The sequence below is a fragment of the Christiangramia sabulilitoris genome (assembly GCF_007050985.1).
Lineage (GTDB): Bacteria > Bacteroidota > Bacteroidia > Flavobacteriales > Flavobacteriaceae > Christiangramia > Christiangramia sabulilitoris.
Genome location: NZ_VHSF01000003.1, coordinates 460,073 through 517,743, shown reverse-complemented (window position 1 = coordinate 517,743; position 57,671 = coordinate 460,073). Strand labels below are relative to the sequence as shown.

At 40.2% G+C, this 57,671-nt stretch carries 42 protein-coding genes, 1 tRNA gene and 1 pseudogene (2 of these 44 running past the window's edge); 36 read left to right on the top strand and 8 right to left on the bottom strand.

Annotated features, from left to right (window positions below; translation table 11 throughout):
* Window positions 1-371, bottom strand: the 5' portion of a protein-coding gene (rplM, locus tag FGM01_RS12425) for a 50S ribosomal protein L13 (RefSeq protein ID WP_143411487.1). It extends 85 nt beyond the left edge of the window; 371 of the gene's 456 nt are visible here — the first part of the coding sequence; it begins with the start codon at window positions 369-371; its stop codon lies beyond the left edge, outside the window.
* Between the two features lie 352 nt (window positions 372-723).
* Between rplM and FGM01_RS12420 the strand changes: the two genes are divergently transcribed.
* Both FGM01_RS12420 and FGM01_RS12415 read left to right on the top strand, forming a co-directional pair.
* Window positions 724-1,293, top strand: a complete 570-nt coding sequence (locus FGM01_RS12420; RefSeq protein ID WP_143411486.1) for a DUF5004 domain-containing protein — start codon at window positions 724-726, stop codon at window positions 1,291-1,293.
* 145 nt (window positions 1,294-1,438) lie between these two features.
* The gene (locus FGM01_RS12415) at window positions 1,439-4,090 is read left to right on the top strand and encodes a DUF5916 domain-containing protein (RefSeq protein ID WP_208012729.1); all 2,652 of its coding nucleotides are present in this window, start codon (window positions 1,439-1,441) and stop codon (window positions 4,088-4,090) included.
* A gap of 60 nt (window positions 4,091-4,150) precedes the next feature.
* On the opposite strand, the gene polA is transcribed toward FGM01_RS12415, so the two are convergent.
* Window positions 4,151-6,979, bottom strand: a complete 2,829-nt coding sequence (polA, locus tag FGM01_RS12410) for a DNA polymerase I (RefSeq protein WP_143411485.1) — start codon at window positions 6,977-6,979, stop codon at window positions 4,151-4,153.
* 487 nt (window positions 6,980-7,466) lie between these two features.
* A complete protein-coding gene (locus tag FGM01_RS12405) occupies window positions 7,467-8,444 on the bottom strand; it encodes a glycosylasparaginase (protein ID WP_143411484.1) in 978 nt (325 codons plus the stop codon).
* Between the two features lie 78 nt (window positions 8,445-8,522).
* Here FGM01_RS12405 and FGM01_RS12400 point away from each other — a divergent pair, with 78 nt between their 5' ends.
* From FGM01_RS12400 to FGM01_RS12390, 3 genes are all read left to right on the top strand, one after another.
* Window positions 8,523-9,245 (top strand): copper homeostasis protein CutC, encoded by a 723-nt coding sequence (locus tag FGM01_RS12400; protein WP_143411483.1) that lies wholly within the window; start codon window positions 8,523-8,525, stop codon window positions 9,243-9,245.
* Between the two features lie 121 nt (window positions 9,246-9,366).
* Entirely contained in the window at window positions 9,367-10,593 is a 1,227-nt protein-coding gene (locus FGM01_RS12395; protein ID WP_143411482.1) for a metallophosphoesterase, read from the top strand.
* A gap of 75 nt (window positions 10,594-10,668) precedes the next feature.
* Window positions 10,669-10,965 carry a thioredoxin family protein gene (locus FGM01_RS12390; protein ID WP_108170465.1) on the top strand — a complete coding sequence of 99 codons (297 nt, stop codon included), beginning with the start codon at window positions 10,669-10,671 and terminating at the stop codon, window positions 10,963-10,965.
* On the opposite strand, the gene FGM01_RS12385 is transcribed toward FGM01_RS12390, so the two are convergent.
* Together FGM01_RS12385 and FGM01_RS12380 are read right to left on the bottom strand one after the other, a co-directional pair.
* On the bottom strand, window positions 10,949-11,629 hold the full coding sequence (locus FGM01_RS12385) for a polysaccharide deacetylase family protein (protein ID WP_143411481.1): 681 nt from the start codon (window positions 11,627-11,629) through the stop codon (window positions 10,949-10,951). The two genes, FGM01_RS12390 and FGM01_RS12385, sit on opposite strands and share 17 nt — an antisense overlap.
* A 425-nt stretch (window positions 11,630-12,054) precedes the next feature.
* Complete coding sequence (locus tag FGM01_RS12380) at window positions 12,055-15,363, bottom strand: DUF2723 domain-containing protein (protein WP_143411480.1); 3,309 nt, start codon at window positions 15,361-15,363, stop codon at window positions 12,055-12,057.
* 212 nt (window positions 15,364-15,575) lie between these two features.
* On the opposite strand from FGM01_RS12380, the gene FGM01_RS12375 reads away from it, so the two are divergent.
* The 30 genes and pseudogenes from FGM01_RS12375 (at window position 15,576) to FGM01_RS12230 (ending at window position 54,771) form a co-directional block, all read left to right on the top strand.
* Window positions 15,576-15,648: transfer RNA gene (locus tag FGM01_RS12375), tRNA-Gln, on the top strand.
* Between the two features lie 1,654 nt (window positions 15,649-17,302).
* Entirely contained in the window at window positions 17,303-17,776 is a 474-nt protein-coding gene (gene nusG, locus FGM01_RS12370; RefSeq protein ID WP_143411479.1) for a transcription termination/antitermination protein NusG, read from the top strand.
* Between the two features lie 773 nt (window positions 17,777-18,549).
* Window positions 18,550-18,840: a GIY-YIG nuclease family protein gene (locus FGM01_RS12365; protein ID WP_143411478.1), complete on the top strand. Its 291-nt coding sequence runs from the start codon at window positions 18,550-18,552 to the stop codon at window positions 18,838-18,840.
* Between the two features lie 405 nt (window positions 18,841-19,245).
* Window positions 19,246-20,121 (top strand): glucose-1-phosphate thymidylyltransferase RfbA, encoded by an 876-nt coding sequence (gene rfbA, locus FGM01_RS12360; RefSeq protein ID WP_143411477.1) that lies wholly within the window; start codon window positions 19,246-19,248, stop codon window positions 20,119-20,121.
* Window positions 20,121-21,152, top strand: a complete 1,032-nt coding sequence (rfbB, locus tag FGM01_RS12355) for a dTDP-glucose 4,6-dehydratase (RefSeq protein WP_143411476.1) — start codon at window positions 20,121-20,123, stop codon at window positions 21,150-21,152. Before rfbA ends, rfbB begins: the two co-directional genes overlap by 1 nt.
* Window positions 21,153-21,697: 545 nt before the next feature.
* On the top strand, window positions 21,698-21,988 hold the full coding sequence (locus FGM01_RS12350; RefSeq protein WP_143411475.1) for a GIY-YIG nuclease family protein: 291 nt from the start codon (window positions 21,698-21,700) through the stop codon (window positions 21,986-21,988).
* Between the two features lie 271 nt (window positions 21,989-22,259).
* Complete coding sequence (cysQ, locus tag FGM01_RS12345) at window positions 22,260-23,048, top strand: 3'(2'),5'-bisphosphate nucleotidase CysQ (RefSeq protein WP_143411474.1); 789 nt, start codon at window positions 22,260-22,262, stop codon at window positions 23,046-23,048.
* 458 nt (window positions 23,049-23,506) lie between these two features.
* Complete coding sequence (locus tag FGM01_RS12340; RefSeq protein WP_143411473.1) at window positions 23,507-24,880, top strand: nucleotide sugar dehydrogenase; 1,374 nt, start codon at window positions 23,507-23,509, stop codon at window positions 24,878-24,880.
* On the top strand, window positions 24,880-25,881 hold the full coding sequence (locus FGM01_RS12335) for a mannose-1-phosphate guanylyltransferase (RefSeq protein WP_143411472.1): 1,002 nt from the start codon (window positions 24,880-24,882) through the stop codon (window positions 25,879-25,881). The genes FGM01_RS12340 and FGM01_RS12335 overlap by 1 nt, the downstream gene beginning before the upstream one ends.
* Before the next feature lie 101 nt (window positions 25,882-25,982).
* Window positions 25,983-26,288, top strand: coding sequence for a phosphomannose isomerase type II C-terminal cupin domain (locus tag FGM01_RS12330; RefSeq protein ID WP_243735805.1), 306 nt, complete (start codon window positions 25,983-25,985; stop codon window positions 26,286-26,288).
* 27 nt (window positions 26,289-26,315) lie between these two features.
* Window positions 26,316-27,560: an oligosaccharide flippase family protein gene (locus FGM01_RS12325; RefSeq protein WP_143411471.1), complete on the top strand. Its 1,245-nt coding sequence runs from the start codon at window positions 26,316-26,318 to the stop codon at window positions 27,558-27,560.
* Window positions 27,557-28,534, top strand: coding sequence for a CgeB family protein (locus FGM01_RS12320; RefSeq protein WP_143411470.1), 978 nt, complete (start codon window positions 27,557-27,559; stop codon window positions 28,532-28,534). Before FGM01_RS12325 ends, FGM01_RS12320 begins: the two co-directional genes overlap by 4 nt.
* A complete protein-coding gene (locus FGM01_RS12315; protein WP_143411469.1) occupies window positions 28,531-29,973 on the top strand; it encodes a hypothetical protein in 1,443 nt (480 codons plus the stop codon). The genes FGM01_RS12320 and FGM01_RS12315 overlap by 4 nt, the downstream gene beginning before the upstream one ends.
* Complete coding sequence (locus FGM01_RS12310) at window positions 29,970-30,953, top strand: glycosyltransferase (RefSeq protein WP_143411468.1); 984 nt, start codon at window positions 29,970-29,972, stop codon at window positions 30,951-30,953. The genes FGM01_RS12315 and FGM01_RS12310 overlap by 4 nt, the downstream gene beginning before the upstream one ends.
* Window positions 30,954-31,081: 128 nt before the next feature.
* Window positions 31,082-32,209 carry a glycosyltransferase gene (locus FGM01_RS12305; protein ID WP_143411467.1) on the top strand — a complete coding sequence of 376 codons (1,128 nt, stop codon included), beginning with the start codon at window positions 31,082-31,084 and terminating at the stop codon, window positions 32,207-32,209.
* Complete coding sequence (locus FGM01_RS12300) at window positions 32,181-33,077, top strand: glycosyltransferase family 2 protein (protein ID WP_143411466.1); 897 nt, start codon at window positions 32,181-32,183, stop codon at window positions 33,075-33,077. Before FGM01_RS12305 ends, FGM01_RS12300 begins: the two co-directional genes overlap by 29 nt.
* Window positions 33,078-33,243: 166 nt before the next feature.
* Window positions 33,244-34,239: pseudogene (locus tag FGM01_RS12295) on the top strand (D-alanine--D-alanine ligase).
* Between the two features lie 49 nt (window positions 34,240-34,288).
* On the top strand, window positions 34,289-35,689 hold the full coding sequence (locus FGM01_RS12290; RefSeq protein ID WP_143411465.1) for a phenylacetate--CoA ligase family protein: 1,401 nt from the start codon (window positions 34,289-34,291) through the stop codon (window positions 35,687-35,689).
* A 39-nt stretch (window positions 35,690-35,728) separates the two neighbouring features.
* Window positions 35,729-37,891 (top strand): bi-domain-containing oxidoreductase, encoded by a 2,163-nt coding sequence (locus FGM01_RS12285; protein ID WP_143411464.1) that lies wholly within the window; start codon window positions 35,729-35,731, stop codon window positions 37,889-37,891.
* Between the two features lie 339 nt (window positions 37,892-38,230).
* Window positions 38,231-39,562 carry an alginate lyase family protein gene (locus FGM01_RS12280; RefSeq protein ID WP_166435225.1) on the top strand — a complete coding sequence of 444 codons (1,332 nt, stop codon included), beginning with the start codon at window positions 38,231-38,233 and terminating at the stop codon, window positions 39,560-39,562.
* 19 nt (window positions 39,563-39,581) lie between these two features.
* The gene (locus FGM01_RS12275; protein ID WP_143411462.1) at window positions 39,582-40,799 is read left to right on the top strand and encodes a glycosyltransferase family 4 protein; all 1,218 of its coding nucleotides are present in this window, start codon (window positions 39,582-39,584) and stop codon (window positions 40,797-40,799) included.
* A gap of 60 nt (window positions 40,800-40,859) precedes the next feature.
* Entirely contained in the window at window positions 40,860-41,954 is a 1,095-nt protein-coding gene (gene wecB, locus FGM01_RS12270; RefSeq protein ID WP_143411461.1) for a non-hydrolyzing UDP-N-acetylglucosamine 2-epimerase, read from the top strand.
* Between the two features lie 63 nt (window positions 41,955-42,017).
* On the top strand, window positions 42,018-43,208 hold the full coding sequence (locus tag FGM01_RS12265) for a glycosyltransferase family 4 protein (protein ID WP_143411460.1): 1,191 nt from the start codon (window positions 42,018-42,020) through the stop codon (window positions 43,206-43,208).
* 64 nt (window positions 43,209-43,272) lie between these two features.
* The gene (locus FGM01_RS12260) at window positions 43,273-44,337 is read left to right on the top strand and encodes a hypothetical protein (protein WP_143411459.1); all 1,065 of its coding nucleotides are present in this window, start codon (window positions 43,273-43,275) and stop codon (window positions 44,335-44,337) included.
* Between the two features lie 703 nt (window positions 44,338-45,040).
* Window positions 45,041-45,766: a YjbH domain-containing protein gene (locus tag FGM01_RS12255; RefSeq protein WP_243735804.1), complete on the top strand. Its 726-nt coding sequence runs from the start codon at window positions 45,041-45,043 to the stop codon at window positions 45,764-45,766.
* The gene (locus tag FGM01_RS12250; protein ID WP_243735803.1) at window positions 45,747-46,874 is read left to right on the top strand and encodes a YjbH domain-containing protein; all 1,128 of its coding nucleotides are present in this window, start codon (window positions 45,747-45,749) and stop codon (window positions 46,872-46,874) included. Before FGM01_RS12255 ends, FGM01_RS12250 begins: the two co-directional genes overlap by 20 nt.
* A 756-nt stretch (window positions 46,875-47,630) precedes the next feature.
* On the top strand, window positions 47,631-48,428 hold the full coding sequence (locus FGM01_RS12245) for a polysaccharide biosynthesis/export family protein (protein ID WP_143411457.1): 798 nt from the start codon (window positions 47,631-47,633) through the stop codon (window positions 48,426-48,428).
* Between the two features lie 3 nt (window positions 48,429-48,431).
* Entirely contained in the window at window positions 48,432-50,822 is a 2,391-nt protein-coding gene (locus FGM01_RS12240; RefSeq protein ID WP_143411456.1) for a GumC family protein, read from the top strand.
* A 1,211-nt stretch (window positions 50,823-52,033) separates the two neighbouring features.
* Window positions 52,034-54,373: a PAS domain S-box protein gene (locus tag FGM01_RS12235; protein ID WP_143411455.1), complete on the top strand. Its 2,340-nt coding sequence runs from the start codon at window positions 52,034-52,036 to the stop codon at window positions 54,371-54,373.
* Window positions 54,370-54,771 carry a response regulator gene (locus tag FGM01_RS12230; RefSeq protein ID WP_143411454.1) on the top strand — a complete coding sequence of 134 codons (402 nt, stop codon included), beginning with the start codon at window positions 54,370-54,372 and terminating at the stop codon, window positions 54,769-54,771. Before FGM01_RS12235 ends, FGM01_RS12230 begins: the two co-directional genes overlap by 4 nt.
* A gap of 44 nt (window positions 54,772-54,815) precedes the next feature.
* On the opposite strand, the gene FGM01_RS12225 is transcribed toward FGM01_RS12230, so the two are convergent.
* The 3 genes from FGM01_RS12225 to FGM01_RS12215 form a co-directional block, all read right to left on the bottom strand.
* Window positions 54,816-55,145, bottom strand: a complete 330-nt coding sequence (locus FGM01_RS12225; RefSeq protein WP_143411453.1) for a hypothetical protein — start codon at window positions 55,143-55,145, stop codon at window positions 54,816-54,818.
* Window positions 55,146-55,279: 134 nt separating this feature from the next.
* Window positions 55,280-55,897: a metallophosphatase domain-containing protein gene (locus tag FGM01_RS12220; protein WP_143411452.1), complete on the bottom strand. Its 618-nt coding sequence runs from the start codon at window positions 55,895-55,897 to the stop codon at window positions 55,280-55,282.
* An 83-nt stretch (window positions 55,898-55,980) separates the two neighbouring features.
* Window positions 55,981-56,214 (bottom strand): hypothetical protein, encoded by a 234-nt coding sequence (locus FGM01_RS12215; RefSeq protein WP_243735802.1) that lies wholly within the window; start codon window positions 56,212-56,214, stop codon window positions 55,981-55,983.
* 158 nt (window positions 56,215-56,372) lie between these two features.
* Between FGM01_RS12215 and FGM01_RS12210 the strand changes: the two genes are divergently transcribed.
* On the top strand, window positions 56,373-57,671 hold the 5' portion of the coding sequence (locus FGM01_RS12210; RefSeq protein WP_143411451.1) for a hypothetical protein. 231 nt of this gene lie beyond the right edge of the window; only the first 1,299 of its 1,530 coding nucleotides appear in the window; it begins with the start codon at window positions 56,373-56,375; its stop codon lies beyond the right edge, outside the window.

Here is a 57,671-nt window from a genome sequence, read left to right as displayed (position 1 = left end):
AATAGTTCCGCTCCAAGCTTGTTCTTGGGAAGCATCCCTTTAATTGCCTTTTCGACAAGTCTCTCCGGACCTTTTTCGAAAAGTTCTGAAGCTGTCAGACTTCTTTGTCCACCCGGGAAACCTGTGTGACGGATGTATTCTTTCGCGTCCCATTTCTTTCCTGTTAAGTTGATTCCCTGCGCATTTAAAACGATTACGTTGTCTCCGCAGTCAACATGTGGGGTGAAGTTAGGCTTGTGCTTTCCTCTAAGCAGGTATGCTACTTTAGAAGCAAGACGACCTAAATTTTGTCCGTCAGCATCTACCACAACCCATTCTTTGGTTCTGGTGGCTTTGTTAGCCGATACTGTTTTGTAACTTAATGTGTCCACACCAATTGATTTTACTAATTATTAAACATTCCAATCCCATTTACCCGAATCTCAATCGGGAAAACAGGGGTGCAAATGTACAATTATAAATTCATATAGCAAATAGCGGTTAGATTATTTTATTTGCTTTGAAGCAACTGATTTTCAGTCGAATCTAATTGGCTATATTTAATTTAACGAAAGCACTTTTCTTAATTAGGCTAAGTTGCCTTAAACTTGGTTTTTCTTACCCGGGAAGTTTTAGTGTATCGCTAAAATGCTTTAAAAATCGTTTAAAGGTAATTTTTGTGTTAAAAAAGTCATAAAACTAGCCTGTCTTTTTTAAATTTGGAGGATTCGAAAATCCACCGTAATGACCTATCTGTTTAAACTTAAAACTATTTCTCTATATATCCTGCTTGCAGGCATTGTTATTAGCTGCAGCAAAGAGGAAGAAGATCTGAACGACCAGTTAAAGATCAGTAATGCCACGGCTATTACCAATAATGATATGTATGGCCATTGGATACTTTCAGGAATGATCGCTGATGTTGAAATAGATTTGGATGATGATATGGTAAGCAGTAAAAACCTTCTGGAAGAGACCTCCTGTTTTGACAATATGTATATAACATTTCGTCAGGATGGTACATTTAATAGTAATAATGCTCAAATGACCTTTGAATCTGGCACAGCTCAAGATGAGTTTAGCTGCCTGGCAGACCGAAAGGATAACGGGGCCTGGGAAGTGAGGAATGACAGTCTTATTCTAAACCTGCAGATCAATTCCACAACCTATATACATAAGAAGTTAATCAACCTGGGAACGGACAAATTCTCACTTGATGTAACGAAAATTGAATCAGATCAATATGTGACCGATCCCGGAAATACCCAGGCATCTCCTATAAGAATTTTAGAGCTGGAGTATACCAGGATTTAATGTACTTTTTGTAATTGTCGTTTTAGTGTTAGTTGTAAAAACCTCACAGTTATTAATCTGTGAGGTTTTTTCTTTTTGTTCGGTTTTTTTGTAACACTTGATTTATTTTTGCGTCCTTCTAAAAATCATCAATCAACAATTCTTAATGAAATTCATCAAATTTACCTTTGGGCTGCTAATTATCGCCTGTTTTTCTCATCAAATAAACGCCCAGTCATCTTCAGACAAAAAACCAGATCTTAATTTAGCTTTTGCTAAACGTTCATATACCACCACCTCCATTAATGATCTCGACCCTATAAAAATTGATGGGATCATTGATGATGATGCCTGGGATGCGGTGGAGTGGACTTCAGATTATGTAGAATGGGAGCCCGATAATAATACAGATCCAAGTCAGCAGACAAAAATGAAAATCGTTTATGACAGCAGGAATCTTTATGTGGCATTCCGCTGTTATGAACCAGATCCTGAAAAGATCATTCAAAGAATGGGAAGAAGGGACGATTTTCCTGGTGACTGGATAGAATTGAATATAGATAGTTATAATGACGATCGCACGGCGTTTTCCTTTACTACTTCAGTAAGCGGTGTAAAAGGGGATGAATTTATCTCTAATAACGGGAATTTTGATTCCAGCTGGAATCCTATCTGGTACGTAAAAACGAATATCGATGAGGAAGGATGGACGGCAGAATTGCGCATTCCTTTGAGTCAGTTGCGATTTAGTAATGATAAGGATCAGGTGTGGGGAATTCAATCCACCCGCAGATACTTCAGTAAGGAGGAAAGGTCCACCTGGCAACCCGTTCCTGCAAATCCTGCCGGATGGGTTAGTTCCTTTGGCGAACTCAGGGGATTAAAAAATCTGGAACCTCAGAAGCAACTGGAAATACAGCCATACACCGTGACAAAATATAAATCTTACGAGCAGGAGGCAGGTAATCCTTATCGGGATGGAAATGATGAAGATCTTACGGTGGGTCTTGATGCCAAGATAGGGATCACCAATGACCTTACTGTGGATCTTACTATTAATCCTGATTTTGGACAGGTAGATGCAGATCCTGGTGCGGTAACCCTTGATGGCTTTGAGATCTTCTTCCAGGAGAGACGTCCTTTCTTTGTAGAGAATAAAAGTGTATTTGACTACAGGTTTACCGATTCCCAGAATAACCTCTTCTTTTCCAGAAGGATTGGACGGTCTCCGCAGGGGCAGGCCTTTGGTCCCGGGGTAGTTTATGCAGATTCACCGGTGAATACCACCATTCTGGGAGCGGCTAAATTCAGCGGAAAGACAGAAAACGGCTGGACTATCGGGGTGCTCGAATCTGTTACGGCGAAGGAGTATGCCGGGGTGATCAACACCAACGGGGAAGAGGACGAAGTGCTGGTAGAGCCTTTGACCAATTATTTTGTGGGAAGGGTACAGAAGGATTTCAATGACAGGAATAGTTATGTGGGTACTATGTTCACTGCCACGCACAGAAATATTGAAGATGACTTAACGTTTCTGCACACGCAGGCATTTTCTGGTGGGCTGGATTTTAAGCATAACTGGAAAGACCGCACCTACTATTTAGAGGGGCACAGCGTTATAAGCCATGTTCGAGGAAGTAAAGAGGCAATTCTGAATACTCAGAATTCTATTGTACATCTTTTTCAGCGTACAGATGCAGACCATGTGGAAGTGGATCCTAACCGTACTTCGCTTACCGGTACCGGCGGAAGGCTGGAATTTGGAAAAGGAGGAGGAGGAAACTGGCGTTACCGGGCCGGTGGGAAGTGGATCTCACCGGAATTGGAAACCAATGATATCGGCTTTCTGCGGCAGGCAGATGATATAAGACAATATGCCGGTGTAAACAGGCTTTTTACCAGGCCTACATCCTGGTTTAGAAGAGCGAATATAGGCATTGAGCAGTCCAGTGTGTTCGATTTTGAAGGTAACTACAATCGTATGCAGTATGAACTTCGCTCGTCCATCAATTATAAAAATAACTGGTGGAGTGAATTCGGGGCAGCTCATAAACCAAGAATTTTCGTTAATTCATTCCTTCGAGGAGGACCTCGCTGGCGATTCAATGAGGAAAATTACTGGTTCCTGTTTTCCGGGACAGACCAGCGAAAAAAGTTAAGTTTTAGAGCGGGCTACGTACATGCCCAGGCAAAGCAGAATGCATTTGGGCTTAGGCGATATGTGGTGGGTACAAATTATCAGCCTTTAAATGCGCTAAACTTATCTCTTGAGCTGGAATATGAGCAAAATCCCAGTAAAACGCAGTACATAACAGAAAGATCTTTTAATGGTGCAGCACGTTATATACTTGGCCAGATAGACCAGGAAACATTAAGCGCCACTTTACGGGTTAACTATAGTATTAATCCTAACTTGTCTATCCAGTATTACGGACAGCCGTTCATCTTTAAGGCAGATTATTCAAATCTTAATTTTGTTCAGGATGCTACCGCCAGGGATATCAACAAGAGGATTTCATGGTATGGAGACGACCAGATCGCTTTTGAAAACAATTCTTATTTGATTGATGAGAACAGGGATAATATTATTGATTATAGTGTAAGTAATCCCGATTTTACCTTTGTACAGTTCCGCTCAAACCTGGTAGCCCGTTGGGAATATATTCCCGGTTCTGAGATCTTTTTTGTCTGGTCTCAGGGAGTAACCGGCCTGGGTGATGTGGATAATGATTTTAGTGCGATCGTGGATAATCAGTTACTAAGGCAAAGACCGCAAAATACTTTTTTGATCAAGGCGACCTACAGATTTATATTATAAGACAGAAAAACAGAGGTGCGAATTAAAACATAGATTCGTACTTCTGTTTTTATATCAGGATCAATGCGCTTCAAGCCAGTTAGCGCCAATTCCAAGGTCCACATCTAAAGGCACCTCCAGTTTGTAGGCGTTTTCCATTTCAGATTTAATCATTTTCTGAACTTTTTCCAGTTCATCCTTATGCGCATCAAAAACGAGTTCATCATGCACCTGTAAAAGCATTCTGGTCTTGTAATTTTCTTCTTCCAGTTTTTTGTGGATATTGATCATGGCGATCTTTATAATATCTGCCGCACTTCCCTGGATAGGGGCGTTTACCGCGTTGCGTTCAGCCGCACCCCTTACCACCTGGTTCCTGGAATTGATGTCTTTTAAATATCTTCTTCTGCCCAGCACTGTGGAAACATAACCATGCTCTCTCGCAAATTCCACCTGGTCTGCAATATAACTGCTCAGTTTGGGATAGGTTTTATAATAGGTATCTATCAAATCTTTGGCCTCACTTCTGGAAAGGGAGGTCTGGTTGCTCAGTCCAAATGCGGAAACTCCGTAGATAATCCCAAAATTCACTGTTTTGGCATTGCTTCGCTGTTCACGGGTGACTTCTTCCAGAGGCACACCAAAAACCCTGGCCGCGGTAGAAGCATGAATATCTTCCCCGTTCTTAAAGGCCTGGATCATGTTATCCTCTTCACTAAGAGCAGCAATAATTCTAAGTTCTATCTGGGAATAATCGGCCGCGAGCAGCACGTAGTTTTCATCTCTCGGGACAAATGCCTTTCTAACCTGTCTGCCTCTTTCTGTCCTGATCGGGATATTCTGAAGGTTAGGATTATTAGAGCTTAATCTTCCTGTGGCTGCCGTGGTTTGTACATAATCTGTATGCACCCTTCCGGTAGTTTTTTCAACCTGGTTAGGTAAAGCATCCACATAGGTGTTCTGTAGCTTTACCAGTCCGCGGTAATCCAGCACATGTCTTACGATAGCATGTTCATCTGCCAGGTCTGAAAGTACATCTTCACTGGTAGAATACTGCCCGGTTTTGGTCTTCTTAGGTTTTTTGGAAAGCTCCAGTTTTTCAAAAAGGATGATCCCTAACTGTTTCGGAGAGCTGATAAGGAACTCTTCCCCGGCATCAGCATATATCTTTTCTTCCAGGGCCTTGATATCTGAAACCAGCGCCTGGGATAATGAGCTGAGATATTCCTCATCCAGTCTTATTCCTTCCAGTTCCATATCTGCCAGAACTTCCACCAGCGGAATCTCGATCTCATTGAATAATTTACGGGTTTGTGCTTCGTCCAGCTCTTTTTCGAAAAGGTTTTTCAGCTGAAAAGTGATATCAGCATCTTCAGCGGCATACTCTGTTTGTTTATCTACCGGCACATCCCTCATGTTGCCCTGGTTTTTCCCTTTTTTTCCGATCAGTTCTGAAATTGGCTGCGGGGAATAATTCAAATATGTCTCGGCGAGCACATCCATATTATGCCGCATATCGGGATTAATAAGATAATGTGCGATCATCGTATCGAATAACGGACCTTTTACATTTACCTTATATTTATCCAGCACCTTGATATCATACTTCAGGTTTTGCCCGATCTTTTCGATGTTCTCGTTCTCAAAAAACTCCCTTAGTTCTTCAATAAGATTTTGAGCTTCCTGCTGGTCTTCAGGAAATGGCAGGTAAAATCCTTTACCGGCTTCCCATGAAAATGCGATCCCAACCAGTTCTGCCTCCAGAGGATTCAAACTGGTGGTTTCGGTATCAAAACAAACGCTCTTTTGTTTTAAAAGCCTTTCTATAAAAATTTTTCTGGCCATTTCTGTATTCAGCGACTGGTAGAAATGAGGGGTATCTGAAAGATTGGTTCTTGAAGAGGTTCTTTCTATTTCTTCTCCGTCACCACCAAATAATGAGAATTGACCCGCACCGGCCGTTGCCTGTGCATTTTTCTTTGCCGAAGGTGAATTGGTAACCTGGGTTTGAGGAGCATCATCCTCACCACTGAATAATTTTATGAACTGGTCTTTTAGTCTCCGGAATTCCAGCTCTTCAAAAATCTGCTGCACCTTTTCTCCATCAGGCATAGAGAGTTCATAATCTTCTGCATGGAAGGTTACATCACAATCGGTAAAGATGGTGGCGAGTTTTTTAGAGAGTATTCCTAATTCGGCATTATCCCGCACTTTTTCTTTCATCTTTCCCTTCAGGTCATCTGTATTTTCCAGAAGACCTTCCATACTGCCATATTGTTTGATGAATTTTTTGGCGGTCTTTTCTCCAACTCCGGGAAGTCCCGGGATGTTATCTACAGAATCTCCCATCATTCCCAGAAAATCTATCACCTGCTCCGGTCTTTCCACTTCAAATTTCTTTTGTACTTCAGGAATTCCCCAGATCTCGATACCGTTACCCATTCTCGCAGGTCGGTACATAAAGATATTTTCAGAAACCAGCTGGGCGAAATCCTTGTCTGGAGTGACCATATATACCTTATAGTTCTCTTTCTCCGCCTGCTTGGCCAGGGTACCGATTATATCATCTGCTTCCATTCCGGCACATTCCACTACCGGGATATGCATGGCTTTTAAAATATCCTGGATAATAGGAATCGCTTCCCGGATAGGTTCCGGGGTTTCATCCCTGTTGGCCTTATATTCAGAAAACATCTCTGTTCTTTCCTTGCTCCCGTCCTTGTCAAAACATACCGCCAGGTGATCTGGTTTTTCTCGTCGAATTACATCGAATAGAGAATTTGTAAAGCCCATGATCGCTGAAGTATTGAATCCCTTGGAATTGATCCTTGGATTCTTGATAAAAGCGTAATAGCCACGGAAAATTAAAGCGTAAGCATCTAGTAAAAAAAGGCGTTTTTGATCGGCCATTTGAAATTTTTAAAGGTATAATTGAGAATATTTCAAAACTACAAAGATTAACTCAGTCTTCCTTATGAACAGGAAAATTTATAACCCTGAATAGTCTTTGAAACCTTGCGATTTTTTTGAAGAAATTATTATTCTAACCTGAATTTTTCTTCCAGCGTGAAATTCTGTTGTTGATGGAGTGTTTTCAGGTTTTTAATGTCGTCGAATAAATCAATGGTCTCTTCAATATTTATTAAGTTTTTGTTTCCCTTGGTTATAGCCTGATAAGATGAGAATGGGTAATTCTTGTAATCGACTCTAAAAAGGAAGGGCTCTGATTATCTGAACTATCCCTATTAAATAAGTAAATATCGATCCATTTAGTCTGTACATTTCAATTGGCTTCGACTGCGCTCAGCCTGACATTATAAGGGAAAATTTTGATCCGGAAATTACGGATTGAGAGATTATAGCCATTAGTGCATTCGTGGCCTAAGTAAAATAAATATTAACTATCCAAATACGAAGGGCTCGGATTATCTGAACTCTCTCCTTCATGGAATTTCGCATAACTGAATCCTTTATGAATACAATAAGACCCGATTTCTCCCTGCTTGTTCAAGGCTACATAGGCGACCTGGAAATCTTTATAGTTGGGGGCCTTGCGCACGGTTCTCATTACTGCTTCTTCACAAGCCTCTTGCGGAGATTTGCCCTGCCTCATAAGTTCCACGATGAGGAAGCTGCCCACACTTTTCATGATCGCTTCTCCCATTCCTGTACCCACGGCACCGCCAACCTCGTTATCCAGGAATAACCCGGAACCTATTATAGGAGAGTCGCCCACGCGGCCATTCATCTTATAGGATAATCCGGAAGTGGTACAGGCGCCCGCGATATCTCCGTTCTTATCCATGCACAGCATCCCGATGGTATCATGATTTTCGATATTGATAATGGGCTGATATTTTTTATGTTCCAGCCATTCTTTCCAGGCTTTTTCAGATTCTGCAGTGAGCAGGTTTTTCCTTTTAAATCCCTGCTGAATAGCGAATTGTAAAGCACCTTCACCCGCCAGCATAACGTGCGGGGTTTCTTCCATTACCTTTCTTGCTACCGAAACAGGATGGGCAATTTCCTTAAGATATACCACAGAACCGGCGTTGCCATTCGGGGCCATGATACAGGCATCCAGGGTTACATTGCCATCCCGGTCTGGTGCTCCGCCATCACCCACGGTGGTATTCTTTAAGTTGGATTCCTCCACCATCACGCCTTGCTCAACCGCATCAAGAGCAGAAGCACCATCTTCAAGCATTTTGCCGGCCATTTTAGTGGCGTTTTGAAAATTCCAGGTAGCAATAGCAATAGGTTTTGGGGTTATGTTTTTTGTCATAGCAAATAAGTGAGGTTTGATTAAGCCTGAGCCAATGCTAATTCCAGCCAGGGAAATAGCAGATCTTCCAATAAATTTACGTCTTTTCATAAGTCTGTTTTAGAAAATAAGAACCAGGAGAAATTTGTAATTTACATTTAGAATTCACCAAAGTTTTAAAGATACTAAATGCTCATAGAAATTTGCGCAAATTCACTGGAGTCTGCTATGATCGCAGAAAAGGCAGGTGCAGACCGTATTGAATTGTGTTCAGAATTAGGTTTAGGCGGGGTTACTCCCTCATTTGGCCTGGTAAAAAATGTGCTCGATAAGCTTTCCATTCCCGTTCATGTGTTGGTGCGCCCGCGCAGCGGGAACTTCACCTATTCTGAAAAGGAGTTTGAAGTCATGTTGACAGATATCAGGAATTTCAAAGAAATGGGAGTGGCCGGGATCGTTGCCGGGGTATTGAATGATCAACGGGAAATAGATGTGGATAGAACAGCGAAATTACTGGAAGTTTCGGCCGGTCTTCACTTTACTTTCCATCGCGCATTCGACTGGTTAAAAGATCCTTATTCATCTCTAAAAATACTGCAGCAAGTGGGGGTGGATACAGTTCTTACTTCCGGGGGTAAAAATAATGTAGATGAGGGTTTTGAGCTTTTGAAAGAATTAAATGAGATTTTAGGAAATTGTGTGATCATGCCCGGGAGCGGTGTAAATCTTCAGAATATTGAAGAAATTAAAAAATGCGGTTTCAAAGCAGTGCATTTTTCCGGATCAAAAATCATAAAGAACTCCGTGTATGAAACCCCGGTTTCAATGATCTCCGGTAGGTTTATTGGTGAGCAGACAAGAACTATTTGTGATGCCGAACTTATTAAAAGGATGATCTCAAAGGTGGTTTAAAGTTATACCGGTTTTCAAAATAAACAGATCATTTGAACTGCCTATGCTGTTATTAGTTAAAATGAATTAAAAAACTGCGCTTCATCGCAGATTCCCAATATCTTCGTAAAAAATTGATTTAATGCGTTGGTTCATTCTCGCGGCGATTTATCTTATCGTTGATCTTTACGCCTATCAGGCTTTAAGAGTATTTACAAAGAATATATGGGTTGCCGTCATCTACTTCGTCATTTCGGCGATCGTAATTGGTAATCTGTTCTATCAGTTCAATCAATCTGCTCCCAACGATGGTTTTGGCGGGGGACGCGGATATGCCATTGGTATTTTTCTGGCATTTTTTGTCGGGAAGATCGTGCTTTCGCTGGTAATGCTGGGTGAAGATGTGGTAAGAATTCCCCTTGCCGGTATTCAGAAGTTATTTGCTCCTTCGGAAAGTTTTGACATTCCCTCGCGGAGAAAATTTATAAGCACCATCGCCTTAGGCCTGGCTGCCATACCTTTTGCCGGATTGCTTTATGGAATGTATAAAGGCCGCTATAATTTCAGGGTGCTCAGATATATCCTGTATTTCGAAGATCTGCCAGATGCTTTTGACGGGTACACCATTAGCCAGATAAGTGATGTGCACAGCGGTAGCTTCGATAATAAAGAAAAGATCCAGTATGGGGTGGATCTGCTGAAAGAGCAGGGGAGTGACCTGGTGGTTTTTACCGGTGACCTGGTGAACAACAAGGCTTCAGAAATGGATAGCTGGAAAGAGCTGTTTTCTGAAGTGAATGCCCCAGATGGCGTTTATTCTATCCTGGGAAATCATGATTACGGTGATTATCATAACTGGGAAAGCCAGGCGGCCAAGGAGCAGAATTTAGCCCAGCTGAAGCAAACCCATGCAGATATGGGCTGGAACCTGATGCTGAATGAGAACCGGTATATAGAAAAGAACGGAGATCGTATTGCTCTGGTTGGAGTAGAGAACTGGGGTGCTGGCGGATTCAAGAAAGCCGGAGATTTGGAAAAGGCCGGGGAAGGGGTGGATGAAAATGACTTCAAAATTTTGCTGAGCCATGACCCGTCCCACTGGGAGCAGGAAGTGAAAATGCACCCAAAGAAATACCATCTAACCATGAGCGGGCATACCCACGGAATGCAGTTCGGGATCGAAATACCGGGGTGGTTAAAGTGGAGTCCTGTGCAGTACCGTTATAAGCACTGGGCTGGAATATATGAAGAGGCCGGTAGGTATATCAATGTGAACCGTGGTTTCGGATTTCTGGCTTATCCCGGGCGTATTGGAATCTGGCCCGAGATCAGCGTCATTGAACTGAAAAAAGGTTCGAAACCCGCATAATTACAAGAATTTCCTATATTTGATTAAAGCGGGCATAAGTGGCGAAAGTCACGTGCTCTTAATAAATCCTGAATTATGTCAAAATTTGGTGAATTAGTAGACCTTAATATTCCCGTCCTTCTGGACTTCTATACCGAGTGGAATGATGCTTCTGTGGCGATGCATCCCGTGCTTAGGGATGTGGCGGCGGCCATGGGCGATAAGGCGAAAGTTATTAAAATTGATGTAGATAAGAATTCTCAACTGGCAGAAGCCCTAAGGGTAAAAGGCCTGCCTACCCTAATGATTTATAAATCGGGGGAAATGAAGTGGCGGCATAGCGGCGAGCAGGATGCCAATACACTTATCGGGTTGCTCAAAGAACATCTTTAAGACTTCTGAATTCCATTCCTTTTTTTTTATAGTAGGCTAAGATCTTCGGAAGGATTTCCTGCAGATTTTTTAGTGCCTTTACACTGTCATGAAACACGATAGTGCTCCCCGTGGTGGCATTTTCAATGACGTTTTTATAACATTCTTCCGCTGAAAAATCCCGGTCATAATCACCGCTGATCACATCCCACATCACGATCTTATATCCGGAACTGACCAGTTTTTTTGCCTGTGAATTTTTGATCTTACCAAAAGGGGGGCGGAAAATTTTTATGCTAGAAGTTTCAGTATTTTGAGTTTGGGAGTCGAAAGTTTGGTTGGTTTCTGCCGTCATAATCTCCCTGGCCTTGCGGGTATTTTTTAGATATTCTCTAGTTTTTGTTTTCCATCCGTCCAAGTGATTAAAAGTATGATTGCCGGTACAATGTCCTTCCTGCTGAATCCTTCTGAAGATATCCGGATATTTTTCAATATTTTCTCCTATACAGAAAAAGGTAGCTTTAGCATTAAATTCCTTAAGCAGGTCCAATACCCATGGAGTTGCTTCCGGAACCGGGCCGTCATCAAAGGTGAGATAGATCGCTTTGGGATTATCAACTTTTGAAAGCCGGTTAGGATAAAGCCATCTAAGAATTGCCGGGTATTTTGGGCGAAAGAGTTTCATTTTTCTTTGTAAGATAGTATATGCAGACTTCGACTGCGCTCAGTCTGACAAATTTCCCCTTTGCTGAATCTTTATAGAATCCAATAGAAACCCTGAAACTTCTTCAGAATTGTGAAATGCTAACAAAAAATCTAATATAGACTTCGACCCTTCGTCAAGGTCAGGGCACTCAGGCGCTCAGTCTGACAAATTTCCGCTTTGCCGGATCTCCAATTGAGATTCTGAAACTTCCGGAGAATTGCAAAATGGCAACAAAAATATAGACTTCGACCCTTCGTCAAGCTCAGGGCTCAGGGCACTCAGACGCTCAGTCTGACATAAATCTTCAATTAGATCTTTTCAGAATATATCTCCTTATTCCAATGGTGATATGCAAGCTTCATTTTCAGAATTCTCATATCTCAATACTAACTACTCAATACTTATTAATCCTCTACAGAATCCATTGACATGGTTTCAATATTACTATCAGGGCTGGAAGCGCCGTCTATGGCTTCCAGTAATTGTTCTTCGGGAGATTTCACTTCCGGATCTATTTCTTCTTCGGCCTGGTAAAAATGCCTGAACATCCTCAAATAATTATTGAACTCTTCTGCTTTCTCGCGGGCGAACTCTCTGTTCTCATAAACCATCGCCATATCTACCAGTCCGCGGTATCGCTCCATGTCTGTAATGATCTCATCGGCATATCTGTATTGGCGCTCCACTTCCCAGTTGCTGTAGAACTCCAGGTTTTCCTGGTATTTTTCAGCGACCTTTTTCCAGATCTCCCGGGCTTTTTCCGGTCTGTTAACTTCGTAGTAACCGGTAATGAATGGTTCCAATAAGGTATAATACTCATAGTGTTCTACCGGCATATGTTGCATCCCCAGATCCAGTATCTCTTCGGCTTTAATAGTATCGCCTTCTTTTAGCAGGTTTTCAGTAAGCCTGGCGAGATTACTCCTATAGGTGATAGAGTTTTTGCGGGTTTCCGGGTCATGGTAGATATCTGAAGATCCCATGTTCCCCCAGTCCCAGCTTTTAACAATATTATACATCTTCTCTGTATTCACCCTTCCCATATCAAATGGATTCCGCGGATTCAGAGGAGTGCGTATAGGTACCAGCTTGTAGGTAACCCCTTCGAGCTGCAGGTAATCTTTCATCCAGAGATAATCTTCATCACCAAAGCTTCCGCCGGTGAAATAGATAGGTCTTTCCCAGTCGTTATTCGCCAGGATATCCATCATTAATAAGCGGTTCTTATACAGGATCTGGTCGCCAATAGTGATCACGATCTCATCCACGATCTCATCAGCTTCAGATTCATCAACGATATTGTTTTTTAATACTGTTTGCTTATCTACCGGTACTTTTACGTAACGGGACGGGAAAGTGTTAATGAAGGTCCCGCTTTGCAATTCTGCCTGCGTACGCGGATCTTCATTTTCAATATAATTCATCCAGGTTTTGATCGGAATGGTATCCTGGGTGACCTCTCTTAAAAAGATCGCGTCGTTCTTCCCGTTGTAGAAGTCATTCTCCAGCTGAGATGGCAGGGCATCACTTTCAAAAGCCTTGCGCTTCATTTGGTCTATATACCAGTCGGTTGCGAGAAGGCTGGTGTTTACGATCCTAACATCTGTTCTGTATCTTTCAATTTGCTGCACATACCAGAGGGCGAAGGTGTCATTGTCTCCTATGGTGAACAGGATGGCATTTTCATCTACCGAGTCCAGGTACATCCTGGCCATGGTAAGAGCGGTATCCCTTCCGGAGCGATCGTGGTCGTCCCAGTTTTCTGAAGCCAGTAAGACGGGCACAGCCAGTAAACTTCCTGCGATCACTACCGGGGCCACGATCTTAGGGCTGAGGTAATTTCGTAGTTTGTCAAACAATGCATAAACCCCGAAGCCAATCCAGATAGCAAATACATAGAATGATCCTACCAGCGCATAATCTCTTTCCCTTGGTTCAAAAGGACGTTCATTAAGGTATATTTTCAGAGCGATCCCGGTGAACAGAAAAAATACCATCAATACCCAGAAATTCTTTTTATCTCTCTTTAAATGAAAGACCAGACCTATTAATCCCAGGATAAAAGGAAGAAAATAATAGGTATTGCGGGCCTTATTGTTTTCAGCATCAGACGGCAGCATATCCTGGCTACCCAGGTGCATTTCGTCTATAAAGTCTATCCCGCTAAGCCAGTTTCCATGCAGGTCGGTATATTTCCCCTGTATATCATCCTGACGCCCGGTGAAATTCCACATAAAATACCGCCAGTACATATAGCCAAACTGGTACTCCAGTAAATAGCCAATATTTTCGGCAAAGGAAGGTTTTTCCACATCCAGGTATTCGCTGAACTGTCTAAGGAAATTATGGTAGTCTTCCATATCCCTTTCGCCACGAGAGAATTGAGATTTAAATTCGTTAACCGCCTGCAGGAGTCTTTCTTCACCCTGATATTCGGGTTTGATCCTGAAATCCAGCGGACCGGTAAATTCCATATAATTTACCGCATGTTCAGAACTCCACATACGCGGGAGGACAGCCTTATGATCATCGTCCAGGTTCTGCTTGGCATTCTTATATTCGTTTACGATCACATATTTACCCAGTTCCTCGTCTTTTTCATATTTGGGCTTTGCATCCTCATATGGATTGTCTTCATCGAGGCCGGAGTACATTTCAGACCATTGCGGCCCGTAAAAAAGATGGGTTTCCCCGTACTGTTCCCGGTTGTAATAAGCCAGTAGTTCACGGGCGTTATCCGGGCTGTTCTCATTGATCACCGTTGGCGCGTTACTTCTTATGGGAAGCATCACCCAGCTGGAAAATCCAATTAGCACGAACAGGATACATAATAGGAGGGTGTTGTATTTATAAAGGTTCTTCTTCCGGGTATAGTTTATTCCGAAGTAAAAAGCGGCTACGATCACTAATAAAGCGATGATCGTCCCGGTGTTGAAAGGCATGCCCAGGCTATTCGTAAAAAACAATTCTGAAGCCGAAAAGAAAGTAAGTGTATAGGGTAGCAGAAGTTTGAAGATGAACATCAGCACGGCCACCACGACCACATTTGCAATAAGAAAATTCTTAACGGTTACCTCCTTATAATTCTTGAAGAAGTACAGGAATCCGATAGCGGGCAGGGTAAGCAGACCCATAAAGTGCACTCCAAAAGAAAGACCTATGACCAGGGAAATTAAGATGATCCACCGGTTTCCACGGGGTTTGAACATGTCCCGTTCCCACTTTAATCCCAGGTAGAACATGATACTCATAAAGCAGGCGGCCATGGCATATACTTCGGCTTCCACGGCATTGAACCAGAAACTATCGGTAAAGGTAAAAGCCAGTGAGCCCACCAAACCGCTGCCCAGAACGCCTAATTTTTTAGAAGGGGTTAATTTTGAAACGGGTCCGGCGACCTTTAAGACCAACATGGTGATAGACCAGAACATAAACATGATCGCAATGGCACTGGCAAAACCAGACATAAAATTCACCATGAGGGCGACCTTGGAATTATCAGGGGCAAAGGTGGAGAAAAAAGCTCCCATCATCTGGTAGAACGGTGCACCCGGCGGGTGACCTACTTCCAGGTTCGCAGAAGTTGCTATATATTCACCGGCATCCCAGAAACTTGCCGTTGGTTCCAGAGTAAGGGTATAGGTAGTGAGGGCGATGACAAAAACCAGCCAGCCCAGGATTTTGTTCCACTTACTAAAGTTAAGATCTGTCATAAATACTAAGGTAGTTGTACTAAAGTGGCGAATTTAATAATAAAATGCTGAATGCTTCCAAAACGATAAACAAAAGCTGTTATTTTGGAAGTAACTGGAAATGAAGACGGGGGAGGAAATTTCAAAATAAAGTGCAATTTTTTCAATAAAATTTGGGTGAAAAGTTTGTGTACATTAAACTTTGTTTTAAATTTGCATCCGCATTTAAGCATTGGCCTATGGTGTAACTGGCAACACGTCTGGTTTTGGTCCAGAAGAGTCTAGGTTCGAGCCCTAGTAGGCCAACAAAAAGCCCAAATCTTTCGATTTGGGCTTTTTTAGTTTACAGTTTGCAGTTCGCAGTTTTCAGTTAAATGTTTTGATTCGAAGTTTTTTACCCGGCCTCTTAGTTTAGATTGTCATTTTGATCCCGCCCTTCGGGAGAGAAATCTCAGGTAGTTCGTTGTTTTTGGTTTGCAGTTTGGAGGATTTGATTTGTAAAATCTATACTGGAGAATATTATTATTAATGGTTCCCTTTCTATTATAACCTCTCGGGCTGAGCACCCAGAGCCTGTCGATGGGTCGAAGGCTGACTTTTTCAATGAAAATCAAACAATTCTCATACTTCCCAATTCCTAAATCTAACTTCGTACTTCTCGCTTCCTTCTTTGAATCAACCCGCACTAAAGCGGGGGAACAATTTTTTGGGGAACTCGACCGTCACTTCGAGTGTTTTTCAGCAATGCAAATTGCGGGAAAATGTATCGAGAAGTCCAGTCGCTGCGCTCCTTCGAAATGACAATCACCAAATCTGATACTTCCCAATTCGTAATTCTAACTTCGTACTTCCCACTTCAAAGTCGCTGCCCTTCTTCGAAATGACAATAAACAATTCTCATACTTACCACTTCCTTCTTCGAATCAACCCGCACTAAAGCGGGGGAACAATTTTTTGGGAAACTCGACCGTCACTTCGAGTGTTTTTCAGCAATGTGAATTGCGGGAAAATGTATCGAGAAGTCCAGTCGATGCACTCCTTCGAAATGACAATCACCAAATCTGATACTTCCCAATTCGTAATTCTAACTTCGTACTTCCCACTTCAAAAGAAGTCCATCCGCTGCGCTTCTTTGAAATGACAATCACCAATTCTCATACTTCCCAATTCGTAAATCTAACTTCGTACTTCCCACTTCAAAAGAATTCCAGTCACTGTGCTTCTTCTAAATGACAATACCAATTCTCATACTTCCCATTTCGTACTTCCCACTTCAAAAGAAGTCCGGTCGCTAGGCTTATTCGAATTGACAATCATCAATTCTCATACTTCCCAATTCGTAATTCTAACTTCGTACTTCCCACTTCCAACTCCAGTCGCTGCGCTCCTTCGAAATGACAATAAACAATTCTCATACTTACCACTTCCTTCTTCGAATCAACCCGCACTAAAGCGGGGGAACAATTTTTTGGGAAACTCGACCGTCACTTCGAGTGTTTTTCAGCAATGCATATTGCGGGAAAATGTATCGAGAAGTCAAGTCGCTGCGCTTCTTCAAAATGACAATCACCAATTCTCATACTTCCCAATTCGTAATTCTAATTTCGTACTTCCCACATCCTTTTTAATACTTCCCACTTCTAAATTCAGACTTCAAAGAGATTTCTCATTCGCTGCGCTCCTTCGAAATGACACCAAACAATAACCAATTAACAATGAACAATAAACAATGAACAGTAATCAGGAATCAATGCTAATTTTTTAAATTACCCACAACCCACAACCCACAACCCACAACCCACAACCCACAACCCACAACCCACAACCCACAACCCACAACCCACAACTAACTTCTCCCTTGACTACTCGGTAAAAAAAATGTATTTTTACCAATCAATTTCTCCCCTGTTAACAGGCACCCTGCTGCGAGAAATTAACATCCTGAATAAAATATCGCAGTATGCCCTGGTATGTAATTCGTACGAAACCACAACACGAGCTAAAATCTGCTGAGATCCTGGAAGATCTCGGGGTGGAGGTATTTTGTCCGGTAATTACTGAAGTAAGACAATGGACAGACCGCAAGAAGAAAGTGACCGTCCCGCTTTTTCGGGGCTACCTTTTTGTAAATATGGAGGTGGCCACCCGCCACCAGGTGTATGAGGTTCCGGGAGTGCTGGGATTTCTGAACTGGTTAAAGAAGCCCGCACTGGCTAAACCTGAAGAGATAGAGGCTATTCGCTCCTGGCTGAATAATGATCAGTTAGACGATTTCAAGGTAGGTAGCCTTAAACCCGGGGACGTGGTGGAGATCAAATCGGGTAGAATGGCTAATAAGAAGGCGATCATTAAAGAAGTGGGAGCCAAAAAACTTAAACTAATCCTTCCTGATATCGGCTGGACCCTCACTGCCAATGTGCAGGATGTACTATGATTAGGTTTTAGACTATGCTATAAGTTCTAGGCCGTAAGCAGTAAGCTGCAATTACCTGTTATGGTTAGTCTTCACTTCGAGTATTACACGTCACTTCGAGTGATTTTATCGAAAGAATTGAGAGAAAATCGTATCGAGAAGTGGTTTGAAGTTTCATTACCTCGGTTCTCGATACATATTTGAATCTGCTTCCGCATCTTCAAATCCACTCGAACTATGGATTAGAATTTTAAAGGGGATAGATCGTCACTTCGAGTGATTTTACCGAAGGGTACTGAGAGAAAATCGTATCGAGAAGTGGTTCGAAGTTTCATTACCTCGGTTCTCGATACATATTTGAATCTGCTTCCGCATCTTCAAATCCACTCGAACTGACGGTAATAGTTTTTTATAAGAGAAGCACGCCCGTCACTTCGAGTGATTTTATCGAAAGAATTGAGAGAAAATCGTATCGAGAAGTGGTTTGGCACCTCTGTTCTCGATACATATTTGAATCTGCTTCCGCATCTTCAAATCCACTCGAACTATGGATTAGAATTTTAAAGGGGATAGATCGTCACTTCGAGTGATTTTACCGAAGGGTACTGAGAGAAAATCGTATCGAGAAGTCGGTATAAATTCAAAGCCGCTACCGCAGTTTTAAATTCACTCGAACTGACGGTAATAGTTTTAATAAAAAGCAACACTCTCGTCACTTCGAGTGTTTCCTGGCAATGCAAATTGCAGGGAAAAGTATCGAGAAGTGAAGGGATGTACAAGAAGTCTTTAAGATTATGAAATTAAGCTTTGTATATATTTTAAAGTGTTCAGATGACACATTCTACACCGGTGTAACTTTGAACCTTGAAAAAAGACTGGAAGAACACATTTCAGGAGCTCACCCTGGTAGTTATACTGAAAAGCGAAAACCTGTAGAGCTGGTCTGGTGTTCTGAATTTACTGATATCAATCTGGCGATAGAAAAGGAGAAGCAGATCAAAAAATGGTCTAGGCCCAAAAAGCAGGCTTTAATCGATGGCAAATATGAAGATTTACCCAATCTGGCCCGGAAAAGGTTCGAATAATATACCGTCAATTCGAGTGATTTTATCGAAGAGTACTGAGAGAAAATCGTATCGAGAAGTCGGTACAAATTTAAACCTGCTCCCGCATCTTCAAATCCACTCGAACTGACGGTAATAGTTTTTTATAAGAGAAGCACGCCCGTCACTTCGAGTGATTTTATCGAAAGAATTGAGATAAAATTGTATCGAGAAGTCGATTCAAATTTAAATCTGCTCTGGCATCTTCATATTCACTCGAACTGACGCGGATTAATAATAAAAGGAACACGCCCGTCACTTCGAGTATACTTTCAAACGAGAGTTTTGAAAGTATGTATCGAGAAGCTAAAGTTTGCGGCCCACTGTCACTAATCCTAAGTGATCTATATTCCCTATTTTAGCAACTCTTAACATTAACTGTTCTATATGAAAGGAATTATCCTTGCCGGCGGTTCCGGAACCCGTTTGTATCCAATCACCAAGGGAGTGTCCAAGCAACTGCTGAATGTTTATGATAAGCCCATGATCTATTATCCCTTATCGGTATTGATGCTGGCAGGGATAAGAGAGGTTCTTATAATATCCACTCCGGGAGATCTTTCCAATTTTGAGAAACTACTTGGAGATGGTTCAGAACTGGGGATGAATTTTCAGTATAAGGTTCAGCCTAAACCGGAAGGTCTGGCGCAGGCCTTTATAATCGGAGAAGAGTTTATCGGTAATGATGACGTTTGTCTGGTTCTGGGGGATAATATTTTCTACGGACATGGCTTTACCGGTCTCCTGCGGAATTCTGTTTATAATGTAACCGAACATAGAAAAGCTTCCATTTTTGGATACTATGTGAATGAGCCGGGTCGGTACGGGGTGGCTGAGTTTGATGCCGAAGGGAATGTGCAGAGTATCGAAGAAAAACCTGAAGATCCTAAAAGTAATTATGCTGTGGTGGGATTGTATTTCTTTCCGAATTCCGTAGTAGATATAGCTAAAGAAGTAAAACCCAGCAGGCGTGGGGAACTGGAAATAACCTCGGTAATTCAGGAATACATGGACCGGGATCAGTTAAAGATGGAGATCATGAGCAGGGGATATGCCTGGCTGGATACCGGCACCCATGAATCCATGCTGGAGGCTTCAAATTTTATACATACTATAGAGAAAAGACAAGGGCTAAAAGTAGCCTGCCTGGAAGAGATAGCTTATGAGAAAGGATATATAAGCAGGCAACAGTTGATTGAACTGGCGGCTCCTCTAAAGAAAAGTTCATATGGAGAATATCTTATCAAAAGAGCGAAAGGATAATGAAGCAATCTAAAATTATACTGGTAACCGGAGGAGCTGGTTTCATAGGCTCAAATTTTATCGCGTATTACCTGACAACCAATCCCGGATCTAAGATCATCAACTTGGATCTTATGACCTATGCCGGGGATAGGAGAAATTTAAGCGGTGTGGAAAATCATGTAGGCTATCAATTTATCAAAGGTGACATCAGGGATAGAAAGCTGGTGGAGGAAATTTTTCATGAGCATAAGGTAAATGCGGTCATTAATTTTGCGGCGGAATCCCATGTGGATAATTCCATTAAGGATCCAGAGATCTTTATCAAAACCAATGTAAACGGAACTTTCAACCTGCTGGATGTGGCATATAAATTCTGGATGACGAAACCCTTTCACTATAAGAAAGAGTTTGAGGGATGCCGTTTTCACCAGATCTCCACAGATGAGGTTTATGGTACACTTGGTGAAACCGGTCTTTTTACTGAAAATACTCCATATGCCCCCAATTCTCCTTATTCCGCAAGTAAGGCCGCGGCAGATATGTTGGTGAGAAGTTACCATCATACTTATGGCTTGAACACTATTATTACCAATTGTTCCAACAACTACGGACCCAGGCAACATGATGAAAAACTGATCCCTACGATCATCAGGAAAGCCTTGCAGGGAGAGAAAATTCCGATCTATGGCGATGGAAAGAATATCCGTGACTGGCTATTTGTAAAAGATCACGTCAAAGGAGTGGAGCTGGCCTTTAAGAATGGTAAAGCCGGGGAGGTCTATAATATTGGCGGAAGAAACGAAAAGAATAATAATTATATAGCGAATTATATTTGCGAACTACTGGATCGTTTAAAGCCAAAAACAGAAGGCAGTTATAAAGATCAGATCAGTTATGTGGAAGATCGCGCTGGTCATGACCGCAGGTATGCTATAGACGCTTCGAAAATTGAAAATGAACTCGGCTGGAAAGCAGAAGAGAATTTTGAATCCGGGATTATAAAAACTGTTGAGTGGTATCTGGAGAAATATGAAGGATATAAGTCTTAAGCATTAAGCTAAATGCCGTAAGCTTCATTTAACTGTTATAGTATACCGTCACTTCGAGTGATTTTATCGAAGGTTACTGAGAGAAAATCGTATCGAGAAGTCGATTCAAATTTGAATCTGCTCTCGCATCTTCAAATCCACTTGAACTGACGTGGATCAGGGTTTTAAGGGGAGTGAATCGTTACTTCGAGTGATTTTGCCGAAGGTTACTGAGGGAAAATCGTATCGAGAAGTGATTTGGCACCTCTGTTCTCGATACATATTTGAATCTGCTTCCGCATCTTCAAATCCACTCGAACTGACGTGGATTAGAATTTTAAGGGGGATAGATCGTCACTTCGAGTGATTTTATCGAAAGAATTGAGATAAAATTTTATCGAGAAGTCGATTCAAATTCAAAGCCGCTCCCGCAGCTTTAAATCCACTCGAACTGACGGCAATAGTTTGTGTAAAAAGAAGCGCGCCCGTCACTTCGAGTGTTTCCCGGCAATGCAAATTGCAGGGAAAAGTATCGAGAAGTGATTTTTTAAAACCAACTCTTTATAATGAAGTTAAGCTATGTTTATATACTTAAATGTTCCGACGATACTTATTACACCGGTGTAACCTCTTATTTAGAAAAAAGACTGGAAGAACACAATTCAGGAGCTCATCCTGGTAGTTATACTGAAAAACGAAAACCTGTAGAGCTGGTCTGGTATTCGGAATTTACTGATATCAATCTGGCGATAGAAAAGGAGAAGCAGATCAAAAAATGGTCTAGGCTCAAAAAGCAGGCTTTATTCGATGGCAAATATGATGAGTTACCCAACCTGGCCAGGAAAAGTTTCGAATAATATACCGTCACTTCGAGTGATTTTGTCGAAGGTTACTGAGAGAAAATCGTATCGAGAAGTGGTTTACTACCTCGGTTCTATATACAAATTCAAACCTGCTGCCGCAGCTTTAAATTCACTCGAACTGACAGTGTTGGATTTTTATAAGAGAAGCACGGTCGTCACTTCGAGTGTTTTCCAGAAACGATAGTTTCTGGGAAATGTATCGAGAAGTAAAATAGTAACTTTGCTTTGTCTGCATTCCGAATCTGGAATGTAAAAAAAATATCAAATGCAACACCTACTACACACCGCTATACAAGCCTCCCTCGAAGCAGGAAAAAGGATCATGGAGATCTACGAGAATGAAGACTTTGAAGTCGATTTCAAAGGGGATGATTCCCCGCTTACCAAAGCCGATCTCGCCTCTCACAGGATCATTATGAAACATCTGGAGCAAACCGGTATTCCGGTACTGTCTGAGGAAGGCGCACATTTGCCTTATGAGACCAGGAGGACCTGGAAAAAACTCTGGATCGTGGATCCTATAGACGGTACCAAGGAATTTATCAAACGCAATGGTGAGTTCACCGTCAATATCGCTTTGGTAGAGGGTCAAAAACCTGTGTTGGGAGTGATCTATGTACCGGCATTAGAGCAACTGTATTTTGCGTCTAAGGAATCAGGTGCTTTTAAACTTGAGGGTATTACAGCTTATTCAACATTGGAGGAAATTATTTCTAAGGCAAATAAATTACCAATAGCAATAGATAATAAAAAATACACCGTAGTTGCCAGCAAATCTCACCTTTCCCCGGAAACCGAAGAATATATCAAATCTTTAGAAAAAGAACACGGGGAAATAAAAACCATTTCCAAAGGAAGTTCTTTAAAGCTCTGTATGGTCGCCGAGGGTGTGGCGAATGAATATCCTCGTTTCGCTCCGACTATGGAGTGGGATACCGCCGCCGGGCAGGCTATCTGTTCATTCGCCGGCAAGACCGTCATAGATCATAAAACAGGGGAGGAGATGCTATACAACCGTCAAGAACTGCTGAATAACTGGTTTCTAGTAAAGTAAGTTAAACGTCACTTCGAGTGATTTTATCGGAAGAATTGAGATAAAATTGTATCGAGAAGTCGATACAAATTCAAATCTGCTACTGCATCTTCCAATCTTCTCGACCTAACGGCAATAGTTTTTATAAGAGAAGCACGCCCGTCACTTCGAGTGTTTTCCAACCATGGAAATGGTTGGAAAATGTATCGAGAAGCTAAAACCCCATTACATCGTTATTGTTAATAAGCACTTAAAAAAAGTTAAAAATTTAACATTAAAGCCTTTGCCCCAACTAACAGTTCAGTATATATTTGCGGGCTGTAAGAAAATGATGACCTGACCAACCCTACTTATGTGATTTCTTAGTCTTTCCTGACTAAGATCTTTTCCCTCAGGTTTATAAAAATATTTTACGGGAGTTCCTCACTGGGACTCACGGCGGCGAAGCCCTGTTTTAATTACAAAATAATTTTTCAAAAATGAACGATCAACCAAGAATTGCGGTTATAGGCCTGGGGTATGTAGGCTTGCCTCTGGCCAGGTTATTTGCTACTAAATTTCCGGTTATAGGATTCGATATAAATTTAAACCGGGTAAAGGAGCTAAGAAAAGGCCATGACTCCACCCTGGAAGTTGAAGATGAGGTTTTAAGAAAAGTATTACTGGCAAATTATCCGTTTGTTTCTGAGCCTTCGTTACACCTGCAGCTTTCTGATACCGTTGCAAGCGGATTCCAGGGAGACATATTCGAGGTTAAAGAAGAAGTTGAGGTGAAAAACGGCCTTTACTGCACCACTGATCTTGGAGACATTGCCGACTGTAATTATTATGTGATAACCGTCCCCACACCAATCGATAAAAATAACCGACCCGATCTTACTCCGTTATATAAAAGCAGTGAGGCTGTAGGAAGTGTTTTGAAAAAAGGAGATATCGTAATTTATGAATCAACGGTTTATCCGGGAGTGACAGAGGATGAATGTGTGCCGGTGTTGGAACGAGTAAGTGGATTAAAATTCAATGAAGATTTCTTTGTAGGCTATTCGCCTGAGCGTATCAATCCCGGAGATAAAGAACACACGGTAGAGAAGATCTTAAAGGTGACCGCAGGTTCTACTCCTGAGGTTGGAAAAAAGGTAGATGAGCTTTATAAAAGCGTGATTACCGCAGGTACTCATCTGGCGCCAAGTATAAAAGTTGCTGAGGCCGCCAAGGTGATCGAGAATTCTCAAAGGGATATCAATATTGCCTTTGTAAATGAATTGGCGAAGATCTTTAACAAGATGAACATTGACACCAACGCTGTTCTGGAAGCCGCTGGTACCAAATGGAACTTCTTGCCTTTTAAACCGGGACTGGTTGGTGGGCATTGTATAGGGGTAGATCCATATTACCTGGCTCAAAAGGCACAGGAAATTGGATACCACCCGGAGATCATCCTTGCTGGAAGGCGCATGAACGACTCTATGGGTAAATATGTAGCCTCAGAAGTCATAAAATTGATGCTTCAAAATGATTTGAAGGTTAAAGGAGCGAACATCCTGGTGTTGGGAATCACCTTTAAAGAGAATTGCCCGGACGTACGAAACACTAAGGTGGTAGATGTGGTCGAAGAATTGAAATCTTACGGAACTAATATTACTATTTATGATCCCCTGGCTAACCCGGAAGAAGTACAATGCGAATATGGCCTACAAACTACCAACCAATTACCGCAGCAAAAGTTTGGTGCTGTGGTTTTAGCTGTGGCGCATAAGGAGTTTTTGGCGATGGATTTAGAAACTCTCAAGAATGAAAATGCGGTGGTTTATGATGTGAAGGGAATATTGTTAAGATCTAATGGAAAGCTCTAATGTCTGAAATCATTCACGTTTTGCTCACGGGTGGAGTGGGCAGCAGGCTCTGGCCACTTTCACGCAAGTCCAGGCCCAAGCAGTATATTGACCTGTTTGGGGGCTACTCACTTTTTGAACTATCGGTAAAAAGAAATTTTTCTCTTACTACAAAATTAAACGTAGTGGGAAATGCAGATAATAATGAGCTTTCTGAAAAGTCTCTTTCAAAATTAGGAATGTTTGATTACACGAATATTGTAGAGGCTACTCCTAGAAATACCGCTCCCGCAATCGCTTTTGCTGCCTTTACAGCCCAACCGGAAGATATTCTATTGGTAACTCCGGCCGATCACATCATCAAAGAAGGTCCTGAATACACTCTCGCAGTGGAGCAGGCAATAGCCTTAGCTGAACAAGACAACATAGTAACCTTTGGAATCCAGCCTACCCGACCTGAAACAGGATATGGTTACATAGAATACTCAGACAACAATGTCCTGAGCTTCAGGGAAAAACCGAATGCTGCAACAGCACAGAATTTTCTTGATAAAGGCGCCTTCCTTTGGAACAGCGGGATGTTTTGTTTTAAAGCCAGAGTATTTTTAGAGGAACTACAAAAATATGCTCCACAGGTCTATACTATATCACTTTCGGCATGGGAAGAAGCTAAAGACGGCCGACTGGAAACTCTTTCTTCTCTCGAGATCCCCGCAATTAGTGTGGATTATGCGGTAATGGAAAAGAGCGCAAAAATGAAAGTGGTGCCTTCAGCTTTTGAATGGAGTGATATGGGCAGCTTCGAGGCTATTTATAACTATCTCCGCGAACTGGGTCATCCGGTAGACCTGGAAGGCAACATGGTCATTGGCTGTGAGAAATTCACTGCTTTTGTAGGCATGAAGAATAGCATTTTTGTCTGTACTGATGATGCTAACCTCGTACTGCAAAAAGAGGTTTCTCAGGACGTAAAGCACATATATCAAAAACTGGAGCATGAGCAATCCTTACTCATTAAATAACTATTCGCGGAATCCGCATTAATCCGCGGAATTAAATTTTAAAATCAACGGAATTTTTTTAATAAATGGAACATGATATTCGGCCCTGGGGGTAATATTGGGTGTTGGAAGATGCCGACACCCATAAGGTAAAAAGAATAGAAATAAATCCGGGAGGGCGCCTTTCCTACCAGTATCACCACAAACGTGCAGAAGCCTGGACCATTGTACAGGGTACCGGTCGAATCACCCTTGACGGAGCAATAAAAGACTATGCAACCGGTGAAACCGCTATTATTCCCCTAGGAGCAAAGCATAGGATAGAAAATGCTACAGATGAAACAGTTGTCTTCATCGAAGTTCAACACGGAACATATTTTGGCGAGGATGATATTGTAAGAATTGAGGATGATTATGATAGGAGTTAATTTTGATATAATAAATTCTTCAGAAAAGTGAAAGAAAAAAGAAGTTTGACGAGAAATCTTCTTGGAAATAAAAAACGAAATTTTCTTGTTGCTACTCAAATGACCAATGCAATAGTAGCTTTGGTGTCCGGTAAATTAATTGCAGAGTTTATAATGCCAGATCAATTTGGATTATATAATCTACAATTTGCGGCTTTTACTTTCTTTTTTTCCCTCCTTGTTGGACCCTCAATTACATTTATCAAGGCATCATATCAAAAATTACTTCCTGAAATAGGATATAGACCATTTATATCAATTACTGCAGGCCTTTCTTTGCTGCTTTTCTTAAGTCTTGCTTTATTTTTTACAGTTTATAAATCAGGAGAGTATTCAAGTTGGCAATTATTATTAGTGTTTTTAGTACTAATTCCTCTTAATATTATTTCAGCAATTTTAATGGATCAATTCAATGTCCTTGATAAGATAAATCGATTTTCTACATTAAGCATTCTAAAGTCAATTGCGGGATTGATATTTTTAATTTCGGTATTTTATTTTATTCCTCAGTTTACAATAGATAATCTTCTGCTTTGGGGCATGCAAATAGCGATAGGGTTAATTGGTGCTTTCTTATTTTTGAGAAAGATTAAAATTTTCAAGAATGAAATTCCAATAAATTTCAAAAGCTTCTTAAAAAAACATTGGGCCTTCACAGCCCCCTTAATGTTTTTAGCAATTTGGTCATGGATAAATAATTATTTTGATAGATATGTGATTGAGGCATATTTAGGCCTTAGAGAAGTGGGTATTTACAATGCTAATTATAGTTTAGGTTCAAAATTTTTTTCAATGCTAAATCCAATTTTTTTAGTATTGTTAACCCCTATAATTTATCGGGATAATCCACTCAATTTAAAGAAAGCTACTATTTCTAAATATGGCAATTTATATTTTGTAATGGGATGTTTTCTTTTGGCAGGCATATATTTTACTACCGATTATATTGGATTAATATTATTATCCGAAAATTATAGTGAAGGATTTTATATAATCTTTTGGATAGCTATGTGTTTTTTAATTTTGACTGCAACTTTTTTATATGAGACGATTTTTTATGCTACACACAAAACAAAAATTATTTTATACAGTAACATAAGCTCGGCCGTTATTAATATGATTCTTGGCTTATTATTAATTCCTGTTTTTGGTATGGATGGAGCAATCGCAGCTATGTTGGCTTCAGTTTTTATTAGATTTGGATTTATCTATTTTAAATTTAAAAATTTATGAAGATTGCCATTATAGGTGCTATTAGCTTTGATAGTTTAGAATATCATGTTCACGATGAATTAATAGCTCAAGGCCATGATGCTAAAATATTCAGTTATAAAAATTTACTTCCAAAAAAAATAGACTTTGGAGTCTCCCAGATAAGTGAGAAGCACGTGGAGAAAAAAAATAAGAAATTATTAGAAGAGGTTTTAAACTACAATCCGGATTTAGTAATTGGAATCTACCGTCATATTCATCCTTTAGTAGTAAAATCAATTAAAAAAAAGGAAATTAAAATAATTCATATTAACCCAGATGCACTAACTACATTTCAAAATCAGCAGCTTTTTGTTGAACCCTATGATGTTTATTTCTCTAAGGACCCCTATATGGTAAGCTTTATGAAAAATAAACTGAATTTAAATGTCTTTCAGTATCAGGAAGCATTTAACCCGAGAGTACATAAAAAACCTAATAGATCCTTTAAGGAGCTGGAAGATGAAACTAAGATTGAAGTTTTATGTTTCGGTAATTTATATCCCTACAGGAATAGGATGCTACGTTTATTAAAAGAAAGAAATATTAATGTAACAATGTTTGGCCATCAGTCGAAATTCTTTGACCCTTATCTTGATGAAAATTTTCAAAATAGAGGGATTTATGGTGATGAAAAAGCGAAAATTTTAAATGGCGCCAAAATAGTATTCAATAATTTTCATTATGCTGAAGTAGAATCTGTAAATAATAAATTTTTTGAAATAACTGGTTCCGGGGCTTTTCAAATTTGTGATTATAAACCCATTCTTGAAGATTTACTTCCAATTGATCCAAAATTAATTAGTTTCCAAAGCATTGATGAGGCTGAAGAAAAAATAAGGTATTATTTAAATGAACCAGAGGAAAGATGGAAGATAAGAAATACGCTTTCAGTTTTTTTTCAGGAGAATTATACATATAAAAACATGTTGAAAGACATTTTTTCTAAATTATGAATTTAAGTTTAACGCCACAGAAGTATTGGCTATTAAAATTCGTAATTTGGATATCATACTTTGTCTATGCTATTATAGCACTAACCACCCTTGAAAATTTCGAATTAAAAACAGGGGTTTTGTTATGTGGAGTTTTAATTGAGTTATCACTTATAGTTTTTGTAAATAATTGGTATAGATTAAAAACTCCTAAATTGCTGGATTGGTTTCGCTTGGGAACTTTTCTCACCTTAATTTTAAATTTTTTTAGTCTTGCTTTTTTCCTTGATTCCGAAGGCAGTATTTTGGTGAATAACACGAAATTGGTTTCATCAGATAATGCTTTAGTATTGCTATTTATAGTTTTGATTGGATTGCTGGGCTTAAAGTTTGGACAATTATTTATAGAATCTTTTCCTTCGAAGAAAAAATATTCAAAAGAAATATTTTATAAAGTAAAACGACTTAATTTAATATATTTACTAACGATTTCTATAAGTATTATTCAGGTTTATTTAATGCTTAATGGTTTTATAGGTTATGGTAGTGATAAAAGTCATAATATTTCCCAATATTCATTTTTACTTCAGGCCATTCAAATAATGGTTCCTTTTTTCCTAGTTTTATTATCCGTTCTAAAATTTTTTTTTAAATCAAGTGGTGTATTTTTTAACAGTATCTTTATTAGTTTTCTTCTAGTGCAGTTTATTGTGGGATTTTTATCTGGAATGAAAGAAAATATTCTAACGCCAATAATTTTAATTGCTGTTCCCTATATTTTTTCTGGAAGAAAAATTCCAAAAGTTAGTTTTCTAATTATTATTGTTGGAGTTTTTATAATATACCCTATTAATAATAATTACAGGGATATTCTAAATAATTCAAAATTAAATAAAAATCAAGCGCTAAACCTAGCCATAGTTTCGACATTTAATGATAGTACAACCGAGCTTATTTCTTCGGGAAGTGAAAGTTATTCTAATCGATTGTCCTTACTTCCTATGGCAATGTACAGTGTGCAAATTGAACAATCTTGGAATGAATATAAATATCTTGACAGGTATCTATTAATCCCTATTGCTTGGATTATACCAAGAGGTTTATTGCCTCAAAAACCTGCATCAGACACTGGGTCTAAGTTATATAAAACTATTACTGGAGGAACCAATAATTCTGTAACCCCTTCGACCTTTGGTTGGGCTTATTTAGAGGGTGGTTATATTCCTGTCTTTTTAACCTTTTTATTTTTGGGTTTATTTGTAACAATGATACAGACTCACTTGAATATTCATTCTATTTTTGGATTAATAATTTATTCATTGCTTCTAAGTGAATTATTAAAAATAGAGGCTGACATATATTTTCGGATTTCGGGAATGCTACAGGTTCTTTTAATAAGCTATTTTTTATACAAAATTTTTATTACCCACCATAATTCTTTGCAAAATCTAAAGACTTGAAAAAAATAAATTTCCTTTTTAGGAGGAGGGAAAAGGGTGTTAGCATCGAGGAGCTTTTTACGGATATTGGATGGTATATAAATAACGAATCTCTCAATAAAATAGATTTTTGGGAAGTTCCGTATAAAAAGATAAATTTTCCATCTCTAATTAAAAATATCCTCTTTTCCCAAAAAATTAAAGGTTTAATCCATATAACAGGGGACATTCATTATGTGGCAATAAATCCTTTAAAAAAAACAATTCTAACTATACATGATGTTGGTTCCGCAATACGGGGACATAAATTCGAGAAATTTTCAAAAAAATTAATATGGTTCTGGTTGCCAGGATTTTTTGTTAATAAAATAACGGTGATTTCCTTACATACTCAAAAGGAAGTTCTGGAGATAATGCCTTGGGTGAAACATAAAATTGTTGTAATTCCTAATCCTGTTAATACAACTTTGGAGTATTATCCCAAAAGGTTTAATTCCCAAAATCCAAAGATCCTTCATCTTGGAACAAAAGAAAATAAGAATTTAGAAAACACAATTCTTGGGTTAAAAGATATCCAATGTACTCTACAAATAGTAGGAGTGTTATCGAGTAGACAAAAATCACTTTTACAAAAATATGGGGTAAACTGGGAAAATTATTTTAATCTTCCATATAAAGAAATCAAACATTTATATGAAAATTGTGATATAGTAAGCTTCATTTCAAAATATGAGGGCTTTGGAATGCCTATAATTGAAGCTCAAAAAGTGGGACGAGTAATAATTACAAGTTCCCAAGCATCTATTCCGGAAGTTGCGGGAAATGGCGCCCATTTTGTAAATCCTGAAGATATTATTGAAATCAAAGAAGGTTTTTTAAAATTAATAAATGATAATAATTATCGACAAGAGCTTATTGATAAGGGATCGATAAATGTTGAAAGGTTTAGTATTAAAAGCATTGCTAAGAAATATCAAACGTTGTACGATAGTTTGATTTAATTAAAATTTATAATCTAGGATAAGTTTTAAACTTTAATTAGGGCTAAATAATTATTAATAATGACTTATAAAATATTTCAGAAGAAAGAAAAAATAGTGACAAGAAAAAAAAATAATTCTTGACCAATATGAAAATAATTCATGTTGTACCTTATATTGGTGAAGAAGCAAGTGGTCCTGCCTATTCCGTTCCGAGATTATGTGAGGCATTAGCAAAACAAGATTGTGATATTGTTCTTTACACTCTTGGTCCTTTACCTAAAAGAAAATTTTATTTTAAAGTGAAGTCCTTTTCCCGAGGTGTATTTCCTCATCCCAGTTTTGGTTTTTCCTGGAAAATGTACAAAAGTTTACTTGAAGACGCTAAGGATGCTGATATTATTCACAACCATAGTTTATGGATGGCACCAAATATATTTGCAGGAATTGTTGCTTCAAAAAAAAATATCCCGTTTATCAATGCTCCCCGAGGCACACTTTCTAAAAAAGCATTAAGTCGATCTAATTTAACAAAAAAAATAGCCTTACTGCTAGGGCAAAGAAAAGCATTGATAGCAACAGATTGTTTCCACGCTACTGCTGCCCACGAAGCTGATGATATTAGAGAATATCAACCCTCAACACCTATAAGCATCATACCAAACGGTATTGATATTCCAAAAGATAATAGTTTTAGACCTAAGGAAAAGACAGTATTATACTTCGGAAGGATTCACCCAATTAAAGGAATTGAAAATTTGATTCAAGCCTGGAAAAAAGTTAATTCCAATCACCCCGAATGGAACCTAAAAATTGTAGGCAAAGGTGATCTCAATTATATTAATAGCTTAAAAGAAATAATTAAGGAAAATGATGTTCAAAATGTCTATTTATTAGGACCTGTATATGGGAAAAGCAAAAATTCCTTATACCAGGAAGCAAGACTTTATGTTTTACCGAGTTACTCTGAAAATTTTGGAATGACTGTAGCTGAAGCATTGGCGAATGGAGTGCCTGTTATCACTACAATCGGAACCCCTTGGAAGAATTTGAATAAAAATAAATGTGGATGGTGCGTGGAACCAACCTCCGAAGCACTAAGCAATACTTTAGTTAAGGCCCTATGTTTAAAGGATGAGGAATTACAACAAATAGGTTTGAATGGAAAAAAATGGATGCAACAAGAATACTCTTGGGAGGAAATATCTAAAAATATGATGAAAACCTATGACTGGATGATCCAGAAAAATGAAAAACCAAGCTTTATCAATGAATAAATTACCCATCACAGTAGTTATGTTAACCTTAAATGAAGAGTTTCATTTAGGAGATGCCATTGATAATGTTAAGGATTGGGCTGAAGAAATTATTATTATAGATAGTTTAAGCACGGATCGTACTGTAGACATTGCTCTTGATAAAGGAGTCAAGATAATTCAAAGGGCATTCACCAACTTTGGTGATCAATGGAATTTTGCTTTAAAAAACTTACCAATAAAAACAAAGTGGACCTTAAAAATGGATCCCGATGAGAGACTGACGGAAGAAGTAAAAAGGGACATTGCTCGAATATGTAAACAAAATGAGGCTTTTACTGCTTATGAAGTTTCTTTTAGATTATGGTTTATGGGTAAACCCCTGAAAGTAAGATTAAAAAATATTGTAAGGTTATGGCAAACCGGAAAGGTAACTTTCACTGAAGTTTTGGTAAACGAACATATTGAGACAGAGGGTGATGTGGGCAAAATAAAAGGGTTTATTGAACACTACGATATACGGGACATGCATCAATGGGTGGAAAAACAAAATGTTTACACTACAATGGAGGCAATAAGGATATTAAACAAACTAAGCCTAGCTGCAAAGCCTAATTTTTTTGGCTCGCGGCGCGAACGCACTATGTTCATTAAAAAAATATTTTACCAAATCCCTTTCCGATATCAGCTACTTTGGCTCCATCGATTCTTTGTACGGGGAGCCTGGCGAAGTGGGTCTAATGGATTTTACTGGGCATCTGCCAGAGTAATAGTTGCCAAGATGGTAGAATATAAATATAAGGAAGGTTTAATAACAGGTAGACTTCCTGAAGTTGCAAGCTCTAACAAAACAGGAAAACCAGATATAAGAGTAGAGTACTACGATTGACGAATTATCTACGAAGTACACTTTTAATGTTTACTCGCCACAATTTAGATTTAAAATCAATTCCTCACAAAAATTAAACAAAAAAGCAACCCTTTCATTCTTAGAGGAAGGATTCACTATAATATGATTATTCAGTCTCAATAATTTCACATTAAGGAAGAAAAATATCGCAGTTGTCATGGGTTGCTATTCTAGCGAATTTAAAATTTCCCTCAACAGTGGGGAGGAAGTGAGTAAATATCTAGACCGGGAAAAATATAATGTCTTTCGAGCTTACATTTCAAAAACCGCCTGGTTCGTGAAAGACGACCAAGGAATAAAATACGCAATAAATAAAAGTGACTTTTCTGTCCTAATTGAAGGAGAACATGTTAATTTTGACTGTGTATTTAATACTATCCATGGAACACCTGGGGAGAATGGTTTATTCCAGGCTTACCTCGAGTTACTACAGATTCCTCAGACATCATCTGATTTTTATCAAGCTGCCCTTACTTTTAATAAACGGGATTTAATAAGTGTGCTAAAACCACATGGGATTAAAGTTGCTAAAAACTATTTTATTGATAAAGGTGATCCAATTAATATTGAAGATATCGTTCAAAAAGTAGGGCTTCCATGTTTTGTTAAAGCAAATAGGGCTGGAAGTAGTTTCGGGGTAACCAAAGTAAAAGAAAAAAAGGATTTTATCGTAGCTATTGAAACTGCCTTTAAAGAAGATGATGAAATTTTAATTGAATCCTTTTTAGATGGAACTGAGGTTGACGTGGGAGTGATAAATTTTAAAGGTGAAATCACAGCTCTTCCTGTTACAGAAATTGTTAGTGAAAATGACTTTTTTGATTTCTCAGCCAAGTACTTAGGTAAGTCGCAGGAAATTACTCCTGCCAGGATTTCCGAAGATCAAACAAACTAGGTTCAGGAAATTTTCAAATTCATATATGCAAAATTAAAATTGAAAGGTTTAACACGCTCAGAATTCATTTTCCATAATGGTGAACCTTATTTCTTAGAAATAAACACAACTCCTGGGCTCGGTGAAGCAAGCATTCTTCCTCAACAAGCACTTGCTGCTGGTATTTCTTTACAAGATCTTTTCGAAAATGCTATTGAAGATGCACTATTATCCAAATCTATGGATCTGACCCTGCAACTCGTATAGGTATTCCAAAGAAGTCTATTCTCAAAGTTTTCTATAAAATGTTCTACGAATGAAAGACAAAATATATAATTCATTGCCGGCTGAATTTCAGAATTTGGCTTGTAGTTTACAAGGTCTAAAATTGAAACGAGAAAGAATGGGAGGTTTATTCCAAAATTTCTTACAGGCATATCTTGAACGCAAAGACTGGTCTTATGAGCAATTGATAGATTATCGTGACAATCGTTTAAGAGAATTTGTTAAACATGCATATGAGACTGTACCTTATTATAATGATCTTTTTAAGAATTTAAGATTGACACCTTCTGATATCAATAGTATTGAAGACCTAAAGTCCATTCCAGTCTTAACTAAAGAGGAGGTTAGGAAAAATCCGGAAATGTTCTTATCTAGTAAAGCTGATCCTCGAAAATTAATAAAATTAACAACAAGCGGATCTACTGGTACCAGTTTAAACATTTTTTATACAAAAGAGCAGTTGCAGGAGCAGTTTGCTTTATGGTGGAAATATAGAGCTCAACTAGGAATATCATTAGACACGTGGTGCGCCGATTTCGGATCTAGAACGATTGTTCCACAAAAACAAATAAGTCCTCCGTTTTGGCGAATCTCTTACCCCCTAAAGCAAGTGAAATTTAGTGCTTTCCATGGCAATGAGAATAACTATTTTGAATATTATAAAGAAATAAAGAAAAGAAATCTTACGTGGATACATGGGTATCCCACGGTCATTACTCCTTTCGCTGCGTTTCTCTTAGATAATAATTTATCACTTGCAGATCAGATCAAATTTGTTACTACGGGAGGAGAGAATTTATACGATTTTCAGAAAGAGCAAATGTTTCAGGCATTTGGTGTCTACCCTTATAGCCATTACGGCCTTGCCGAGTGTGTAGCAAATTTTTCGGAAGATATTGACCATAAATTAACGGTAGATGAGGATTTCTCAGCCGTAGAATTTATTCCCGATGGGGGGGATACTTATAAAATTATTGGTACAAACTTTTCCAATTATGCTATGCCTCTTTTACGATATGATACTAATGATATAGCGGTAATTACTAAAAGAAGTAATTCAGTAACAAAAAGAGAAATTGACCATATCGATGGTCGCAGTGGAGAGATAATATATCTGCCTTCAGGCAAAAAAGTAGGTGCTTTATCTGCCTTATTTTCCCAAACATCCTTTATCGTTGAAGCCCAGATTTTACAAAAAAAGGATTACTCTTTAGAAATTAGATATGTTTCTTTTGAAAACCCGAAAAGTGTTGAGTCAGATTTAAATTTGGTTACAAAACTATTGAAATCAAGATTAGGAGATGAAATTTCTTTCAACTTTAAAAAGCTTGACAGAATACCGAGAACTTCAAGAGGAAAGCTAAGGTATGTGATTTCCGAACTGGAGAACAATCAAGAAATAAAATCGGGAGGGATTGTTAAAAATGATTAGGAAGTCGTTAATCAAAAAAGCAAAATTTAAAAATAGCTAATGAAACAAATTATCCAAGACCTTAAACAAGGTAATACCATATTAGAAGAAGTTCCTGCACCCCAGGTAAAAGCCGGCCAGGTTCTTATCAAAACCAGTCGAACATTAGTTTCTTTAGGAACGGAGCGCATGCTGGTTGAATTCGGGAAAGCCAATTTTATTGCGAAAGCCCGCCAGCAACCGGATAAGGTAAAACAGGTGTTGGATAAAATGAAGACCGACGGAGTAATGCCCACTCTGGAAGCTGTTTTCAACAAATTAAACCAGCCATTGCCTTTAGGTTATTGCAACGTAGGAACTGTTGTTGCCGTTGGCAAGGGAGTTTCAGAATTCCAGGTTGGCGATCGCGTAGCTTCCAATGGGAACCATGCTGAGTTTGTTTCAGTTCCTAAAAATCTTGTTGCCAAAATACCTGAAAACGTTAGTGACGAAGAAGCTGCATTTACAGTAATTGGAGCAATTGGCTTACAGGGAATTCGTTTGGTAAATCCAACATTTGGGGAAACCATTGCTGTTATAGGCCTGGGATTGATCGGGCTGGTTACTGCAGAGCTTTTGAAAGCAAATGGTTGTAAAGTGATTGGGCTGGATTTCGACCAGCAAAAAGTTGATCTTGCCAAAGAAAAAGGAATAAAGGCTGTTAACCCTGGCCAGGGAACGGACCCTGTAAAATATGTCCTTGAAAATACTTTCGGAATTGGAGCCGATGGGATCGTTATAACCGCTTCTTCACAAAGCAATGAGATCATTCACCAGGCTGCTGAGATGAGTCGTAAAAAAGGACGTATAGTACTTGTGGGAGTCATCGGTCTTGATATACAACGAGCAGACTTTTTCGAAAAAGAATTGAGTTTTCAGGTGTCCTGTTCATATGGACCGGGCAGATATGATGATGATTACGAACAAAAAGGGATTGATTATCCTATTGGTTATGTTCGCTGGACTGAAAAGAGAAATTTCGAAGCCATCCTGCAAGCTATAGCTTCGGGGCAGCTTGATGTAAAACCTCTTATCACCGAGAGGGTAAAGTTAGAGAATTATGAAGAGATCTATGGAGATATGCGTAAGCAGGGTTCCATCGCTTCCATTCTTGAGTTCCCGGAAAATTCAAAACAGAATTCGAAAGTAAAAGTATCCGAAAGGAAATTTAAAGCCTCTGAGGGTGTATTCGGCATTATAGGGGCAGGGAATTTTACATCCTCGACTATTATTCCAGGTATGAAAGCCGCGGATGCTAATCTTAAATACATAGCCAGTGCCGGAGGCCTTTCAGCGAAAACACTGGCAAAAAAAGGGGAAGTAGCCTATGCCTCTTCAGATTATAAGGAGATCCTGGAGGACAAAGATGTTGATATGGTGATGATAACTACCCGTCATAATCTGCATGCTTCTATGGCCAAAGAAGCACTTTTGGCAGGAAAGCATGTTTTTGTGGAAAAGCCATTATGTCTCAATGCTGAAGAATTGGAAGAGATCGCAAAGATTTCCGAAGAAAAAAATAAGATGGTGATTGTTGGCTTTAATCGTCGATTTTCTCCCCTGGCAGTTAAAATGAAATCTCTCCTGGGTGAAGGCCCAAAAAATATAATTGCAACCATGAACGCCGGCTTTATTCCTTCAGACGTCTGGATACATGACCTGGAAGTGGGTGGAGGAAGGATCATAGGAGAAGCCTGTCATTATATTGACCTTTGTACCTACCTGGCAGGAAGCAAGGTGGTTTCGGTTTGTATGAATGCTTTAGGAACTGCTCCAGAAGAGAATACAGATAATGCCTCTATTCTTTTGAAATATGAAAATGGGACGAATGCGGTCATAAATTATTTTGCAAATGGAAGTAAATCTTACTCTAAGGAACGTATCGAGGCTTTTAGTCAGGAAAGAACTTTCATTCTGGATAATTGGAGAAGTCTCAAAGGATACGGAGTAAAAGGTTTTTCAAAAATGAAGACCAAGCAGGATAAAGGCCATAAGGTTCAATTCGGGCAATTAGTAAATTCTCTTAAAAAAGGAGGAAAGTCAATAGTTCCATTTGAAGAAACCTACAACACTACCCTGGCCTCTTTCGCGGCTATTGAAAGCCTTAAGCAAGGTAGGTGGATTGGTGTAGATGAGATCAAAGTTTCTAAAAAAGTAAAAGGACAGGAAACCGTTTTGGTTTAAAAAGCTATTGCTACAATTCCATCTGGAGAAATGTTCTCAGGAAAAATTTCATTATACTATAATACTCTCAAGAATGTGAAGCCGACCCAGCTTTATCATCAGGTGTATTATCGTGCGAAGAACAGATTTATTAATAAATCATACACTGCAACGCAGCAGCAGGGGATCCAGTTGAAACTCCAAAGAGGAATAATTTGCCCCAAATCATTTCTTGGGCAAAACAGTTTTTCATTTCTAAATCTCGAAAAACAGTTCTCTAAGATAGATTGGAACTATAGTGAATATGGGAAACTGTGGACCTATAACCTCAATTATTTTGAGTTTCTTAACCAGGAAGGAATGAAAAAGCAAGAAAATCTTAGGTTGATCAGAGACTATATTTCTTTTGCAGATGCGTTACAAGATGGTTTGGAACCTTATCCTATCTCTTTACGCGGAATCAACTGGATCAAGTTTCTAGCTGAAAACAAAATTCAGGATGAGGAGATAAATACCTTCCTGTATAGGGACTACTTGAGATTATATGACAGTCTTGAATATCATTTACTGGCGAACCATTTATTGGAAAACGGGTTTTCATTATTATTTGGTTCCTATTATTTTAAAGACGACCGGTTATATCATAAAGCAAGAAAAATATTAAAAAAGGAACTCGAAGAACAAGTACTAAAGGATGGTGCTCATTATGAGCTGAGCCCTATGTACCATCAGATCATTTTACACCGAATTCTTGATTCTATATACCTTGTTCAGCATAATTCATGGAAGGATAGAGAACTTCTTTCATTGTTGAAGGGAAAAGCCGAAGTTATGCTTGGATGGCTAAATGAGATCAGCTTCAGTAATGGAGATATTCCAAAACTAAATGACGCGGCCAAGGGAATTGCACCCGGTACAAATGAATTAATCGGTTATGCTAAAAGACTGGGATTGGCTAGTAGAAAAGTAAAATTATCAGATTCAGGCTATAGAAAATTTTCAAACCATGATTTTGAGATCATAGCCGATGTAGGGCAAATCGCTCCGTACTATCAACCCGGACATTCACACGCTGACAGTTTACAGTTTGTTTTTAACTATAAGAACAGACCAATAATTGTTGATACGGGAATTTCCACTTATGAAAAAAATGAACGCCGACAATTGGAGCGTTCTACCGCTGCTCATAATACGGTTACAATTAATGATCTAAACTCTTCAAATGTTTGGGGAGGTTTTAGAGTAGCTGAGCGAGCGAAGGTTTCAATAATAAAGGAAACTGAAAATGGTATCGAAGCATCTCACAACGGTTATCGGAAATTTGGTGTTATCCATAAAAGATCGTTTGGTTTTACTTCGGGAGAATTTAGAATTGAAGATAGAATTGAAGGCAAGGCCAACAAGATTATAGCCGAAGGCCATTTACATTTTCATCCTGATGTGCAGCCTGAAGTCATTGAGAACAGAATTATTATTAATGACATCCTGGAACTGCAAATTTCCGGTGCAACCGAAATGCACTTGAAAGAATATCAATTAGCAGTGGGTTTTAATAAACTACAGCCGGCAAAAAAAATTATATACAGAATTCAGGACAGAGCAGAAATCGTCATCAGGCCGCTTGTCCTCGATACAATTTCTACCCCTGCTTCCACAGTGGTAGAAATCACTCGGACTGACGCTTCTTGTTAGTTCATTATAAAAGTTATTTATGAAACTACTTTTCTTAACCGATAACTTCCCACCGGAAGTTAATGCCCCGGCAAACCGTACTTACGAACATTGTAAGGAATGGGTTAAAAGTGGTGTAGATGTTACGGTGATCACTTGTGCGCCCAACTTTCCTAAAGGAGAAGTTTATCCCGGCTACAAAAACAGATTATACCAGACGGAGACGATTGACGGTATTAAAGTGATTCGGGTCTGGAGTTATATCACCGCCAATGAAGGATTTGTAAAGCGAATACTGGATTATATTTCTTTCGCTGTGATGGCCTTTTTTGCAGGTCTTTTTGTACGGACCGATCTTATAGTTGCTACTTCGCCACAATTTTTTACTGCTGTTGCGGGAAGATACCTTTCTTTCTTTAAAGGTAAAAAGTGGGTATTTGAAGTTCGGGATCTGTGGCCTGAATCTATAATTGCTGTTGGTGCAATGAAAAGGAACAGGGCGATTCGTTTTTTTGAATGGCTTGAAAAAAGACTTTACAAGTCTGCAGATCATATAATTGTAGTAACCGACACTTTTAAAAAGAAAATTTCAGATAGAGGAATAGAACCCGAAAAAATTTCAGTTTTCAAGAACGGTGCAAACCTGGAACTTTTTAAACCTCAAGGCAAAAAACTGGAACTAGAAAGGAAATTAAAACTGGAGAATAAAACCGTGTTTGCTTATATCGGTACTCATGGAATGGCTCATGGCTTAAGTTTTATCCTGGATTCCATCAAACCTCTTGAAGAAACCCATCCTGAACTGGCATTTCTGTTTATTGGAGATGGAGCCGAAAAGAAAAATCTTCTGCAACAGGCCAGGGACCTTGAGCTAAAGAACGCCGTATTCGTAGATTCAGTATCTAAAAAAGAGGTGGTAGATTATCTAAGTGTTATGGATGTAGCCCTTGTGAATTTGAGGAAAAGCGACACCTTTAAAACCGTAATTCCTTCTAAGATATTTGAAGCGGCTGCAATGGAAAAACCAATTTTGCTCGGGTTGGAAGGGGAGACAAAGGGAATTATCGAAAGTTATAATGCCGGGGTCTGCTTCAGGCCGGAAGACCAGAATTCATTTTATGAGGCCATAACATCAATAACAAATAAGGAGAAGTACCAGGCAAATCTTCAGGGATCGAAAAGACTGGTGCAGGATTTCGACAGGAGTAAGATTGCGGCTAATATCCTGGAATGTCTGGAAGAAGTAAAAAGAAAATAAATTTTAATATGAAATCCTGAAATTCCTGAATCGTCGGGAAAGGATGACTAAAAGAATTTTATGCCAAAAATTACCATTATCGCCGGAGCCCGGCCTAATTTCATGAAGATCGCACCAATCATTAAAGCGATCGAAAAAGCAAAAATAGCGGGTGAAAATATAGATTTTCGCCTGGTGCATACCGGTCAGCATTACGACAAAAAGATGTCCGGCAGTTTTTTTGACCAACTTGGCATTCCCGAACCTCATTCTAATCTTGAGGCTGGTGGAGGAAGCCAGGCTGAGCAAACCGCCAATATCATGGTGAGATTTGAAAAGGAATTACTGGAAAATCCAGCTGACGTAGTTTTAGTTGTAGGAGATGTGACTTCGACAATGGCCTGTAGTATCACTGCTAAAAAACTAAATACTGATGTAGTTCACGTTGAGGCGGGAATTAGGTCTGGTGACCTTAGTATGCCTGAAGAGATCAATCGAATGGTAACCGATTCAATAACCGATCATTTCTTTACCACTTCAGAGATTGCCAATGAGAATCTTCGGAAAGCAGGAATTGACGAAGACAGGGTGCATTTTGTAGGAAATACTATGATCGACACCCTTCTAGCCAATTTGGAGAAATTTATTGATCCGGACATCAGGATCAATGGGGGGAAATTAAAGGGAAAGGAATATTTCGTCCTTACCCTCCACCGTCCTGCAAATGTAGATGAACAGGAAAAGTTGAAGGACATGATGCAGGCGATTATAGACGGAACGGGAAATTTTCCGGTTATATTTCCAGTTCATCCCAGAACGGCAAAGATTCTGCAGAACCTTGGCATAGAGCATGAAAGATTGCACTATGTAGAGCCTCTTTCCTATCTCGAATTCAACTTTATTGTAAGGAATGCCAAGGCGGTAATTACTGATTCAGGCGGAATTACCGAGGAAACTACGGTAATGGGTGTGCCTTGCCTTACCCTTCGTGATAATACCGAAAGACCGGAAACTATTATAATGGGTACCAATGAACTGGTAGGTACCAACCCTAAACGCCTAAAACCTTACCTGGATAAACTGATGGCCGGCGAATGGAAACAGGGTGGGCATATCCCGCTATGGGATGGAAAAACTTCAGAAAGAATTATCAATACTTTATTGAATTTATATTAATTTCGAAAAACCAAATCTCCCTACAAGATCAGGTTATTTTTTAACCCGATAAACTAACCAAAAATGAATATTTTAGACCAACAGGTATTGCTGGAACTATTCCGGGGCTATACCTTATTCTTTACTTTTGGCACCTTTCTGCTTGCTTTTAGCTTAACCTGGTATTTCATTCCCAAAGTACTTTGGGTTACTAAAGAAAAACAACTGGTCAAAGAGATCAATCATCGTAGTTCCCATAAGATCGAGGTTCCGGCTTTTGGCGGAGTGGCCTTTTTCCTGGTATTGATCCTTATCATTAGTGTTCTCCAAAGTTTACGTACCTCCTATACCGGGAATCACCTTATCATAGGTTTGACCTTTCTTTTTATGGCCGGTTTAAAAGATGATCTGGTCATTTCTACCGCGCGATTAAAATTTGTTAGTCAGTTATTTGCGGCCGGGTTTATCATTTTTTCGCCGGAGTTATTGTTAACTGATCTGCACGGTTTCCTGGGCATTACCGAGATACCTTTGTGGTTGGGTTATGGCTTGAAACTGCTTATTGTTATTGCGCTTATTAATGCTTATAATTTAATTGATGGAATAGATGGCCTCGCGGGGATCGCCGGTATAGTGATCTGTTCGTCTTTTGCCGTGATATTTCATATAATTTCTGAGCCTTATTTTGTGCTCTTAAGTGTTACCATCGTAGGGGTGCTGGGTGCATTTTTAAGATATAATTTCTCCCGGGGGCATCGTAAGATCTTTATGGGAGATGGTGGTTCTTTGACGATTGGGTTTCTTATTGCCTTTCTGAGCCTTAAATTGCTGGTTAGAAATGAATCCAGCCTGCTATTGAATGAAGGTTTTTTACCGGAGAACCGCGTATTGTTCGTAATTGCGATCCTTTTTCTGCCCATCTATGATACCCTGAGGGTTATCGTAATTCGCCTGATGGAAAAAAAGAGTCCGTTCGAGGCAGATAGAAATCACCTGCACCATGTGCTGTTAGACCATAAACTTACTCATAAACAGGCCAGTTTGGTGCTTGGTGCGATAAATATTCTTATTATTGCTGTTTTTATATTTCTAAGTAAAATTTTCGAGAGCGTGAGTTTAACTTTTATTATGTTGTTCCTTTTTTTATTGATAGCCGTTATCTTCGAATTCCTCAAAAAAAATAGGAAGCTGAGGGTCATCGTTTCGAAAAGAAACCGCCATGGTATCAAGGTGCAATTGCGGGGTCTTATCAGGAATGTGAACCTTTTCTCTTGATCTAAAACTTTAAAATTTTAATTTCAATTTTCAATTTAATACTTACCACTAATTAATTATTCTTATGAACATTAAATTTTTACGCTCAGCCGGCAGGCCCGGTCTTTATGTAAGTCTTGCACTGGCAGGCCTACTTTTTGTTAACTGTAGCAAGGATGACGATACTCCTCCTGTTTACGATTTTGAAAATGAATTTGAAGATCTTGAAGAACTGGAATCTGTAGAGGATGCAGATCCTGCCATTACCGAGCCGGAAACCGGGTCTGTACAGGAATCTGCGGTTACCACGGCCGTTCTTGCCGATCTTGGTGATGGTTCCGGTGATGTTAGCGCTGAAACCCAGGCTAGCCTGGATGCGGTAGAAAGTTTTGGTGCAGGTCTTTCTGCTGATGCACAAGCTGAAGCCGATGCCCTGGATGCTACCAGAGCTGAAGAGATCCTTAACCTGACCGATCTTGGAAGTGTACTTTCCGGAGTGGAGGCAAGCCTGGATAATGCTCCGGCTGCTGTCCTGGAATTGCTACCTACGATTCAATTTGGTGCTGCGACTACTTCTGCGGTATTCAATGTTGAATTTTTAAAAGGATTTGAAGGCGTTGATAGTAAAAATTCCGTTGATGGAGTTCAGCAGTCAAGCTCATGTTTCGAAGCGGCACAAAAAGCTTATGATGATGCTATGGCTCCTGTGATCGCCAAGCGCCAGGAAAACCTGGGTATTATCGATGCCAATTACCAGAGAAGATTAGGTGAAGCAGAAGATCGTGCTGTGGCAAGATTGGCAGCAGTAGATGCAGCTTATGATACTTACTATAACTATATCCTGAATACCACGATAGCTCTATTAAACTATGCTGATGCTGTAGAAGGTACTTCTCCTGAATTTGCGGCTAACATCAGAACTTATGCTTTGATCTTCATCGTACAGGGAAGCAGTAATCTTACGGCCTGGTATGCAATGGCCACACAGGCAATCGTTGATGCCGAGGCTGCTGAAAAGCAAACTGCAGAGACGCTTAAGACACAGAGATCTGCAGAAGTAGAAGCGAGATTCGCAGCTATTAAAGCGGTTGCTGATGCCAAACTAACTGCGGCATTTAATAACTGCCACAACCAGGGAGCTGCCAGCTAAGCAATACCTTAAATTTTAAAGGAGCTGTTTATTAGTATTTTCTTTCATATCATAAGTTAAGCTATCCCCGATTTTAGGGAGTTTAAGCTTCTCATCAGGATTTGAATAGAGTTTGCTTTTAAACAGCTCCTTTTTATTAAGCTGTTTAAGCTTTAATGGTATCTTATTGATGTCATAAATAATTTTCGACAGCATAGAGATTTCTCTCTCCCGAAGTGTCGGGATCGAAATGACATCAAATTAATTTGAGTTTCAGGAACTGTAGACCCTGAAATAATTCCGACTCTATCGGAACAGGGTGACGTTACCATCAAACACCTTCATGCTGCCCCGATGCTTCGGAAAGTTAAGGTTCCTTTGTCATTTCGAAGAAGTCCCCAAAAGGGACGACTGAGAAATCTATAGTTTATTGACTTTTCCTCAGTTATAATAGAGAAATTGCTGCTAAGTGATTTCTCTCTCCCGAAGTGTCGGGATCGAAATGACATAGTTTAACAGACACCTCCACCTACGCTAAAGCTTCGGCGGACACGCAACACCACCTACGCTAAAGCTTCGGCGGAACACACCACCCTTCGGCAGGCCTGGGTAAACCATAAACCCCAAACAACAAACAACATACTACTAACCCATGCTTTCCCGCATCCTCCTAATCTTAATTCTTAGCCTCTTAGCTACTAAAATCCATTCCCAGGTCAACATCATGGGAAAACCGGGGTATATAAATACGCCTTCGGCGGAATGGATGGAGCAAAAGCCGGTAGGTTTTTCCTTTGCCCACCTGCCCGGTGCTTATAGTATGTTCGGGAATGAACTTACCACCGTAAATTTTTATAATGCCAGGGCTGCTTTTACTTCCTTTTTTGAAGTGAACCTGAGTGTAGCTCACCGGCCTGCCCGGGCGGAAATTAATAGACTGGGCGTTGGTGACCGACAACTGGATTTCAGGTTCCGGATTTTAAAAGAAAAAAAGTATACACCATCAATTGTCCTGGGATGGACTCCACCGGGATCGGCAGCGCCTTACCTGGCCCATGATTATCTGGTCCTAACCAAAAATTTTGAAACTTCAATCGGTAAACTTCAGATCTCTTCCGGTTATGGTTCACCTTATGTTTTTATTAAAAAACCAAACTCCGAATCTTTTCTGGATTTTGAAGTACAGAGGAAATCAGACTCGCGGTTAAAGGCAAATTACCTCACCGGTTTCTTTGCCGGGCTCAAATATCAGCCGGTGACCTGGGGAGGTTTACTGGCCGAATATGATTCTAACACTATTAACGCCGGGGCCTATATACAACCCTGGGAATGGCTCAACCTCCAGGGGCACACCTATGAAGGCAGGGAATTTGCATTCAGCGCCGCCGTAAATTTTTCACTGGACTTTTTACCCAAAACATTAAGAAGCTATGAGAAAGTTAGGGATTAGTTTTGTTTTATGCTTTTATATGCTGGGTATGAACGCCCAGCAATTAAAAGAAGAACTGGGGCAGGCAGGATTCGAGAATGTGCTTATTAATGACGGGGAAGATAGCCTTAAGATCCTATTTGAATACCGGGAATTCCGGCAGCCGGCACATAGTATGCGCTATGCATCTCTGGTTCTGGGCAGGGAGATGGAAGAAGCTAATAATGTAACCTACATCCCGCAATATCATAATGTGCCTATGGGTTCCTATTCCGGAGGAACTTATCAATTTAATGCTTTAAGCCCTCAGCACAGGGATTACTTCCGGGAAAATAACCAGGTGTTTAAAAATTACCGCTGGAGTTTCAGGTTGCAGCCGGAGATAGTCTCCAGGTTTGGTTATTATGAGGATCCTTTTGAAACTAAATTCAATATTATCCTGGATACCAGGATCTACCTCGCCCGTGGATTAAGTTTACAAACCGGGATCACCGTCCCGGTCTCCAACAACCTGGATAACCATGGCATGAAATTAAGGGCGGCACCCAGTATGTTGCATTATTTTGCCCAGCCGGTTAATTCACATTTTATAAGCCTGAGCGCGGGAACTTTCTATAATGACCGCTACGGGCTGGACCTCGAATACAGGTACGCCCGCCTGGATTCGCCATGGAGTTTTGGCCTGGCCGGGGGAGTGACCGGATTCTATCGGCTTTATGGCCTGGAATATTATAATGAACCTATGGATGACCTTTATGCCGTAGCCGATGTGGAATGGAGAACGGGTATAGAGCATACCAGCCTTAAGTTGACCGCAGGTCAGTTTCTCTATGAAGATAAAGGCGTACGCCTTGACCTGATCAAGCAATTCGCCGCTGCCGAGCTGGGGCTTTTCGCTGCCCGCACAGAGAATGGCACCACCGGCGGATTCCAGTTCGCTTTTGCACTATTCCCCGGGAAAATACTACGCGGTAAGAAAATGGAGTTGCGCACCACCGAGGAATTCAGGTGGGAATACACTTATAATAACGAATCCCCCGTGGCGCAGCAGTTCAGGATTGGCATGCCCCGACTTGCAGATCTGCTAAGGAATTATAATGAAGCCTGGATAAATAAATTGATTAATTGATTAATGAAACAATGAAACAATGAGTTGGATCAATCAACAATAATCAATTAGCAATAAACAATAAACAGTTATCCGTTGTCAGTTGTCGGTTGTCCGTCCTGTGCGGGATGAAGAATTTTATGAATTCTGGGTTTAAAGTCTAATGTCGAGACTCTTCACTGCTTTCAGAGTGACAATTGACAATGCACAATAAACAATTAGCAGTCATCCGTCACTTCGAGTGTTTTCCAGCAATGCAAATTGCGGGAAAATGTATCGAGAAGTCTTTGTTCCTAATGAAACCAGTCGGTTCTCGATACAAATTCGAATCTGCTAACGCATCTTCGAATCCACTCGAACTGACGTGGAATAGAATTTTCAGGGGATTAAACCGTCACCTCGAGTGATTTTATCGAAAGAATTGAGATAAAATTGTATCGAGAAGTCTGCGTTCGTAATGAAACCAGTCGGTTCTCGATACAAATTCGAATCTACTAACGCATCTTCGAATCCACTCGAACTGACGTAGAATAGAATTTTCAGGGGAGTAAACCGTCACTTCGAGTGTTTTCCGGCAATGAAAATTGCAGGAAAATGTATCGAGAAGTTTATCGTACCGTCACTTCGGAACTTCATCAAAATGACAATTACTCCTATCACCCCTGATCGCGAACGCAGTGAAGCGATCTACAGCCTACAGCTCAATTATAAACGTTAAATTATTGTGAATTTTTTAGGAATCTACCTTATATTCGCAGCCAAATCAGAATGACCAAAATGAAGCGACCCCAAATCGTTAAAGTCTTACAGGTAGTGCTTTGCGCACTTTTGTTAAGTTCCTGCGTTTCCCGAAAAGAGATCGTTTATTTCCAGGGACTGGAAGAAGCCGGTGAGCGTTTAGCCCAGAACCAGAATAAAAATCTGACTATAAAACCCAATGATCTATTAACCATAAACGTTTCTGCCCCGGAACAGGAAGCAGCGATGCCTTTTAATTTACCCGTGGTAGGAATGCCACAGGGTGGCGGTCTGGATGTCTCACTTACGGTACAGGGCCGGCAGCAAATGCAAACTTACCTGGTAGCAAACGACGGTACCATTGAATTCCCGGTTTTGGGAGATATCGTGGTGGAAGGTTTACGAACCAAAGAACTTTCAGCTAAACTAAAAAAAGAGATCAGTGAGTATGTGCAGGATCCTATTGTGAATGTACGTTTGGTGAATTTCCAGGTTAGTGTGCTGGGTGAAGTGAACCGTCCAGGTACTTTCGATATAAGGGATGAATATTTGAGCCTTCCCAAAGCTTTGGGATTAGCGGGAGATCTTTCTATTTATGGTGAACGAAAGAATGTCCTGGTGATGCGGGAGGAGAATGGGAAAAAGATCCATGAGTATCTGGATCTAACCGATCCCGAGATCCTGGATTCCCCTTTTTATTATTTACAGCAAAATGATGTGGTTTATGTGGAGCCTAATGGCGCTCAAAGACAATCGGCCAGTTACAACCGTAATGCCGGGGTTTATATTTCCATAGCTTCTGTTCTAATTTCCCTGGCGGTACTTTTAACAAGATAATTTATGTCACAACAACATTATACCCAGAGACCTCAGGAAGAAGAGATCAATTTAAGGGAAGAGGTAGAAAAGTATTTAAGGTACTGGCCCTGGTTCGTGGCGGGGGTAGTGATCTGTATCCTGCTAGCCGTGGCTTACCTTAAAGTAACCATCCCTACCTATAATACTACCGCGACCATCATCATCAAAGATGAAGAAAGCAAAGGACCGTCTTCAGATATGGCAGCATTTGTAGATATGGGTCTGTTATCGGGGATGGGAACCAATTCAATAGAAAATGAGATTGGCCTGTTAAGGTCGCGCAGGATGATGACCAATGTCTCCAAAGCCCTGAATCTTAATATCAGGTATTTTGATGATTCCGGTTTTTACCCGCGGGAGATCTATTTTGATTCTCCTTATTTGGTGCAGGTTTTACAGCTAGATGAAAATGCCCTTGAATACAGAACTGCGGAAGAAGGTAACACCTTCAGTATTTCTGAGAATGGCGAAGAGCTTATCTTAAGCAATACAGAGACCGGGAAAAGTTTTAAAACCAGAATTGGAGTGCCTGTAAATATCGGTTTCGGCGATATCGTGATCAATAAGAATCCCAATGCGGCCGAATCAACGGCAGCAGATATTTTGGTGAGCTTTGCTACTATAGATGGGGTAGCTTCAAATTATAAGGAAAAACTACAGGTAAATCTAACCGATAAGAATTCCAGCCTGATAGAATTAGGCCTGGAGGACCCGGTAAGGGAAAAGGCACGCGATATCCTGGACCAGCTGGTGCTGGAATATAACCGTGAGGCCATAGAAGATAAGAACCTTGTGGCCAGGAATACGGCTGAATTCATTGATGACCGTTTGAGTATCATCAACGAGGAACTGGACTCGGTGGAGACCGGGAAGGAAGAGTTCAAAGAGGCCAACAGCCTTACCGATATACAGGCAGAATCGAGCCTGTTTATTGAAAATGCCAGCGAGTATAACAAGAGGCAGCAGGAGGTAGGTACCCAACTGGAGCTGGCCAATGCCATGATCGAATATTTAAACTCCGGTTCGTCGACCGACTTGCTGCCGGCAAATCTCGGTATTGAAGAAACTGCGGTAAATAGCAGTATCCAGGAATATAACCAGCTGGTACTGGAGAGAAACAGGATCTTAAGTGGTTCCACTGAAAAGAACCCTATTGTGATCCGTTTGAATTCCCAGATAGCCCAGATCAAGGCCAATGTTCTGCAAAGCCTGGAAAGGATGCGTTCCAATTTAAGGATTGCTCAAAAGGACCTGGATCGTCAAAGCGAAGTGCTGGGATCAAAGATATCTGCGGTACCTTCTAAAGAAAGACAATATCGCGGGATAGAACGCCAGCAGAATATCAAAGAGGCTCTATATTTATTCCTTTTACAGAAAAGAGAGGAGAATTCACTTAGCCTGGCAGTTACCGCTCCCAAGGCCAAGATCGTAGACCGTGCCTATAGTTCAAGGATCCCGGTTTCCCCCAAGCCGAAAATTATTTTATTAGCGGCCCTGATCCTGGGAATGTTGATCCCTTTTATGGTGATCTATATTAAGAATCTTTTAAACAATAAGGTTCGGGACCGTGCTGATATCGAAAGGGCAGCTAAGGAGATCCCTATTGTGGGAGAAGTACCGAAAGTTACCGGTAATCAAAAAGATATTATCGAAAAAAGTGACCGGAGTATCCTGGCCGAGGCTTTCAGGATTTTGCATACAAACCTGCAGTACCTGTTGGTGAACAGCAGTGATAAAAAGACCGGCATCAAGATCTTTATCACCTCTACCGTAAAAGGAGAGGGGAAGACCTTTACTGCCTTTAACCTCGCCATCACCCTGGCCAATACCGGGAAGAAAGTGGTCGTGGTTGGGGGAGACCTCAGGAATCCGCAGTTACAGAGATATGAGGCGCAGACCAGATCCATGATGGGGGTGAGTGATTACCTGGTAAATGACAGCCTGAGACTGGATGACCTGATAAAACCTTCGAAATTACATCCGGACATGTTTCTTCTGGCATCGGGAAGTATACCACCCAACCCTGCAGAATTATGGAGACAGGATAAGGCCGGCCGTTTATTTGATGAGCTGGAAGCAGCCTTCGATTATGTGATCGTGGATACCGCACCGTCCATGCTGGTAGCAGATACCTTCCTAATAAACAAATATGCCGATCTTACTCTTTATATGGTTAGAGCCGGATATACCGAAAAGAAATTACAGGAATTTGCCCTCGATGCGAAAAGGGATGGAAAGCTGCATGATGTAGGATTCGTTCTTAATGATGTGGAGCTGTCTAACTTTGGCTATGGAAATAAATACGGCTATAGCTATGGCGCCGAGGAAGAAAGTTTCTGGAAAAAGCTACGAAACAAAGCTGCCTTCTGGTAGAACTTGCATTTAAATATACTAACACCGCCCGGCCTTCGCCGGGTTTTTTGTTTTTAGGGTTTATCTGTTGTCTGTTGACCCTGAGCCTGTCGAAGGGTTGTGGGTTGTCTGTTGCCTGTTTTCTGTTCTCTGTTGTGGGTTGTCTGTTGACCCTGAACATGTCGAAGGGTGTTTATTGTGGGTTATCTGTTGCCTGTTGTTTGTAGTTCGTAGTTCGGGATTCAGAGCCTCTGAATTGTATAATGTATACTTTAGTCCGTATGTCTGACAGGGCATCCTGATCCTGTCGAAGGGTTCTCTGTTGCCTGTTGTCTGTTGACCCTGAGCCTGTCGAAGGGTTGTCTATTGTCCGTTGTGTAAAAAAGGAACTCACGTCACCTCGAGTGATCTAATCGAAAGAATTGAGATAAAATTGTATCGAGAAGTCAGTCGATGCCCTCCTTCGAAATGACAGCAAGGTTAAAGCGGGTATCCGTCACTTCGAGTGTTTTCCAGCAATGAAAATTGCAGGAAAATGTATCGAGAAGTCTTCATATGAAATAACACAGAGCAGTTCTCGATACAAATTTAAATCTGCTTCCGCATCTTTAAATTCACTCGAACTGACGGGGGTAACAATATTAAGGGTGATGTGATCGTCACTTCGAGTGATTTTGTCGAAAGAATTGAGATAAAATCGTATCGAGAAGTTTAGTCACTGCGCTTCTTCGGAAGCACAATAAACAATACGCAATGAACAATAAACAATTATCATTCGGCCTTCGACAGGCTCAGTCCGGCAATTTGTTTGCAGTTATCCGAGCAGTTCTTAATACAGATTCGAATCTGCTTGCGCATCTTCGAATCCACTCGAACAGACGTGAGTGCCAATATTAGGAGAAACGTGACCGTCACTTCGAGTGTTTTCCAGCAATGCAAATTGCAGGAAAATGTATCGAGAAGTCTGTCGTCCCGATACTTCTGCATTCATACAAAATTACACGTAAACTTCAACGAACAACAAACAATAAACAATATCTCCGATCACCCCCTGATCACGAACGCAGTGCAGCGATCTACAGCCTACAGCCTACAGCCTACAGCTCTTTTTCCCGCCAAAAATTAGCATTCAAAGCCTGGCGATAACTTGCATGTTAACAAATAATTAACTTATATTTGCGCGTCCGAAAAAATCTGATCGTCCTTAACTATCAGGCCTACTAATTAGTTAAATGACCGACAACCTTAACCCTACATCCACAAGGAAGCCGCTGTTAGTGGGTCTTCTTGCAGCCTTGCTTTTCCTTGCGCTGGGGTTCTTTATGCTCTGGCAGCGCTACCAGATCCTGCTGGAAAACAGGCAGTCTGAGATGGCCGGAATTATCGAGCTGGTAGAACAGAATATTGAACAATCCTTAAAATACAGTTACTCGGCCGTTCTATCCCTCGCCTTGCAAATAGATGAGAACGGAAAGATCGAGAATTTCGACACTATTGCCGCCCAGCTGGTAGACAGTAACCCTAATATAGATGCCATACAGATCGTCCCCAACGGGGTGATCACCAAAGTATATCCCTATAAGGAGCATCAGGCTGCATTAAATTATGATATACTTAATGAGCCAAAAACACGGGAAGAAGCACTAAAGGCTATAGAAAGCCGGAAGATGTATTTTGCCGGTCCGCTGCAGTTAAAACAGGGTGGCCTGGCGATCGTAGGCAGACTCCCGGTATTCATTGAAAATGACTTCTGGGGTTTCGCGGCCGTGCTAATCTATTTCGAAAATCTTATAGACCAGTCGGGGATAAGGGACCTGGCTTCAGATAAATATAAATTCCAGTTTTCCAAGACAGATCCAGTGAGCGGGAAGGAGCAATTTTTCCTGCAAGAAACCAGCGAACTAAAGGAAGCCTACTCAGAAGAGGTGTTATTGCCGGACGGAGACTGGAAGATCTATATAATTCCGGTGAATCCGCTGGAACCTTTTTATGCCATCATCCCCGTGGGATTGCTTATCCTGGTTTTCTCCGCAGCTATGGGCTGGATCATTTTCAATACCATGAAGCAGCCGGCGATACTTGCTGCGAAAGTGAAAAAACAGGCAGGTGATCTGGCCAAGAGTGAACTTCAGTTCAGGACTATTTTTAACCAGGCGGCTATAGGGATGGCCCGGGTGGATTCCAATACAGGAATGATCCTGGAAACCAATAATAAATTTCAGGAATTGCTGGGGTATAGCAATGCAGAACTAAACCAGAAAGATCATATCGCCATATCTTATCCTGAAGACCGTAAGCCTAATATTGAGCTGATGGAGAAATTGCGCAATAACGAAATACGGGAATACAATCTAAAGAAGAGACTGGTAAAAAAGGATGGAGAGATCATCTGGATCAAGCTGAATGTATCCGCTTTATGGTCTGAAGGGGAAAAGGCCACTTCTCATATTGCCCTGGTGGAAGATATTTCAGCAAGGGTAAGGGCAAAGGAGGAACGTGAAGCCAATGAGAAGCGTTTTAAATCGCTGGTGGAACATTCCAGTGAGGTCATTCTGATCATAGATTCTGAAGGCAGGGCAAAATATGCAACTCCTTCGCTGGAAAGGATCACCGGGTATAAACAATTACAGATTGCCGAAAACGAAATCTTTTCTCTGGTACACCCGGAGGATGCCGCCGGGGTGATAAAGAAGTTTAAAGAATCCCGGAATAATCCCGGTAAAGCTGTTTCTGGCATAAATACACGTATTTACAGCAGGTCAATGGAGGCTCTGTGGGTCGAGGTGACCCTTACCAATCTTTGCCATGAGGAAAGCATTGGCGGGTATGTGGTAAATTTCCGTGATGTTACCGCCAAACGTGAGGCAGAGCTTAACCTGATCAAGTCTTATGATTTTGTGATGGAGCAAAATAAGCGCCTGCTGAATTTCGCCTATATCGTATCACATAACCTGCGTTCGCATTCCAGTAATTTTGAATCTATCCTGGAGCTATACAATACCGAGGATTCTGAAGAAGAAAGACAAACCTATATTTCCCTTTTGCAGAATGTTTCAGATAATCTGAATCAATCCCTGCACGATCTTAATGAGGTGGTAAGTATAAATAATAACCTCGATATTAATGTGGAAATGCTCAGCGTTTCAGAATATCTGAAAAATACGCTGGATGTACTTAAGCTTCAGATCAATAATAAAGAGGCTAATATAATTAACCGGGTGCCTGCAGAAATGCGGATACTTTTCAACTCTTCCTACCTGGAAAGTATTTTGCTCAACTTCCTCACCAATGCGCTGAGGTATAGTGCTGCAGGCAGGAAACCTGAAATAGAACTGCTGGGTTACCAGGACTATGGTCGCTGGGTCCTGGAGATTCGGGACAATGGGATAGGCATAGACCTGGAGCAACACGGGGATAAGGTCTTTGGCCTATATAAGACCTTTACAGACAGAAAGGGTTCCCGCGGGGTGGGCTTATTTATTACCAAAAACCAGATCACTGCCATGGGAGGAACGGTGAGCGTGGAAAGTACACCCGATGTTGGGACTACTTTTAAAGTTATGTTCAAATGAGAAAAAGTGTTTGGGTGATAGATGATGACCAGATCTACCAGATGATCATCAAAAAGTTGATCAAAAGGTCTGAAGTCTTTGGGGAGCAGGCATACTATAAATGTACCCACCAGGTCTTTGAAGATCTGGAAAATAGCCGCGTCTTCCTACCAGACGTCATTTTGCTGGATATTAATATGCCATTTATGGATGGCTGGCAGTTTATACAAAAATTAAAGAGCTTATACCCAGATCATATTCAACGTACAGAGATCTATATCGTATCCTCTTCTATAGCATATTCAGATAAGGAAAGGGCAGAGAGTATCCCAGAGATTTGTTCATTTTTATCTAAACCCGTTTCTGTGGAGACCCTGAAGAAAATAGGAGAGCATATAAAAGAAAAAAACCCGGTGTAGGGACCAGGTTTAGATTGTAGTTAGTAATTGAGAATTGTTTCTTCTTAAGCTGCGGAAATCACATTATAGTGATTCAGCAGACTTTGATAAAAAAAGATGCTTTTATCGTCTTTCTTAAGACAGGATTTAATAAAACGCTCCAGATCCTGGCATTCAAAGGTGATACTGGTATATTTCTTATGCCCAACAGGTAATTTAAGATCTACTGTTTGTTCAGCATAATTAATATTCACATGCTTTGCCTCAAAATACTTCTTAATGATCGCGCGGTGCATCATCTGGAAATTAGAATTATCCTGATCTTTATTAGCAATACTGTAAGAGATCAGACTTTTAACATCGTCGAGAATTTCCGGGAGTGTAATTTTGTTCATAGATTCCTGTTTCATCATTATCATCGGGGCTAAATTACTATTAGACAGGGTAAAAGCTGTTAAAAAAAATGTAATACTTTCCGGATTAATATTTTTTTAACTTCCCTTACATAAATTTTAAAATTCCGGAAACACTATATTTTAAGCGTGATCGGGGAGTGTATGATCCGCAGGCGTTTGTCTAGAATTGAGAGGTTGTAAAATTGAATTCCGTTACGCGTAGTCGAGCCTGCAGCCTGGTGAATATGTCCAAACAAGTGGAATTTAGGCTTGACAATTGTTAAAAATTCTCGCAATTCTTCACAGCCGAGGTGATTCCTGCCGTCGATCTCGTCAAGAATTCCAAATGGAGGGGTATGCGTAATAAGAACATCGGTTTTCGCAGGGATAAGGTTCCAGTGTTTCCTGATTGCCTCGCCGCGTTCTTTATTGAACGCCCAGTTGTGTAATCCCGGGGTGACGGGTGACCCCCAGAAATTGATCCCTTCCAGTTTTATTCCTTTATCTATAAGGACATGAATATTGGCAGGAACTTTATCCAGGTTTTGTTGTTTTTCAAAAAAGAAATCATGATTGCCGGGAATAAGGATCTTATGGTTATGTGGCTGGGAAGAAAACCATTCAAGAAAATTACTGGTCTCATTTCGTGTCCCTCCATCTGTGCAATCTCCTGCATGAATTAAAATATCTCCATGTGGGATGGGGATCTCATGGTGCAGATTATGGGTATCGGCCAGGCAGATGAGCTTCATGTTATCTGGTTTTCAATAACTGCAAAATAGGCAAAAAAAAATCCGTTGAGTGTGTCAACGGATTTGATAGATTGCTCTGTAAATTATTTATCTCCTTCATCTACCTGGAGATCGTTCAGTTTATCTGCAGGTAATATTTTATTTATGGTTTTCAACATTCCAAAAGCGATCAAAGAAGCAGTCACTGCGAAAAATATAAACTTCACCAGCAAGCTTTCGCTAACTACCAGGCTATAAAAGCCAAGGAAGATCTCGACTACAATGAATAAAACTTTAATACCTACTTTTAAAAACATCTCTTTCTTGATTCTGAGCAAATATAACTTCCAAATACCGGACCACTATTCTGCCGAATAAAGTTTGACAGAAATTTAACTTTGCGAACTTCTGTCTTACAATCTTTTAAGTTAAAAATTCTTAAACCGCGGGTGGTGAAGCTTTCGGAATTGTAAATTGGTTTGCAAAATTGTAAGATTTGAATAAGAAAAAGAAAATTGGCCTGGGCATATTAATTGGGATCCTCACCTTTTTAATTGCCCTGCTGGTCGCTAATAATATTCTGGAGAAAAAGATAAAAAAGGCAATAGAAGATAATCTTAGCAGGGCGAAAGTCACTTTTAAGAAAGTAGATGTAAAGCTACTCGACCGCAGTGCTGAAGTGATTCAGCCCTTTGCGAGGATCAAAGGCAAAACCCTGAGCGTGGATACTATCAAGTTGAATAATATCCATCTGTGGGATTATATAAGTAATAAGGATATCATCGTCGGTGATCTTGAGGTCTCAGGCCCGGTGGTAAAATTTTTCAGGAACGATACAGTTAAGGACACTACCAGAACCCAAAAGGATAAAACCTCTTCAGAATTTAAAAATAAGATACTGGTAAAAAGGGTGAAGGTGAAAAGGGGGACTTTCCAGATCTTTGAGGAAGATACTTCCATGCACCGCTTATATGCACAGTTGAAAAGTCTGGAAATGGAACAGCTGCGCATTAATGCGGAAACTTTAAAGGAGACCGTTCCCTTTAATTATGACCTTATCCTGTTAAATATAGATAGTTTATTCTATGACCTGAATGCGCAGCAGGAACTTTCAGTTAGAGATCTGGTGATTGATAATAATGAGTTAAATATTACCGGTTTTAGAATATTACCGAAATATTCCAAAGAAGCTCATCAAAATACCATTAGTGTTCAGAAAGACCGCTACGACCTTACGATCGATTCAGTTTATATGAGCGATATCAACTGGAGTTTGCAGAATGATACCTTAAAACTGGAGAATCCATTTACCAGGTTCAGTGGAGTCGATCTAAAAATTTACCGTGATAAACTGCAGCCGGAAGATAACAGTGCCAAGTATATGTATAGCAGGCAGATAAGGAATATGCCGGTGCACCTTTCGCTGGACAGTCTTAAGATTACCGATGCCTATATTAAATATGAAGAGAATATTCATCCCGATAAAGAAACCGGGATAGTGGAATTTTCCAACCTGAACGCCAGTATTAAAAATATCACCAACCTGGACCTGGATAGAAAAGACTTTCCGAAAACCCTGATCAGCATAGATGCAGACTTTATGAAAAGCGCTCCTTTGCATGTGGACTGGGAATTTGATATAAGTAACACGGCAGATGCCTTCCAGATATCGGGTAGTATGGGGAGGCTCGCTGCCAGCGAAATGAATAAATTCCTGCAGCCGGCGATGAATGTTGAAGCCACCGGGGAAATCCTGGATATGTACTTTAATTTTTACGGTAACAATACTACCGCG

Coding starts and splice junctions, on each gene's coding strand:
- FGM01_RS12420 (WP_143411486.1), top strand. CDS start 724: ATGACCTATCTGTTTAAACTTAAAACTATTTCTCTATATATCCTGCTT.
- FGM01_RS12415 (WP_208012729.1), top strand. CDS start 1,439: ATGAAATTCATCAAATTTACCTTTGGGCTGCTAATTATCGCCTGTTTT.
- polA (WP_143411485.1), bottom strand. CDS start 6,979: ATGGCCGATCAAAAACGCCTTTTTTTACTAGATGCTTACGCTTTAATT.
- FGM01_RS12405 (WP_143411484.1), bottom strand. CDS start 8,444: ATGAAAAGACGTAAATTTATTGGAAGATCTGCTATTTCCCTGGCTGGA.
- FGM01_RS12400 (WP_143411483.1), top strand. CDS start 8,523: ATGCTCATAGAAATTTGCGCAAATTCACTGGAGTCTGCTATGATCGCA.
- FGM01_RS12395 (WP_143411482.1), top strand. CDS start 9,367: ATGCGTTGGTTCATTCTCGCGGCGATTTATCTTATCGTTGATCTTTAC.
- FGM01_RS12390 (WP_108170465.1), top strand. CDS start 10,669: ATGTCAAAATTTGGTGAATTAGTAGACCTTAATATTCCCGTCCTTCTG.
- FGM01_RS12385 (WP_143411481.1), bottom strand. CDS start 11,629: ATGAAACTCTTTCGCCCAAAATACCCGGCAATTCTTAGATGGCTTTAT.
- FGM01_RS12380 (WP_143411480.1), bottom strand. CDS start 15,363: ATGACAGATCTTAACTTTAGTAAGTGGAACAAAATCCTGGGCTGGCTG.
- nusG (WP_143411479.1), top strand. CDS start 17,303: ATGCCCTGGTATGTAATTCGTACGAAACCACAACACGAGCTAAAATCT.
- FGM01_RS12365 (WP_143411478.1), top strand. CDS start 18,550: ATGAAATTAAGCTTTGTATATATTTTAAAGTGTTCAGATGACACATTC.
- rfbA (WP_143411477.1), top strand. CDS start 19,246: ATGAAAGGAATTATCCTTGCCGGCGGTTCCGGAACCCGTTTGTATCCA.
- rfbB (WP_143411476.1), top strand. CDS start 20,121: ATGAAGCAATCTAAAATTATACTGGTAACCGGAGGAGCTGGTTTCATA.
- FGM01_RS12350 (WP_143411475.1), top strand. CDS start 21,698: ATGAAGTTAAGCTATGTTTATATACTTAAATGTTCCGACGATACTTAT.
- cysQ (WP_143411474.1), top strand. CDS start 22,260: ATGCAACACCTACTACACACCGCTATACAAGCCTCCCTCGAAGCAGGA.
- FGM01_RS12340 (WP_143411473.1), top strand. CDS start 23,507: ATGAACGATCAACCAAGAATTGCGGTTATAGGCCTGGGGTATGTAGGC.
- FGM01_RS12335 (WP_143411472.1), top strand. CDS start 24,880: ATGTCTGAAATCATTCACGTTTTGCTCACGGGTGGAGTGGGCAGCAGG.
- FGM01_RS12320 (WP_143411470.1), top strand. CDS start 27,557: ATGAAGATTGCCATTATAGGTGCTATTAGCTTTGATAGTTTAGAATAT.
- FGM01_RS12315 (WP_143411469.1), top strand. CDS start 28,531: ATGAATTTAAGTTTAACGCCACAGAAGTATTGGCTATTAAAATTCGTA.
- FGM01_RS12305 (WP_143411467.1), top strand. CDS start 31,082: ATGAAAATAATTCATGTTGTACCTTATATTGGTGAAGAAGCAAGTGGT.
- FGM01_RS12300 (WP_143411466.1), top strand. CDS start 32,181: ATGAAAAACCAAGCTTTATCAATGAATAAATTACCCATCACAGTAGTT.
- FGM01_RS12290 (WP_143411465.1), top strand. CDS start 34,289: ATGAAAGACAAAATATATAATTCATTGCCGGCTGAATTTCAGAATTTG.
- FGM01_RS12285 (WP_143411464.1), top strand. CDS start 35,729: ATGAAACAAATTATCCAAGACCTTAAACAAGGTAATACCATATTAGAA.
- FGM01_RS12280 (WP_166435225.1), top strand. CDS start 38,231: ATGAAAAAGCAAGAAAATCTTAGGTTGATCAGAGACTATATTTCTTTT.
- FGM01_RS12275 (WP_143411462.1), top strand. CDS start 39,582: ATGAAACTACTTTTCTTAACCGATAACTTCCCACCGGAAGTTAATGCC.
- wecB (WP_143411461.1), top strand. CDS start 40,860: ATGCCAAAAATTACCATTATCGCCGGAGCCCGGCCTAATTTCATGAAG.
- FGM01_RS12265 (WP_143411460.1), top strand. CDS start 42,018: ATGAATATTTTAGACCAACAGGTATTGCTGGAACTATTCCGGGGCTAT.
- FGM01_RS12260 (WP_143411459.1), top strand. CDS start 43,273: ATGAACATTAAATTTTTACGCTCAGCCGGCAGGCCCGGTCTTTATGTA.
- FGM01_RS12255 (WP_243735804.1), top strand. CDS start 45,041: ATGGGAAAACCGGGGTATATAAATACGCCTTCGGCGGAATGGATGGAG.
- FGM01_RS12250 (WP_243735803.1), top strand. CDS start 45,747: ATGAGAAAGTTAGGGATTAGTTTTGTTTTATGCTTTTATATGCTGGGT.
- FGM01_RS12245 (WP_143411457.1), top strand. CDS start 47,631: ATGAAGCGACCCCAAATCGTTAAAGTCTTACAGGTAGTGCTTTGCGCA.
- FGM01_RS12240 (WP_143411456.1), top strand. CDS start 48,432: ATGTCACAACAACATTATACCCAGAGACCTCAGGAAGAAGAGATCAAT.
- FGM01_RS12235 (WP_143411455.1), top strand. CDS start 52,034: ATGACCGACAACCTTAACCCTACATCCACAAGGAAGCCGCTGTTAGTG.
- FGM01_RS12230 (WP_143411454.1), top strand. CDS start 54,370: ATGAGAAAAAGTGTTTGGGTGATAGATGATGACCAGATCTACCAGATG.
- FGM01_RS12225 (WP_143411453.1), bottom strand. CDS start 55,145: ATGAACAAAATTACACTCCCGGAAATTCTCGACGATGTTAAAAGTCTG.
- FGM01_RS12220 (WP_143411452.1), bottom strand. CDS start 55,897: ATGAAGCTCATCTGCCTGGCCGATACCCATAATCTGCACCATGAGATC.